Below are 56,446 nucleotides of genomic sequence, written 5' to 3'. Positions count from 1 at the left end.
CTGGCGGTCGCGCTGAGCACCATCGCCGTCGCGCGTCCTCGCCAGGCATTCGGCACCCATTGACGAAAATAGAACAGCACGCCCGGGAAGAAGCCCGCCTCGGCGACGCCGAGCAGGAAGCGCAGCAGATAGAAATGCAGCGGCGTGCTGACGAAGCCGGTCAGCACCACCACCAGACCCCAGGTGATCATGATGCGCGTCAGCCACACCCGTGCGCCGACTTTTTTCAGCATCATATTGCTTGGCACTTCAAACAGCGCATAGCCGATAAAGAACAGCCCAGCGCCTAAGCCAAACGCGGCGGCGCTGATGCCGGCATCGGTTTGCAATTCGGCCTTAACAAAGCCAATGTTGGCGCGGTCAATCTGGTTAACGATAAGCATCACGGCCAGCATCGGGATGATGCGGCGGAAGAACTTGCCGATGGCAGACGCGATATGCGCGTCGTGATCGGCTGATAATACAGCGTGTTGTTGGGTCATGCGTCACCTGTAGGGTTAAGAGCACCGCTATAGGTATACCCAGCAGAGTTGACCCGCGCCTATGTGACATTGCCCGATAACAGTTAGGCAAATGCCCTGCACTTGTTACAAATCATGCTGTTATGTTAATTATTGTCGGAGACTTTAGTCCCGGTTTGTGCGCTGGCTCACTGGGGGAATACCGGCAACGTCCAGGCTAAAACGGCTAAACAATCGTGAGCGATATGAGATCGAATACCTTGAACCTGTGTCTGGCTTGTCATCAGAGTTCATTACGGAGTATCTAACAAAAAAACGTGCTTAAACCAAACTCGGAAAGGCCTTACAACATCTTCAGTAATGGTTGATTCCTGGCCCTTAATCTTAGGGGTGTAATGACGGGACCTACTGTCACGGAGTCCTCGCCATGTTTACACTTGCCGTGCTCGACAGTGATGCCTTTTGCTGCAAAGGCATCGCTGATTATTTTGAGGCCAGGGATATCCGCACATTCTGCTGCCCGGACATGACTGAGCTTGAATTTACCCTCGAAATTCACTCAGTTCAGGTGGTGATCGCCGAACTGGCCACCAGCAAGGATACCTTCTTCCGCTGCGTAAAATTCCTGACGCAGCTTAACCTGCGCTGGCCACATATCCGGCTGATTATATTCACCCAAATCGCTGACCCGGTGCTGATAAAGTACGTTCTGCAACATGTTCCGCACTGCAATATGGTGATGAAAAATGACAGCGTCCAGCAGTTGGCTGCATGCATATTTGCCGGTGCCAGCGGGCATCCTTTTAACAGCTCTTCACAAGCGATGGTATGGAAATATAATCAGGACGAGCACAAAACGCTGACGCCATTAGAGTTCAGGCTGCTTGAACTGATGGCCCGCGGAAAAACCAACAAGCTAATAGCGCCGATTGTTTCGCGCAGCAATAAAACCATCAGCAGCCACAAACAAAACATCATGAAGAAGCTCGGCTGCCGCAACGTTGTTGAACTGCACAACAAACTATTCAAACTCGATATGTTGCAGAGAATAAAATAGACAAGGTCGGGTGTGCGCGTGGCGTTGAGAAGGGATAAGAACCTTAACGAAGGCATATCCCCCGGTTAAGGGGTGATATGAATAATTTTTCGGGTGGTGATCATGGCTGAGTCGAACGGGCCGGTATGTCGAACAATCTTGACCATGACGCTTGCGCCCAGCCAAAGCTGATAGAGGCTTTCTGCCACGGTGCGAGGCGGCTCGTCGATGGCAAGCGATCCCTCGGCGACACCTGTTTCTAACGCTTCCGACAGGCGTGAGATGATGCCAGACGTGCCCGCCTCCAATGCTAAGCGCATGCTGTCCGACAGGTCGGCAACTTCAGCCCCCAGCTTCACCGCCAGGCATTTACCCTGACAATCAGAAAATGACTGCGACGCCTGCCACTGCTGGAAGTAGTTCATCAGTCGCTGCGCCATCGTCAGACCCGGCTGGCCCAGCGTTCTGTCGATATCCGCCAGATAGTCATCAAAATAGTGGCTCAACATATCCACGCCAAACGCTTCCTTCGAACCAAAGTAATGGTAGAAAGAGCCTTTTGGCACACCGGCATCTTTGAGTATTTCATTCAATCCGACGGCAGAGAATCCTTTACCGGCCATAATGCGCTGGCCGGTAGCAAGGATGTGATCGCGGATTTCATGATTATGGAGTGAAGTTGTCGTATTCATCGGCATAATTTATCAGGGGCTAGACCAGTCGTCTATAGACAGGTTAGCGCTGTTAGCGCCTCGCAGGCTTACTCTTTGTTTACCGGGATAAACTCTCCGCCGCTTTTTCAATCACTGCCGCAATTTTTTCCGGCTGTGAGGCATAAATGGCGTGGTTGCCCTTCAGTTCCGTCACGGTGCTGTGAGCACGTTTCGCCATGAAGCGCTCTAATTCGGGATTAATCGCCCTGTCCTGGGTGGCAACAACCGCCCAGCTTGGCTTGGTTTTCCAGGCAGGAACGCCAGCGGCAGCCGTAAATGCGGCGACGGCAGGCATCACCTGGGAACGCGCCAATAAATCCGTCTCTTTAACGGGTAAATCTGCCGCAAAGTCAGCGTGGAAGTTTTCCGGTTTGATATAGAGGAAGTGATCCGCTGTTTCGGTAATTGACTGGGCGGCTGCCGGCATTTGTTTTGCCAGACTCAGCAAGGATTCGCCTTGCTCAGGCTGAAACGCAGCGATATAGACCAGCCCCGCGACAGAAGCCTCATTTCCCGCGTCACTGATGATCATCCCGCCGTAGCTATGGCCCACCAGCAACGATTTTCCCTGCTGTAGTGCCAGAACGCGCCGGGTGGCCGCAACATCATCCGCCAGTGAGGTTTGCGGCTCCTGAACTATCGACACCTTATAGCCCGCTTTATCCAGAATGCGCGCCACCGGGTTCCAGCCCGATCCATCAACAAAAGCCCCGTGAACCAAAACAATGTTTTTTACCGGCTCAGCCACAGACGACTGCGCATAGACAAACAAAGCCAGACTTAATGCCAGCGTGGTCAAAGATTTTTTAAACATGATGATTTTCCTTCAATGGTGACGTTGAGCCAGACGCTCTGATACAACGTCTGATAGCCCGATAAGTTGATGGACCGTGCTGGATAATCCTTTGCCTTGGGGCGCTTAGCCTGCGCCCCTCCGGCGTGATTACCCTTTATGCACCCAATTGCTTAATCAGCTGGGCTGCAGTTGCGGCCGAAGATCCTGGGTTTTGCCCGGTGATCAGCAGGCCATCGCTCACCACATATGAACCCCAGTCTTCCCCTTTGGAATAGATCCCGCCTTTGGCGATCAGCTCGTCTTCAACCAGGAAAGGCACAATCTGGGTCAGCCCTACCCCTTCTTCTTCGCTGTTGGTAAATCCGGTGACCTTGCGGCCCTCGACCAGTGGTTTTCCCGCTGCCGTTTTAACGTGACGCAGCACGCCTGGCGCATGACATACCAGCGCAACGTGCTTGTTCGCCGCGAGGAAAGATTCGATCAGGCTGATGGAGTGTTTATCTTCAGCCAGGTCCCACAGCGGACCGTGTCCACCTGGATAGAAAACGGCGTCGTAATCTGCGGATGACACGCTGTCGAGACGGACCGTTTCAGCCAGTTGGGCCACAGCCGCGGCGTCAGCTTCAAAGCGGTGGGTCTGGTCAGTCTGGAAATCCGGTTCATTACTTTTCGGGTCTAACGGTGGGTTGCCGCCTTTCGGTGAAGCCAGCGTGACTTCGGCGCCGGCATCCTTAAACGCATAGTAAGGCGCGGCCAGCTCTTCCAGCCAGAAGCCGGTTTTACGTCCGGTATCACCCAGTTTGTCGTGTGAGGTTAAGACCATAAGAATTTTCATCGTTACTCTCCTGCAAGTTAGGTTGGTCGACTGAATTAGACCAGTCGTCTTGTAATGGGGTAAATGTCGACCGCATATCGGTGCGATGGCGTTAAACTAACAACAATTAGACCAGTCGTCTATAGGTTTTTTCAAAAAGGTTTCGAAGGGGTGTGACTGGCGCTTTTTGGAAGGGGCTGCGAGAGCTCTTGGGAAGGTGCAGTAAGAGCCTCTGGCAAAGAGGAAGCATCCGTTAAAAGCCATATCGCCGTTTTCAGGAAAATCAAAACCCTTTCGAAAGCGGCGTTGTTTATACCGGGCCCTACTCCGAAGAATGCACGTCCTCAGAGAGGATAAATTCAGGCTCACAGGTCACCGGGAAATTTACGGACCTGGCAATAAAGCATACTTTATGGATTTCATGGTGAATAGCCGTTGCAGCATCAATATTTGTACCGGCTACCACAGTAATTTTGGGTTTGAGGATTGCTGATATGAAGCGGCCTGCGCCACTCTTTAAAATCTCACCCGTTGCTTGTGGTGAGTCCTCGTATTCCAGCACGGTGATGCCAGCATCCGACGCCAGATGCAAATACCACAGCATATGACAGGCAGAAAGAGACGATATCAGCAGATCTTCCGGATTCATTTTACCGGGGTCGCCACCCAGTAGCGGATCGTTAGAGCAATGGATGATTTCCTTCCCAGCGGCTGAAATGTCCCATGTGCGGGCATAAGAACGGTAACCCGATGTCCCGGTCCCCAGATTTCCCGTCCAGGACAGGTGTGACGAATAGGTGTGTTGCATAAATTTCACGCTCCGGCATTGAATGTGGCATAATGGTATACCATTTAATGGCCAGGTAAAGAAGGTTTTATGAGTACGGTGATCCTTTCAACTGCGGACATGCTTGCCCGTGAACTTAAAATTTTAATTAACACCGGCGCGTTGCGGGATGGCGATCGCCTTGTTGAAAGAGACCTCGCCAGCCAGTTTTCTGTCAGCCGCATCCCGCTGAGAGAAGCGATCCAGAAACTTGAGCGGGAAGGTTTGGTAGACGTTTACCGAAACCGGGGAGCCGTTGTCAGAACCCTTACTGCCAGCGACGTTGACGAAATTTACCCACTTCGGGCATTGCTGGAAGGCGATGCAATCTTCCAGAGCGTGCAAAACATGGATGCCGAAACCCTTACGCGCGCAGAGCTTGTGCACAAGCTTCTGGGTAGCGCGACGGAATCAACGTTGCAGGGACAGTACAATCGGGAATTTCATGAACTGCTTTATCGGCGCTGTAAAAATCAACGCCTGCTGAAGATGATTACTGAACTACGCGAGCAGGTAGAGAGATATGAGCACTTACAGCATCGATTGCTGTCGGAAACGGCTAAGTTTCAGGATGAACATGCGCTTATTTTAAAGGCCTGTCTGGAAGACGATCCCGCTGCTGCGCGCGACCGTACCGTTGAACATATACTTTCAGCCGGACAGGTTCTGAAAAGCTATATTGCCAATCGGTAATCGAAAGAGGCTTCTGTCAGTTAAAAAATTATCGCAACAGAGCCTACGCGATTTTTAACGTCTGGTTTGCTTATTTTATGATAGGTTTAATTTCCCCGACATCTTCTTGGCAGACATTAGCGTGAGCATTTCAGCAATACATGAATGGCGTGAAAATGACTATCTCGTTAGCACGGACAAAGAGAAGCTGGATGTATCGGCCGTGCATCAGTATTTGACGCGGTCAACGTGGGCTAAAGGCATTACTCCCGACATCGTCTCTGCTTCAATTGATAACAGCCTCAACTTTGGTATGTATCACCATCAATCGCAGATTGGTTTTGCGCGTCTGATTACGGACTACGCCACCTTCGCTTATCTGTGCGATGTCTACGTTCTGGACGAATATCAAGGGGATGGGCTGGGAAGATGGCTGATGGAATGCATTCATAACCATCCCGTTTTTGAGCAGCTTCGCAGGATTGTGTTATTCACAACCACGGCGCCATGGCTTTATGAGAAGTTAGGCTATGCACCCGTCAATAAAGAAAATTATGCGTGGACCATCACCCGTCCTGATATTTACCTTGATGGAAAAAAACAGCAGTCATAAAGCCGCTGCGATGCGCCAGCACTTAATTCGGATGATAATGTGAAGGTGCCTGCCCGGTAACGCGGCGGAACATCGTTGCGAAGGATGAGCCATTGTCATAACCCAGTAACAATGCCACTTCCTTGACCGACTTTCCGGTTATCAATAATGCCAACGCGCTGACCACACAGGCTCGCTGACGCCATGCAGAAAATGACATGCCGAGCTGCTGCAGAAAATGGCGGCGAAAGGTGCTGGCGCTCATAAACAGCGCGCTGGCCCAGCGCTCGGCCGGATCGTGGATGGCTGGCGCGAGTAAAAAAGCCTGACAAAGCGCCAATAGTGCAGGCTGCTGCGGCAGGGGAATATCAAACTCGCGTACCGGCATTGCCGCCAGTTCCAGCAACATCAACCTAATCACCGCCCTGTCGCGTTCGCTGTCATACAGCGGCGGCAAATCCACCGCTTCCAGCAATAACTGCCGCAACAGTGGCGATACGCCGATCGCTTCGCAGCGGCTGTTTTTATTTAACGCGGCCGCGCAGGCAGGTTCGATATAGATACTGCGCGTGCTGACGCCGACAAACTTGACGGCATGTAGCGTTTCAGGCGGGATCCACACCGCATGCTGCGGCGGCACCACCCATTCCCCGTAAAGAGTGGATACGTGCATCAACCCGGTTGCGCCATACAACAGCTGCGCGCGGCGATGCTGATGGTGCGGCAGGATAAATCCCTGCGCATAGTCATTGCCGAGCGACACCACGTCACGATCCAGATGATCGTAATCGTCAATTTTTCCGTTGCGCACATCTGCCCCCTTCTGACCGATTTGCAAGGGTAATCGAGCGCTGCGCAAATGGGAAGTGACTCGCCAGCACGGTAAGCTGCTGCATTATTTACCATCAGGACATTCCCTTGAACGATATTGTTATTATCGCACTGGCCGGTTTTACCACCGGCATCACTACCGTGCTGTTTGGCTTTGGCGGTGGCTTTGTGGTGGTGCCGTTTGTCTACCAGTTGTTGCTGCGCCAGCCTGATGTTGCGGGTAATGCGTTGCATATCGCCGTGGCCACCTCGACGGCGGTGATGATTTTTAACGCGGGCTGGGTCAGCTATCGCAACTGGCGCGCGGGTAAGCTTTCATCACAAATTCTTTTTCCGCTGTTAGGGTTTATCGCCATCGGGGCGGTAGCCGGTTCATGGCTGGCAGGAACGATCGGCGAGGCGCTGATTCGCGCCTTGTTTATTGCCTATATGGTGGTGGCGATTGCTGATTGCCTGCTGCGCAAAGGATTCATTGGCGGCAGCGCCCCCCGACGTTTAGCGCCTGTAACCGTAACGGTCGGCGGCGTGCTGATTGGGATGATTGCCGCATTATTGGGCCTGGGCGGCAGCGTGATGACGGTGCCGTTGTTGCGCCGTCACGGCCACACGATGCGCGATTGCATCAGTGCCGCCAACCCGCTTTCACTGCCGGTGGCGCTTTGCGGTGCAACGACCTACGCGATAAGCGGCTGGCATCACATGCCGGCAAGCGGATATCTTGGCTTCATCAACCTGAAAATATTAGCTGTTTTGGTTTTAACCGGTTGGGCGGGTAGTGTATTTAGCCGCAGCAACATCCCCGCGGTACCGGATATCTGGCATGCGCGCGTTTATGTGCTGCTACTGTGCGTGGTCCTGCTGGCGATGCTGATCTAAAGTACGCCTGATGCAACATTCAGATCATCGTCCGCAAACTTAAAACAGAAGGGCATTACTGATGAATGTCACCATCGAGGATATTACCCCGGACTACAGCGGTTTCCTGGAGTTGAAAGCGGAAAGTATCGCCGCTGGATTTAACATGCTGCGCAGGCTGGAAGATAACTGGCTTACCGGGCAAAACCGCTTCGATAAACCCGGTGAAAAACTATCAGGCTTTTATGCAGACGGATTACTGGTTGCCGTATGTGGCTTAAACCAGGATCCCTATATGTCTTCAGTTCGGGTCGGACGCCTCCGTCACCTTTATGTGGGATTTGAATGGAGAAGAAAGCAGGTGGGCATCACTCTTATCAAGGCAATCCTCAAGGATTCTGGCCGTTGGTTTGATTATATCAATACTAATGCCCCCCAATCAGCATTCAGTTTCTATAAAAGTGCAGGTTTTACTCCATTAGTCGGTGTCGATAACGTTACCCACCGTTTGTATCTTAAAGATGCACAGCATTAAACTTCGGCGCGACATCTACAGGTTCGAAAGACGAAATCAGTTTAATACCCTCAAGACAACTTGCTGTATGCATCTATATCGCTATGCTAAAAATTCAGGTAATGACCCGACTCCCCCGTTCAGGACGACGTTATGACAGCTCAGGATCAGATACAAAAAAGTATTCAACAAGCCAATCAGAAAGAACGTCACCAGTGGCGGCACGCCCGCTGGCTTATAAGAGGGATGCAAATCGCCATCTTCCTGTATTTGCTATATCCGATTGTGGTGTGGGTACACCGTGCTAAATTCAGCCCTCAACTCACGGTGATAAAAGGATTTTAAAATGAGTTTAATTGATGAGCTAAACGCGAAATATCCGGATGCTCAAGCATGGTCGTTCGGAGACGATCCTGAGATGGCAAACGAGCTTGCAAGCTTAATTGTTAAAGGGGTCAAAACCGCATCATGCGGCTCGCTTGCCTCATTCCAGGCAGACGAACCCTCACCAAAAATAGGCAGTTATAATATTGTCCTGGACGGACAAGGTACGCCGGTATGTGTTATCCGAGTAGTTTCGCTTCGACGGGTACGTTTCTCTGAAGTGACTGAAGAGTTTGCCAGGAAAGAGGGGGAAGGAGATTTAAGCCTCGAATACTGGAGAAGAGAGCATAAGGCTTTTTTCACAAGGGCTGGCTTTTTCTCTGACGATATGGAGCTTGTGGCAGAAGAGTTTGAGGTGAGTGAAATTCTGTAATCACGAAAACCTTGCCGTCACGCATCTTTACCACAACATCAAACAACCACACGCTGCCTGCCGCTCGCTTCCTTAAAGGAAATGGTGAAAGCATGTTAGTGCTCAACCTCATTGATTAAATCACTCTTGATGGTTGGGATATGGTAATGCGAGCCCCTCAATACCTGACGACAGGAGACAAGATGCTATCTATCGAGCAGGCCAAAAACATGGCCGCAAAGCTAAAAGCCTCACTTGAGCTGCGCGATCAAAAGATTTCTTATGCCACCGCACTCGAAACAGTTTCACACCAGTTGGGCTATCGCGACTGGAACACCGCTGTTGCAACGCTGCCCTCCCAGACGGCAGAACCCCTGCATATCACTCCCTCAGAGATTCAATTCAGTAAACCCATCCCTATTCTGCGCAGCTTTGATGAGCGAAAAGCCCGTGAGTTCTATCTGGATTTCCTGTCGTTCAGCGTCGAATTTGAACACCGGTTCGAGCCGAACTTACCCCTGTATATGGGCATTGTCCGCGAGGGTTTGCAGCTACACCTTTCTGAACATCATGGTGACGCCAGCCCCGGCGCAACGATATTTATCCCGATGCAGAATATTGCGTCGTTCAGAGATGAACTACACGGCAAACAATATGGGTACGGCCACCCGGAAATAGTGCAGCAAGATTGGGGCGATGTGATGGAAGTCTATGACCCGTTTGGCAACCGGCTGCGCTTCTGTCAAAGCTGATTCGTAGTGAGTAAATGTGGGGATCGCCACCTGCGCTTTCCCCTTATTAAACCAGGCATGAACTTAGCCCTGCCCGCTTTAGCTACAGGCGTTGTTGAACGACTCAATCAGGCTAAGGGGATATCTTCAATTCGGGTATAAATTGCCAGCCCGTGTTTCCGTGCTATTTCGATATCCATATCGGCACCTTTTGAAACGCCTGCAATACGGTACAGGGCATCACACTTGGTGATAAGCCGGTGCGCGACCGGATAGATCATCGCCTCACCTATTTCATCGTCGATAGATTCTGAACCTGCGGCTTTCGCCAGCGGTAACGCCAGCCATTCGCCGATGACCGGAATGTGTCCTCGCTGATAAACCTCCAGCGCGGCCTTTTCCAGACGGGCAAGATTAGCGTCAATCAGCGCTTGTTTTCCTTCGGTTCCGCTACGGTAGGGACCTGCGATAATAATCAGCTGCTTATTCATCGTAACCTCGTAAAATGACTTTTAATGCCACGTGATAAAGTAACATGATGGTTTTACCATCAACGATAAGGCCATTTTCGACTGCGGCAAGCGCGTCTTTCAGGGGCATTTCCAGCACTTCAATGTCTTCCCCTTCAGCCTCTATTCCACCGCCCGCGCTGGTCTTGTCACCTGCATCATATTCAGCAATGTAGAAGTAGAGTTTTTCGGTAACCGACCCCGGACTCATATAGGCTTCGAACACTTTCTGTACCGTAGAAATTTTGAAACCCGTTTCTTCTTCGGCTTCCGCTTTTATGCGTCTTTCAGGGTCCATGTTATCCAGCAGACCGGCCGCTGCTTCAATCAGATAACCCTCGTGACCATTCATAAATACCGGAAAACGAAACTGACGAGTCAGGATTACCGTTTCCCGCTCACGGTTATAGAGCAGTACGGTGGCGCCATTGCCCCGATCGTAGACCTCACGCGTTTGTTGCTGCCAGTCACCGTTTCGCCGTTGAATATCAAAGGTGTATTTCTTTAAAGAATACCAATCATCGGAAAGAATTTTTTCGTTGACGATCCGTACTTCTGCACGTTTTGGTTGCATACTCCCTCCTCCATACGTAGGATTATCATCATAAGCAGCACTTTCGTGCAAATTCAAGAATTATCGTGCAAACCAGGAATAATGACATGCTCACCAGCCAACGGAAACAACGCATCCTTGAACAGCTTCTGAAGGAAGGACAGGTACTCTCGAAGGATCTGAGTGTTCGCTTTGAGGTCTCAGAAGACACCGTTCGGCGTGATTTACGCGAGCTTGCCGCGGAAGGCCGTTTGCAGCGTGTGCACGGAGGTGCGCTGCCTTCTTCTTCAGCCACCGCCACGTTTTCCGAGCGTAAGTCATTAAAAACTGATGCTAAAAGGAAGGTTGCGCAAAAAGGGGCAGAACTGATCTCTTCAGGCCAGGTGGTGATTATTGATGGCGGCACCACCACCTCAGAACTCATTGCCTGTATCCCTGATGACCTGCGCATCACCGTGGTCACGCACAGCCCGAGCATTGCCCTGGGACTCATTGAGCACCCTTCAATTGAGGTGATTTTGATTGGCGGACGGCTGTTCAAACACTCAGTTGTGACCGTTGGTGCAGCAACAATTGAAGGCATTGGCAAAATTCAGGCCGATATTTTCTTTATGGGTGTCACCGGCGTCCATGCCGAGGCGGGATTAACCACCGGTGATTACGAAGAAGCGTGCATCAAACGTGCATTTTCCGGCAGAGCGGCAGAAACGGTCGTGCTGGTCTCTCCTGAAAAGATCAACGCCGCGTCACCCTTTGTTATTGGTGACCTCGGGTTGATCGACACGATCGTGGTGGATAGCGCAGCCGATGAGAATTGGGTTCGCAGCATTGAAGAAAAAGGCGTCACGGTGATGAAAGCGTAATTGCAACGACCTTGCAGGGTGGTCCGGCAATGAACGGCCTGGATTAGTTTTAGCGCAGAACAATTCGCGCTAACTAACGCCATTATTCCCCGCCAGCCTGGTTGTATGGCGATCGTCATTGCTCTTCAGACAGCATCCGCCCCTGACTGAAACTCCACTCCTCGGCGCTGTTAAACTGAATCATTACCATCACATCATCCGGCTGAATATTCAGGTCACCGTGCAGCCTGTCGCACAATACGCGGCTCAGGTTTTGCTTTTGTGCAAATGAACGCGGCTTGCCCGCAAGGATATGGAACTGAATAAAATTATCGCTACGTCCGCCACTTTTATAATCGCGGTCATACACGCGGAGTCTGGCAGGCACTTCTTCGAAAACCTGAAAGCGATCGCTGGGCGGCACGGCAAACTCCTGCTCAAGACTCTGTTGCAGGATGTCGGAGATTTGCATTATCTGCGCGTGGCTGTATCCCTGGCGCAATATGATTCGCGTAAAAGGCATCTCTGTTATTCCTCTTCCAGACAGGTCAGTGCAGAAACTGCGGCTGGCCAGCCAGCGTAAAATGCCAGGTGCGTGAAGGCTTCGACGATCTGTTCACGCGTCAGGCCATTTTGTTGCGCGAAATCGATATGCCAGGGTAACTGTTGCACGCGGCCCAGCGCTGTCAGCGCACCCAGCGTAAGCAGGCTGCGTTCGCGCGGCGTCAGCGCTTCACGTTTCCAGATATCATTGAAAAGGATCTCCTGACTCAGTTCGGCCAGCTTCGGCGCCAGCTTTGCCAGGGTTTCCCGATTAAGGGATTTCGCCATCATCTTTCTCCTTATTGACAGTGAAGCGAGTCTGACGAAATACTTTCATCCTGAAAATCAAATTAAACGCGATCATAAGTCCCGTTTATCAGGATGATTATGGAAAAGTTAACTCTGACCCTGGATCTCGATGCCCTGCGCAGCTTTGTGACCGGCATTGAGTGCGGCAGTTTTGCGCTGGCGGCAACCCGGCTTTGTCGTTCCACCTCCGCAGTCAGCGCGCAACTGAAGAAACTGGAACATCAATGCGGTGCCGAACTGGTGGTTAAGAACGGACGCCATCTGATGCTAACCCCTAACGGAGAAATCTTAATGGGTTATGCCCGTCGGCTGCTGGCGCTGAATGATGAGGCGCAGCGTGCAGTGAAAGGCGAGCTGTTACAGGGGGAAATCCGCATTGGGTTGCAGGAAGACTTTGGTGAGTCGCTGATGCCCGGAATCCTCGGCGAGTTTACACGCCACCATCCGGGAATGCGGATTATTGCCCGCGTGGACCGCAACCAGGCGCTGCTTAATGCGCTTGATAATAACGCTCTGGATATGGCGCTGTTATGGCAGCCGGAGAACGCACAGCGTGAGGGCAAACTGATTAGCCACTTCCCGCTTGAGTGGATACAGCATGCAGAATTTGACGTCAGCACGCTGCTGGAGCATGGCGAACCCTTGCCGCTGGTGATGTTTGATAGCCCGTGCCTGATGCGCACACCTGCCCTCGCCTGCCTGGACCGGGCTGGCATTCCCTGGCGGGTGGTATTTGTCAGCCACAGCCTGAGCGGTATCTGGGCGGCGGTTCAGGCAGGACTGGGGATTACCGTGCGAACGCGCGTGGGGATGCCGGATAGTCTGCGCGTGACGGGCAGCATTTTGCCTTCGCCGGGGAACCTGGGGATTACGCTACAACAGGGACAACGGAATGAAGCGAATGCTGACGCGCGGACGGTACTGGGACACCTGATGGAGCAGGCTCTGCTCAGCGTGAAGTAAAGATTACTTTTATCCCTGACCTTCATCACGGCGGATTGTTTGCCATAATTCCATGCGGCTCAGACTTACAGACCGCCATGACCGAGCTAAACTCGTTTGGTATCAGCCCGATGATGAATTAACGAAACAAGGGATCCGGCACGATGACGGTAAAAACAATTCTGCTTACAGGTGCCAGCGGCCGTATTGGGCGCACCTATTTTAATAAGATGCGCGAGACCTATAACTTTATTCTTACTGACCGGAACGTACCGGACTATGAGATTGAATCACCTCACCGGTTTATTGCCGCGGATCTGTCGACGCCGGGTGCGGCTGCAAAACTGCTGTCCGCTGAGCCACCTGATGCGATCGTGCACCTGGCCGGGATTCCAGACGCCGATGCGGAATTCGAACAGCTCTTGCCGGCCAACATCCTCTCCATCACCTGGCTGCTGGAAGCGGCGGCAGCCACCACATGTCGTCGCTTTGTTTTTGCCAGCAGTGCCCAGACCATTGAAGGATATCCGGTTGACGTGCAAATCTCTCCGGGTATGGCCGTCGCGCCGGCCAATCTGTATGGCGTCACCAAATGCTACGGCGAGGCGCTCTGTTCTTTTTATGCCACTCAACATGGCCTGTCATCTGTCGCGCTCAGGATCGGCGCCTTTGAAACCCGACATGCGGATGCGCTCAACAATGCCCGCGACTACAGCGCCTGGCTCAGCCCGGAAGATGCCGTGAAGCTCATCACCTGCGCGATTGAAGCCAGGGATATAACCTTCTTTATCGGCTACGGCATTTCGGATAACCGCTTTAAGCGATTCGATCTGTCCGAGACCCGCAAGGTGCTGGGTTACCAGCCGGTCGATGATGCCTTCCGTGAGTTTTATCCCGGGCCGGAGCTTTTCCGCTAACCGGATCACGCCCGTAGCCTGATAAAGGTTTCATTAAAGGTTGTGGGCCGATTGGCCGATATACGCAGTCACAACCTTCTTTACCTGAACGCGTCATCGATAATTCCCGCTCAATTCTGCAGGCAAAATGGCATCGTAGAAACCGCTGTCAGACAGGCCCGCGTCAGCAAACACCGGATCCAACCATCATGAACACTGTGATCAAACCTACCCTCTCCGCCGTTTGGTCCATGGACGCCCAAGGCTTATGCATCGCCAGTCAGGAAAGCCCCGCAGGCCTGATGCCTGCGCTGAAAGGCGTCACGCTTTGTGCCTGGCTAAGGCTGGCACAGGTTGATGATGATGCGAAGATCGCGCTGCAACTGGCTGCGGCGTTGGAATGTGTGACGCCTTTTAGCCTCGAAGTGCCTATCCAGTGCCTGGACGGAACGACGCGGCGGGTGATTGTCTCCGGCCTGCCGGATCGCCAACCCGGTGTGCCTCGCCTGCGTTACAGCGGCTTTATTCTGGATATCACCGCACAGCGTAAAGCGCTGGAAGACGCGCTGCGCACCGCGGCGGAATACCGTCTGTTGATTGAAAACAGTACGGATTTGATCGCCCACTGCGACGCGGACGGCAGGTACGTTTCGATTTCGCCCTCTTACAGCAAAATGATCGGCTGGTCAGCCGATGAGATGACCGGCCAGCGGGTGGTGGATTTCCTGCATCCCGACGACCGCGCATCCGCCACAGAAGTATTGGAACACCTCTTCAGCGGCGGCGAATTGCCGGACGTGGTCGAGGTGCGCAAGCTACATCGCGACGGCCATTACATGACGCTGGGCACCAAGGCTTGCAGCGTCAGCGATCCTTCCTCAGGCAAAAACATCGGCGCCGTGCTGATTTCGCGCGACATTACGCGTGATAAGGAAAGGATGCGGAAACTCGAAAAGCTGGCGACTCACGATACGTTGACCGGATTGCCCAATCGGGCCTGGATCAACGAACAGGTTAGCTGCATGCTCTCGCAGGGCGAAGATCGGGCCTGGACAACGGTGCTGTTTATCGATTTGAATGGGTTCAAGGCGGTCAATGACTCGATGGGGCACGCGACGGGAGATGTCCTGCTGCAGCGGGTCAGCGAGCGGCTACAACACTGTATGCGACCGGGCGACTCGGTAGCACGTATGGGCGGAGACGAATTTGTGGTGGCCGCCAAATGCAGCAATCGCGAGGTGGCGTCGACCATTGCCCAACGCCTGATCGACAGTTTGATAGAGCCCTTTTCTATCAATGGCATCAAGGTACAGGTCGGGGCGGCAATAGGCATCAGCCTCGCACAGTTTGGCACCGCATCGGCCAGGGTGTTATTTGATAATGCCGATAAAGCCATGTACCAGGCGAAAGCCCGGGGTGACGGGTCATATCAGTTTTTTGAGCCACCCGCAGAATAAAAAAAGCCGCCTTCGTGAACTGGACCCCGTTAAATAGTGAGATCCACGTCAGGAAGGCGGCAGATTTAACTGAAATAGCAACGATCAGTGCGGGCGTCGGTCGGGTTTGTTAACACTCTCCTGGACATACAAGGTGCCATCGCTGTGCAAGGTGCCGATACGGCCCGCCTCCAACAGCATTGCTTCTAACACCTCTTCCAGTGCATCTGTACCATGACGCGTTCGCAACAGAACAATTTGCTGACATATGGTTTCTTTACACGTGCCTCCGCGCAAGGCGGATGTGAGCATCAGTGAGGCCCACCTTTTGACTTCCGGGTCTGTGAGCATAAGACCTCCTTCACCCATTAGTGGGTAGCTAAAGTATAGCTCAGCTGGGCCTTAAGGATGGACGACGAACAGGGATTTACAGTGCGGGCAAAGTAGCGTTTGTTCACGGTTCACTTTGGCGAATGACTGTTGTGATGATTTACCGCAAACCGGGCATTTTGTTTGAGAGGTCCCTTTGGTCATTCTGCCCATAAGCTGATTTAAGAAGGACATTATCGTCGACCTTTTTGGTGAATGGGCCTAATCATACCACCGCTGATTATTTTTTATTCTGTTCGTTCTCGCATTCTGCATGAAAGCCATAACGAGAAAAGGCCGCCGGATGGCGACCTCTATAAATACTGCTCCCCATCCGGCGCTTATCTCCGGCACTCGCATTGGCTTAGCTCTTGAAGGGGGCGAAACAGATTATCCCGCAATCCTTAAGATGATTCTTAGCACTTCTTGCTCTGGTTACTATTAGCCTGCTTAGCAATTAATTATTGCCCTGCCCAGCCTAAAGCTGACTAAACTTTGATCAAGGCTGTCTATCTGATGAGATCACTGTATGGTAGTCGCCTCATTGCCCTATTCATGAACATGCTGGGTACTCCTACTATCCGGCAAGTGAGAAGAAGCCCACCTTCGAGTGGGCTTTTTTTCGTCCTGATAAAGGGTAAACGGCGCAGATAATCCCCCCGCTCGGGGCAGTCATCGCCTTAGTGGTGCAGCATTTCGTCAACCACCTGCTCGTCCGTCATCTGGAACGGATAGTAGGTCGGCCAGCTGTCCATTTCGGCCAACAGGGCCTGTTGGGAAGTATTGCCGGTAAAAATATGGAAGTGGGACGATTTACGCGGACCGATAATATGGTCGCTGAACTGCACGAACTTTGGTGCCTTGCTGCTGGCATCAGAGCAGGTGAACAGATAGCGGACACCCTTCTTACCAGAGACATAGTTCAGGATTTTGTAGCCAGCATAGTCATACTTACAGCTACTGACCTGCTCGCCAACGTGGAACTCCATGGTGCCATTCTCGATGCCAATGCTCTCAATATTGGTGGCATAACCTTTGCGGTAATAGGCTTTAATATCGTCGAAGGTTTTACTTTTATCCTTCTGCGCTTTTTTTTTGAATACCGGATCCAGTTCGCCTTTCAACAGCAGCGGATAAACGGATTGCCAGACGCCATCCCAATCCTCAAGCTTGCGGTCCTTAACGTTTTTGTCGTCAAACACCCCATCAGCCGCCTTTTGCTCGATCTCCGTCAACGGCGTACCGTGCGAATGATGACCATGCGACAGCGCCTGTCCGCTAACCAGAAGACTACCCAGAGCTAACGCAAATTTTCCAAAGTGACCCGCCAAAATTGAATCCTCAAAAAGTAACAGAGGATTTAATGTTATGATATAACATATCAAAACTCAACAAGATGTGTTGAAAATGCACCGGGCGGTGTGAAGCGGGGTTAATGCAGACGGATTCAGGACGAAAAAAAACCGCGCTGATGGCGTGGCCCCCGAAATCGGGTATGGCGCACGCCATTCTGGCGGTTTATCAGAGAATTCAGATGTCTTCTCGTGGATCTACGGGCTCATCATCATCTTCAACGGGATTTTCTACATCGTCCGTGCCTAATGGCAATCCGGCTTCATCTTCATCTTCCTCCTCAGGGAACTCTGCATCATCTGGGAGTGGTTCAAGGTCATCGGGACGTTCAGACATACTCACCTCCGTTAGCCCATATGGGTGTATTAACTATAGGAGGTGCTTTTACGCAATAGGTGCCTGACATCACACATCAGGGCGAAAGAAAAAATAAGCTCAGGCCGGTGATGTTGGCACATCACGGCCAGGATTGAAGCCGCTTCAGGCGGCCCTACTTCGGCTGGGGCAAGATCTCCAGTGAATCACCCCCTGCTGCAGCCAGCGCCTCCTGATCGAGTTCGGCATCAGCCTGTTCGATAAGACGCGTCACTTCCAGCAGGTTACGGAATTCGTTCAGCAAAATATCCGCATCGGATCTCAACACATCATCTTGCGAATCAAGTACCGAATTGATGGCTTTGTTAACGCTCTCGACCATTCGGGTCATACCGCCGTTTTTACCCACCGTCAGCGTCAATGCACCGATCAGTAAGGACTGCGCTTCCACCTGTGCGGTTAACTGCTTGGATTCCGCATCCATTTTTGAAATTTTAGCGAGCATGCTAAAGATAACGTTTTTCATTGAAGGTTCCCCCTGGAAACGAAGGATATCTTACCTCTGTAGAAACTTTACTCAAGATGGGCGAGAAGATTTAATACCGCGAATAAAGCAAGCAGCGGGTGAGCGCCCGCTTCAATCGATAACAGGTGCGGTATTGTGAGTCGGTTAGCGGCGCAACAGCGCATGGCGGAATGACAAAATATGCACTTCAGCGGCCTCGGCGGCAGCCTGCCCGTTCCGGGCGGCCAGCGCGCTGATAATCGCCCGATGTTCCTCAATCACTTCCTGCATATGCCCCTCTTTAGACAACGAGCTGGCCCAGAAGCGCTGCGATTGCGCATGCAGCACGCTAAGAATGTCCATCAACATCTTATTGCCAGAAATTCTGGCCAACAGCTGGTGAAACTGGTTATCCAGCAGCATCATCTCGTCACGATCGCGGCGCTCGCTGGCCGCTTCAATCTGCTGATTAATGGCGTCGAGTTCTGACAGTTCCTGAGCCGAAATACGCGAACTCGCCAGCCGCATACACAGCATTTCATTCGCCAGCCGGACGTCAATCAGTTCTAACGCGTCATCCACCGACAGCGGTGAAACCATCACCCCTTTGCGCGGAATAATCTGCAACAGCCCTTCGTTGGCCAAACGGTGGATGGCCTGATTCACCGGCGTCCTGCCCATCGCAAGGTCGCTCATCACCTGCGCGGTATTCAGATATTCCCCTGGCTTGTAACCCAGGGTGACCAATGCCTGCCTGAAACGGCTATACGCCTGTTCGTTTAACGATAGCCCTGACTGTTCGCTCACCGGTCGTTCCTCCGTTTCTGTGACATCAGTCTTCATATCCAGCGCCTGCTGAGAAGATTTTTAGACATTCTACACAAAACATGGCACGGAAATCGCTTATTTGATAAATGAAGTTATAGTGAAATTTCACTGTGTTTTCTATTCAATCAGCAAAAGAGGTGTTTCCCGATGCAACTTACCTTCACACTGCCATCAGCTCATGGTGTTGATAATAATACAAAAAACCACCCCCAAAGCCTGACGATCGACATCAACAAGTTGGTGATCGCCGGATGGGCAGGACGCGATCCTGACGCTATCGCGCACCATATTAGTGAACTGGAAGCCCTGGGCGTGCCCCGTCCGAGTGCAGTTCCCCTCTTCTATCGGGTTGCCGCTAACCAGCTGACACAAAGTCATTCGGTAGAAGTGATTGGCGCCGCCAGCTCTGGCGAAGCCGAAGTGTTTATCTTCACCCATCAGGGCGAGGTGTTTGTCTCACTGGCCTCCGATCACACCGATCGTGAGCTGGAATCGCACAGTGTGGCGCTCTCCAAACAACTGTGTGTGAAGCCCGTGGCGACGCAGGCCTGGAGAATGACCGAGGTCGCCGGGCACTGGGACCAGCTGATCCTGCGTGCATGGATAAAAGAAGACGGCGAATTCCGCCTGTATCAGGAAGGCACGCTCGCCAGCCTGCGCAAACCTGATGACCTGCTAAGCCGCTATCTGCCTGATGGTGAGGTGCCGGCTGAAGGACTGGGGATGACCTGCGGCACCGTCGCGGCAATAGGTGGCATTCGTCCTGCAACGGAATTCCGTATGGAACTGGTTGATGAGCAGTTGGGCCGCCGCATTTGCCACGACTATCACAGCCTTGAATTACCGGTTATCGCCTGAGCCTGACCCCGATCGTCATCCTTTGAAACTGGGAGTATCGCCATGAATTCTTACCCCTCTTTAAGCCTGCAACAGGCCATCGAACAACTGGAGCTTGGTACGGTGACCTCCGTGCAGCTGACCGAACAGGCACTGGCGGCGATCGCTGCTCGCGAAGGTGAAGGCTCGCGGGCCTTTACCCAAGTGTATGCGCAGTGGGCACGCGAGCAGGCTGAAGCCTCGGCTCAGCGCCGGGCGGCCGGCAATGCGCTTTCGCCGCTGGATGGCGTGCCGGTGTCGATCAAAGACCTGTTTGACCTGCAGGGTGAAGCCACCACCGGCGGCTCGACCGTGCTGGCGGATGCGCCCGTCGCCGAATCCCATGCGGCGATTGTCGACAAGCTGTTGCAAGCCGGTGCGGTGATCGTCGGTAAAACCAATATGACTGAATTTGCCTATTCCGGTCTCGGAATTAATCCGCACTACGGCACGCCGGCAAATCCCTGGGATCGCGCTGCACGCCGTATTCCTGGCGGATCGTCCTCCGGTGCCGCCGTGTCGATCAGCGATGGCATGTCTCTCGGGGCAATCGGCAGCGATACCGGCGGATCGGTGCGTATTCCGGCGGCGTTCTGCGGTCTGACCGGCTACAAACCCACCGCACGCCGAATTTCACTGGCCGGCGTATTGCCGCTTTCGGCGTCACTCGACTCTGTCGGCACCCTGGCTCACGACGTCTTAAGCTGCGTCGCACTCGATGCGGTGATAGCCGACCGGCCGTTATCGCTGACGGTAAAAAATCTTGCCGACGCCCATTTTGCAGTGCCCCAGACGGGGGTGCTGGAGGGCCTGGATACCCAGGTGGCCGCCGCGTTTGAGCGCGCGGTGCTGGCGATTAAGCAGGCGGGCGCACAGGTATCTGCCATTCCGCTGACGGAAATCGCCGAGCTTTCCGCCATTAATGCCAGCGGGGGGTTTACCGCGCTGGAGTCCTGGGAATGGCACCAGCCGCTGATCGCGCAACGGGCTGACGGTTATGACCCGCGCGTGGTATCGCGTATTCGTCGCGGTGAAGTCCTGGGTGAAGCCGATCGCCAGCGCCTGGTGGAACAGCGCGCCGACTGGCAAACGCGCGTCAGCCACATCGTTCAGCAATATGACGCGCTGTTAATGCCCACCGTGCCGTTTATTGCCCCGCGCATTGCCGATCTTGAAGCCGATGAGGACGCCTATTTCCGCGTCAACGGCGCGGCACTGCGCAATCCGTCGGTGATCAACTTCCTTGATGGCTGCGCCGTCTCTTTGCCTTGTTCGGCAAAGGGTCAGGCACCGGTCGGCTTAATGGTCGCGGCGTTACCCATGCAGGACGACGCGCTGATGAGCTGGGCGCTGGCGATTGAGACCGTGCTTAAAGCACACCAATAACAGACAGATAACCGCAAACACCTCTTCTCACCATGACACTGAAAACGGCAGGACTAATGATGACTTCTCCAAAAAATCAGGGCATGCTTTTTGTCGCCACCGACGTCGCCGCACAGGATGAAGCGGATTTTAACCACTGGTACGATCGCGAACACGTTGAAGAACGCGTAAGAATTGAAGGTTTTCGCTCTGGTACGCGCTATCAGTCGCTGCAAGGCGGACGCAAATATCTTGGCCTGTATAAAACCGACTCGCTGGAAAGCTTCACTTCCCCGGCGTATCACGCGGCCTTCACGCAACAAACGGCCTGGTCGCAGGCCTGTCTGCAAAAAATGCAGTCACCGATGCGCCGGGTGTGCACCATCAGCGCCCAGGTTGGCCTGGGCTCTGGCAGCCATCTCGCCATTTTGACCCTGGCCGCGGGCATCGCGGAAAGCAACATTGCCCAACTGGGTGAAACGCTGTTCGCGCAGCCTGGCTTCATTCATTCCAGCCTGTTAACGCCGGACGCGACGCTCAGCACACCGCTGCCGAAAGAATCCCCTGACAACCGGCAGCTTCTGCCGATGATGCTGATTGAATCCAGCAGCGCTGAAGCCTCGCAAAGGCTGGCGTCCCAGGCCTGTGATGCGCTGGCACTTCGCCACAATGACGTCATGCATTACGCGCTCGGCTGGCAGTTGACCGCGCAGGAGGTGAAATCATGAGTGTGTCATCTACTGATACCCTGCGGCCAAAAACTGCCAGCGCTGAACAGACGCCGCCCAAAACCGGTCGTCTGGCGGCGGCCAGTTCAATCGGTACCGCGCTGGAATGGTATGACTTTACCGTCTACAACATCATGGCCGCGCTGATTTTCAACCACGTCTTTTTCCCGTCGTTTGACCCGCTGGTGGGCACCATTCTGGCCTTCTCAACCTATGCGGTCGGCTATGTCTCGCGCCCGGTTGGCGGCATGATCTTCGGTCATTTGGGCGATGTGCTGGGGCGTAAGTTCGTGCTGGTGACCACGCTGGTGATCATGGGCGTCACCACCGCGCTGATGGGCCTGCTGCCGGGCTACGCTAGTTGGGGGATCTGGAGTCCGCTGCTGCTGGTCAGCCTGCGCTTTATTCAGGGCATCGCACTGGGCGGCGAATGGGCGGGTGCGGTGTTGCTGTCGATGGAGCATGGCAAACCGGAACAGCGTGGCCGCAACGCGTCATTCGCTCAGGTTGGACCGTCCTGTGGCACGCTGATTGGCACCGGATTGATCACGCTGGTGACGGTGTTCCTGTCGCCAGAAGACTTCCAGCAATGGGGTTGGCGTATTCCGTTCGTACTCAGCCTGCTGCTGGTGATTTTTGGTTTATGGCTGCGCCGTGGCGTTGGTGAAACGCCCGCTTTCCTGGCGTTAGAAAAAGCGAAAAATACCACCCACACGCCGGTCAAAGAGGTGTTTACTCACCATCTGCGTCCGCTGCTGGTGGCGGGCGGCGCCCGCATCGGCTCAGATGTGCTGTATGCGCTGGTGGTGGTGTTTACGCTGACCTACGTCACGACCGTGCTGCACCTGCCGCGTCCGGTGGCGCTGATGGCGACCATGCTCGGGGCGCTGGGCAACGCCATCACCGTACCGATGTTTGGCGCGCTGTCCGATCGGTGGGGACGTCGCCCGGTGTACATCATGGGCGCGGTGCTGGCGATCGTCTGGTCCTTCGTGTTCTTTATGCTGCTCGATAGCGCCCATCCGGTATTGATCTGCCTGGCGGTTATCGGTGGCCTGCAGGTTCACGCCATCATGTATGGCCCGCAGGCGGCGTTTGTTACCGAGCAATTCCCGACCCGCGTGCGCTACGCAGGCTCTTCGTTAGCCTATACGCTGTCGGGAATTGTTGGCGGCGGCTTCGCGCCGCTGATCATTACCACGCTGTTTACCGAGTTCAGCACTACGTTAGCGGTATCCTGTTATGTCTCGGTGGCGCTGATTGTCACCTTACTGGCGGTGTTGGCGGCGAAAGAAACCGCCAGGAAACCGCTGTAACCCCAGGCTTTCCCCCCTTATGAAACAAAACCTGCGCCAGCCCTGAACCGGCGCAGGTTCCCCTCCGCCTGTTTTTATACATAAAACCGCGATTTATTTTTCCCTCCGCGAAACTTTCCGCAGCGTGACAGCGAACTGTTTATTAACGCACTTCCTGTAACCCTGTTGGAGCCCGACATGAACCGTACAAAAAAACTTCTCTGTTCTGTGACCGCCGCTGCTGTTATGAGCCTCGCGATGCCTGCCCTCAACGCTTACGCCGCACTGCCGGTCGGCGCGCAGGCCCCGGACTTTAAACTTCAGGGCGCACTGGCGGGCAAGCCGCTGACCTTCTCGCTGCAGCAGGCGCTGGCAAAAGGCCCGGTCGTGCTTTACTTCTTCCCGGTGGCCTTCAGCAAGGGTTGTACCATTGAAGCTCATGACTTTGCCGAAGCGACCGATGGCTTTAAAAAGCTCGGTGCCAGCGTGGTTGGCGTGACCGCCGGCAATACCGAGCAGATTGGCGAATTCTCTAAACTGGAATGCCGCGATAAATTCACCGTAGCCGCCGACCCAGGCGCGAAAGTGGCCAGCGAATACCAGACCACCATGCAGATCAAAGGCAAAACCGTCTCTGACCGTACCTCATATGTCATCGCGCCAGACGGCAAGATCCTGCTGAGCTTCACCGACCGCAACCCGGATACCCATATTCAGAAAGCCATGGACGCGGTGAAACAATATTCTGCTTCGCATTCCTGATCTGAGTTTGCCGGTCACCCTTTAGCCTGCTGAGGCCCGTTATGTTAACTGCTATTTTGTCCGCCTTTTTAGGCGGCATTATCCTCAACTTTATGCCGTGCGTGTTTCCGGTGATCTTCCTGAAGGCGCTGGGTTTGCTGCGTCATCAGGGGAGTTCGTCGGCAGCACGCGCCGAGGGACTGGCCTTCCTGGCGGGCGTGGTCGTCACCATGATGGCGCTGGCGGGCATCCTGCTGGCGGCGCGGGCCACCGGTGATGCGGTGGGCTGGGGTTTTCAACTCCAGTCGCCGCTGGTCATTGCCATCCTGGCGCTGATTATTTTGGGTGCGGCGCTGAATCTTCTTGGCGTCTTTGAAGTCGGGCTTTCGTTGCAGCGCGCGGGCGAAATCGAAGTCGGTCGCAGCGCGTTAGTGCGTTCGGCACTGACCGGTGCGCTGTCGATCGTCGTTGCCACGCCATGCTCCGCGCCGTTTATGGCCAGTGCGATTGGCTATGCGCTGGTGCAGCCGCCGGCCGTCTCGCTGGCGATATTTTTCTCGCTGGCGTTGGGGTTCGCCGCACCCTTTACGCTGGTGTCACTGTTCCCGCAGCTGGCAAAACGCCTGCCTCGCCCTGGCGCGTGGATGGATGTGCTTAAACACGGCCTCGCCTTCCCGATGTTCGGTGCTTACGCCTGGCTGGTGTGGGTGCTGGCGCAACAGGCCGGTACCGGCGCACTGGCGACGATCCTCGCCTGCTCGGTGCTGCTCGGTTTTGCCGGCTGGCTTTACGGCATCGCGCAGAAACGACGTTTTCGTGAAAAATCGCACAAGCTGCTGTATGCCGTTACCGCCGCATTGCTGGTGGCTGTGATAGCGCCGGTGACCGGCATTATCCAGCCTGGCGCCCCGCTGCCTGATGGACAAACCGCCGCAGCCGTTACCCAGGTGAAATGGTCGCCACAAACCGTTGCCGAGACGCGCGGGCACGGTAAAACGATCATGGTGGACTTCACCGCATCCTGGTGTATTACTTGTCAGGTAAACCAGCGCACCACGCTCTCCACCACGGCGGTGAAAGAGGCGTTGCTGCGCACCGGCACGGTATATATGGTTGCCGACTCGACGAAATTTAATCCTGACATTGATGATGCGATGAACGAATTCGGCCAGGGCGGTCTGCCGCTGTACGTGGTGTATCCGGCTGATGGCAGTGCACCGAAGGTGTTACCGCAGGTATTGACCCCGTCGATCGTGGTGAATGCCCTTAACCAGGCGAGCGGCAAAAAAGCGTGATCAAAGCAGGACGTGAAAGAAAGGCGGTGGATGGCTAAATCCGGTACGCAACGTGATGAATGGCCAGATTTGATGGCGCAAGCTCAGGCTGGAAAACAGCAGGCCTACACTCGCCTGCTGACCGAGCTGGTGCCGGTGATCCGCACCCTGGTGCATAAGCACGTTGACGATGCGGTGCTGGTTGAAGACGTGATTCAGGATGTTCTGTTGGCCATTCACCGCGTCCGCCATACCTACGATCCCGCCTGCCCCTTTTTGCCGTGGCTGATGGCCATTACCCAGGCGCGTTCGGTGGATGCGCTTCGCCGACGCGGCCGTCAGCGTCATTGGGAAGTGGAGGAAGAAGACGCCACCACCTACCCGGCGACCTCTTTTGTCGAGCCTGAGCGGCCGGAAGCGCGAGAAGAGCTGAGCCTGTATCTAAATCAACTCTCATCCCGACAGCGGCAAATCGTTGAGCATGTCCATCTGCGTGAGATGACCCTGGCGGAAGCCGCCACGCAGAATAATTTGACGGTTCCGGCCGTAAAGTCACTTTTGCATCGCGCGTTGACCAATCTTCGCCGTTTTGGAGCAAAGCATGACCGATCATAATGCCTTAATTGAAAAACTCAGCCGCAGCGCGGCGCCGGTTAAAAGGACGCCACCCACCGGCTGGCGCGTGGTCGCTGCGATAGTGATGGCCCTGCCCTGCGGCGCAGCGGCCAGTTTGCTGGTGCACCGCAGCCTGACCGACTGGTCTCAACCTGGAATGGGCTGGGCGATTTTTCAGCTGGTGCTGGCGTTTATCGCCGGAACCCTGGCAATCCGTAATGCCTTTCTGATAAGCATTGCCGGTCGCCGACCGTTAAGCTGGAAATGGTTTGTGCCGCTGGCGCTGTTGTGGCTCGGCAGTATTCTGTTCAATCTGCGCAGCGTTTCCCCGATTCATGGTCAGGGTGAAGGCACCAATTGCTACCTGTTTATGCTGGTGGTCAGCGTGCCGATGGCGGCGATTATGATTGGCTATCTGCGTCAGACCCGGGCGATTTATCCGGTAAAAAGTCTGGCTGCGGCCGGCGCCGGTACGGCGTGCATGGCCTTAGTGATGCTGACACTGTGCCATCCAATTCATCTGGTTATGCCGGATTTGATCCTGCATCTGCTGGCCGTCGCGACCATCGTACTGACCACGATTGTTGTCGGTCGCAGGCTGGTCGTTCTGTAAGAAAATCCGCGACCGCAACACTTCGAAATGGTTCAACACATTCTTTTGCATTGCCAATCAAAATGATTATACTTCTCATTCGTTTTTTGGTGCGTTCAGGAATTTTCTTGCTCTGCATTGTGCGAAGTAAAAATAATAAAATCATTTTGAGGGTAGATAATGTCCTTTGCTCCTTGCTCTTCCCAGGGAACTCGCGCCAGCGGATCCAGATTCACCCCCGTTTCCACGCCGTCTTTGTCACTGCTTGCCGTGCTGATTGCCTCTGCGTTGCCGGTTTCGGCCGCAGAAACGGTGCAGAAAGAACAAAACCTGGTGGTCAATGCCGCCACGGATGACAGCAGCAACACCGCAGACACCGACTACAACGTCCCCGTCACCCGCGCTGCCACGAAACTGGCCCTGACCGCCCGTGATACGCCGCAGTCGATCAGCGTGATCACCAAACAGCGTATGGAAGATCAGAAGCTGGAAACGCTGAACGATGTGCTGAAAAACACCACCGGCATCTCTGAATTTAACTCCGGCGCGAACCGCAGCAATTTCTATTCGCGCGGATTTATGATCGATAACTATCAGGTTGATGGCGTTCCGGTGCTGGTCGATCCGCGCTGGAATATCGGTGATACCCTCTCTGATACCGCGATTTACGATCGGGTCGAAGTGGTTCGCGGCGCAACCGGTCTGATGACCGGTGCCGGCAGCCCGGCGGCCTCGGTCAACATGGTGCACAAGCATGCGGACAGCAAAGAATTTGTCGGCAACGTCTCGGCCAGCTACGGCAGCTGGGACAATCAACGCTATGTCGCCGATTTATCTGCGCCGCTGACCGAGTCAGGTAACGTGCGCGGCCGCATTGTGGCCGGCTACCAGGACGGTGACAGCTGGCTGGATCGCTATCACAGCCAGAAGAAATTCCTCTACGGCATAGTGGATGCGGATCTGACCGACTCCACCACCCTTTCCGTCGGTTATGACTATCAGGAAAACCATATCTCGGGCAACACCTGGGGCGGTTTGCCAACTTACTATCTGGATGGCAGCAGAACCCATTACGATCGCAGCACCAATACCGCGCCAGACTGGGCGTATAACGACAGCGACTCGAAAAAGGTCTTCGCCAGCCTGAAGCAGAGCTTCAATAACGGTTGGGAATTTAACCTGAGCGGCAGCCACACCGAAGCGACGATGGACAGTAAAGCGCTGTATATCGACGGCTACTTTGATAAAAATACCGGTATCGGCGTTGGTCCTTATGCGGGTTACGACCTGTTAGGCGGCACCGGTTATAACAGCGCCAAACGGAAAGAAAATGCGCTTGATGCCTATGTCAGCGGACCTTACGAGCTGCTGGGTCGTCAACATGAGCTGATGGCCGGCGTGAGTTATATCCGCCAGAACGATCGTTATTTCAGCGCCTTCACCAACCTGACGTCAGCCGATGTCGGCGACTTCAATAACTGGGGCAATTATCCGGAACCGGACTGGGACGATCAGGCCCTGTCGGAAGACAACACCATTCATCAGAAGTCAGCCTATATGGCAACACGCATTTCGCTGGCCGATCCGCTGCACCTGATCCTCGGCGCGCGCTACACCAAATACAGCGCAGACACGCTGACCGAGAATACCGAGAAGAACAACATCACGCCGTATGCCGGCCTGGTGTATGACATCAACGATACCTGGTCTGCTTACGCCAGCTATACCTCGATCTTTAAGCCGCAGACCTACCGCAACGCCAGTGGCGCTTACCTTGCGCCGGTGACCGGGAAAAGCTACGAGACCGGGATTAAAGGCGACTGGATGAACAGCCGCGTAACGGCGTCGCTGGCGGTCTTCCGTATCGAGCAGGATCACCTTGGCACCACGGATTACGCGATTATCCCAGGCACCAGCGATTACGCTTACTACGAGCAGGATGGCACGGTCAGTAAAGGCGTTGAGTTCGAAATTAACGGTGCGGTGACCGACAATCTGCAAATGACCTTCGGAGCTACCCGTTATGTGGCGAAAGACGGCGAGGATCAGGCACTGAATCCGACCCAACCGCGCACCTCGCTGAAACTGTTCACCAGCTATCGCCTGCCTATGCTGCAGGATCTGACGGTAGGTGGCGGCATCAACTGGCAGACTCACACCTGGGATCATGTTGACGGTCCAGACGGTGCCAGCACGATTTACGCCGAGCAAGGCAGCTATGCGCTGGTGGATTTGTTCAGCCGCTACCGCGTGACTAAGCAACTGTCGGTGCAGGCGAACCTCAACAACCTGTTCGACAAGAGCTATAACATCGACGTCGGCAGAAACACCGTTTACGGCGAGCCACGTAACGTCTCGGTTACCGCCAACTACAGCTTCTAATCTGCTTTCTGCCTGCCTCAGCAATGGGGCAGGCTCTCCCCTTTTATGCCTGGCGCGGTATACTGATGCCGACTTTACACCGCATTGCAGGGATCCAAGCCATGACGTACGACATCTTAATTTTGACCGGCACCGGGGGTGACTTAGTCAGCTTCCAGCAATATGAGGGCGGCCCAGGCTTCCCGGCAACCCTGACCTTCGACGATGAGCCTTATGACTTAACGTTGTTCAGCCTGGGGGAAAAGCGCTACCTGATCGCGCATAATCAGCCCATTGAGCATGACGTTGCCGAAGAGGTCATTGGTCAGTTCTCACCAAGACCGGTTTAATCCCGGTTCCAGCAACGATAAGCCATCCAGCGGGTGGTTTTTTTTCGCCAAAATTTCAGGTCTCTCCTTCATTAACCCGGTAAGAAAACACCTACTTTTTCAATGGAATTTTTCTTCCAAAGTAATCACAAAATGAACATAAATTGCTTAAGAAATGTACTAATCATGCGTTCCAGAGTTGAGCGGGTTTGGAAAAAATTTACAGACGTCATTATCATCAAACATAAATTCAATAAAAATCATAAATTTGCACATTCGATTTGAAATATGAAAATCGAACAGAAATACCAAAAACCGCCAGTAACGAAATCAATCAATCGCAATGTGACGTAAGTAGAATTTTTATTTCAAACATAATGCTATCTTCTTTGACGATATCGCTCGGTGAGTACCTCACCGTTGGATAGCCAGAAACGGGTCCCCAGTCAGCCATTGGCACCCTTTGTTGTCATCAGATGAGAACAGAGATGAAGCCATCATGGGTTTTTAACCGTTCCGGCTTTAAACGGATAATCAAATAAAAGGTAGAAATATGTCTTTGGCGATGCACCTTAATCAACATCAGAGAAAACGATTACATCAGATTGCGCTGGTTGCTACGTTTGGCGGTTTGCTGTTTGGTTATGACACCGGCGTCATTAACGGGGCGTTCTCTTCACTGAAAGAGAATATGGCCCTGACGCCGACCACCGAAGGCCTGGTAATGAGCGTGCTGCTGATCGGTGCCGCCATCGGCAGCGTCTGTGGGGGAAAGCTCGCTGACTTCTTTGGCCGTCGAAAATATTTACTCTGGCTCTCCTTTATCTTCTTTATCGGGGCGATCTGCTCCGCCATGGCTCCTAACGTCACCACCCTTCTTCTGGCAAGATTCATCCTCGGTTATGCGGTAGGCGGCGCCTCGGTCACCGCCCCCACCTTTATTTCTGAAGTGGCCCCGACGGAAATGCGCGGCAAGCTGACCGGGCTGAATGAGGTGGCGATCGTGATTGGACAGCTGGCTGCCTTCGCCATCAATGCGGCCATTGGTTTCATGTGGGGGCACCTGCCGGAAGTCTGGCGCTATATGTTAATGGTGCAGGCGATACCGTCAGTATTACTGCTGGTGGGGATGTGGCGTTCACCTGAGAGCCCGCGTTGGCTGATAAGTAAAGGCCGTCGCGAAGAAGCGCTGGTGATCCTGAAACAGATCCGTCCCGAAGCGCGTGCGGTAAAAGAGTACGAAGACATCATCACGCTGATGGAGATTGAAAAAGAAAAGAAGCTGCATACCCGTGGTGCCATGGAGATTATCTTTAAGACGCCATGGATCCTGAAACTGCTGCTGGTGGGCATTGCCTGGGCTGCGATTCAGCAAACCACCGGCGTTAACGTCATCATGTATTACGGCACGGAAATCCTTAAAACGGCCGGCTTCTCGGAAAGAACATCGTTAATCTGTAACGTGCTGAACGGGGTATTCTCAGTTGGCGGTATGCTGTTTGGCGTGCTGTATCTGGTGGATCGCTTTAAACGCAAAACGCTGATCGTGTCGGGTTTCGCCCTGATGGCAACGCTGCACCTGTTAATCGCTGCGGCGGACTATTATCTGACCGGCGATATGAAGGCAACCACTATCTGGCTGCTGGGCGCACTCTTTGTGGGCGTGATGCAAGGTACGATGGGCTTCCTGACCTGGGTGGTGCTGGCTGAACTCTTCCCGCTGAAAATCCGCGGCCTGTCGATGGGTATTTCGGTGTTCTTTATGTGGGTGATGAATGCCATCGTCAGCTACCTGTTCCCGGTGCTGGAGGCTAAACTTGGTCTTGGACCGGTGTTCCTGATTTTTGCCGTCATCAACTATCTGGCCATCGCCTTTGTGATAATCGCTTTGCCAGAAACATCCAATAAATCGTTGGAACAACTTGAAGAAGAGCTGTCTGCGGGTAATTGATACCTTCACGCTTTGGAAAATGAAAGGAGACGGGCAATGATAGATACGATTACCGTAGAGAATCTTCATCTGGGATGTCAGGCAAAAAATAAGGCCGATGTTTTAGCGATGGTGGGGAAAGAGTTTAAGGCCAAGGGTTATGTCAGCCAGGACTGTATCGCTTTCCTCAATGAAAGGGAGCATCAGGTCTCTACCTTTCTTGGCAACGGAATTACCCTGCCCCACTTACCGAAATCGCAAACGGGTATCATCCTGAAAACCGGCGTGGAAATCTTTCAGTTCCCCGACGGGGTGATCTGGGACAGAAGCAACGTGATGTTTATCGCCATCGGCGTGATTGCTAAAGAGAAAGAACACATTGATGTGCTGAAAGACGTCGCGTCGATTTTCAGTGATGAAATCATTTCCAATGCGCTGTCGCTGATTTCCAACAAAAACGACTTCCTGCGCATTCTTAATCGCAAATAGCGCGTAGCCCCGCAGTGTTGTGTTGCGGGGCTAGGTTTATTCGACACAGATAACCAACACGCTGCCTTTATCGTCATGGTGCATATAGAGCACAATATAATCCGTCACCATTTCGATGAGTTAATTGCTATTGTTAAAGGGGAAGAGTGTATGATGCGATTTCAATCTGGCATTACCCTAAATTAAACAACTTCCCATAGCGACGCCCAATCACATCAAAATAATTAACATCGGAAAAATTGTGATTCTCTCGGATCCCTGGTGTGTTATAACAATGATGAAGGCTATTTATGAAAAACAGATTACCCTGAAAAAAGATCAGCTAAACATTAATCGTTACACCATCTCTGCGACGAATCGCCCATTTTCAAGCTCTATCTCCCCTTCTTCTTTCAGATCCTTCAATATACGGCATATCGTGCTTTTTGATAAATGTGAGCTGTTTGATAGCAGATATAAGACGGAGTATCTATTCTTCAAACGCATCGGGAGGTTTTTCCACATATTCAAAAGCGCGATGACCTGTTCACGGGCGTCAGCTCTGCTCACCATAAGATAGTTCATTAGATCGGTATAATGTCCTGCGATGATATTCATCACATCCGCATGCGAATTATTATAATTGATCACCCGCCAGAACTGATCGTAATCAATTGTTTTTATTATGCCGTAATCAATACGCTCAAGAAAAAGTGGTGTGGGTTCCAAGGCCGGCGTTGCGCCAATGACATAGGGAGCAGACACAATGCTGAGAATTTTATTCTCATTAATCGTACGTAAAAGGAAATCGCCTTCAGTGATAAAAAATACTCTCTGGCAATTCTCTTTATTCAAAAAATAGTGCCGTTTTCCTCTGACCACTTCATCAGGCGCTGCAACGGTGCTGTAGCATGATAAAGCAGTAATGATCCGGTTGTGGTTCCTGAGCAAGCACTGAGACATACTTCACCTTCATTAATTTCGGATAAATGAAAATCGAAATACCCCTGCGGCTAACCAGAAGTTATTTCGCTAACCAAAATATCTCGAAACCTTCAAAGATAGAATATAATGCAGAAATAAATACATACTCAGGATTTTGTATCGCCAATCATGCATAATTTATAAATTAGTATCGCCTGCGAATACGGCGGGCTGCTGTTGCTTAGTATGAAATCAAAAACCTGCCGCTCCCCTTGAGTCTTTACTCACATGAAAGCGTTGTGGTCATGATGCCTTCATAAAGGCCAGGGTATGTGGTATCAGGGACACTCTCCAACTGCAGATAATAGTCGTTGGTGAGTTCACCTTGCCACTGCCCATCAGCCGCATTCCACAGATTAGATGAGGAGGTATCCATAACGGAATACTTTAGCGTTCCCCCGCCAGTGTTTTTAATTAAGCCACTGTTGCTATCATGTTCGCCTGGCCTAAATGTCACCTTGCCATTTCCAGATGCATTTGAGCTGACCATTATGTTTTTTTTCGCTTGCCCCGTTGTAAGATTGCCGAGATCGGCCGTCGTATTTACATCCAGGGCACAAACTGAAGCAGCGGGTAAGGTCGCGCCGCCAATACTGCTAAATCCCAACTGCGAATTCCCCCAATTATTCTCATCCGAAGCGACTATTTTAATATTTATCGACGTTTCTTTTTGAGATATATTTTGTAATCTTCCTGTAAGTGATAATCCCGTAATCACCGGATTGGTTCCACCTTCCACTGCCTGCCCATCAAAGGTGGGTACATTCACCCAATAGGCGGAGTTATCCCAGCACTGCCACTGATCGGCATCCTGGCATAACGGTAGTTTTGCACTGAAAGAGCCTTGAGTGGTTGTGATCACGACATCACCGTAACCAATTATCCCTGGGTTACGTCCATTAGGTATTAGTATCAGACGCGTGAAGCCCACCTTTTTGTCAATAACTGGGTACTCCCCCTTGTTATAAAGTTTTAAGCCAGTTATTGGGATCTCAACAATACTTGATGCCTGTATAGTCATTGCTTCACAAGGTATAACTGCACTAAACGCAACGACGTACAACAGCCCTGACAGGCGTTTTGAGCACTGCCTGGCCTCACTGTGATTTCTGAAATTCATCATTTATTCTTCTTACTCTTTTGTAGTACGGAGGTATCCCATCCTCTGTATTTTCTACACTATTAATTCCTGGGAGCCACTTGTTATTGCTTCTACAGACTCCCGATGGGTTATTTATTTCTACAAATACTCAAAATTCATGTTCACCACGGTCATGAAACTCCCCGCAGCCACGGTATCTTTTGTACCTACATAAGATGCTTTGTAATTCAGGGTATTGTCCGCGGAGGGTGTCAGGTTGCTGGTTTCTGTCACACTGCCATCGGGGTTGTATTTAGTCGTTCCATTGGTCTGATAAAAATAGAGTGCGACGCCATCCGCACCGCCGTCACTTTTAGCAATAGCGTTGCCGAAAGCCTGGTTATCCTCGCTGTCAGCACTCCCCCAGGCGCTCACCTTCACGGCAGATGCGGCGGTGCCGCAATCTTTCAGCACGATACTGATATTTTTATCACCGCCGGTGACCCCTTTACCGCGAATGTCCCGGTCAGCAATATCATTAAGCGTGACTGTCTGTGTTGCAGAGCCACTGCTCATAGTGCAAGTGTTCGCAACCACTTTCCCGGTAATAGTGATAATCGCCGTATCTGTTGCCGCATAAGCATTTCCCATTCCAACCGCAATCAGAAGTAATGCCGAGTGAGAAAGTTGAGTAAGGACACCCTTTCCGCGAGTTTTCATGTTTTATCCTCTTATCTGGATTATTGATTGCGCTTTTTGCGCGATGGCTTGGCTACTGTCCTGATTTATCATTTGCAGTTACTGTTAATTCTGATCACCGGATCGCGCTGTTCCTTTGTTGCTGACGGCAGACGATAATCGCCAACGCACTGTTTATCGACTCCCCACTGTGCGATGACTGTTCCCTTATCCGGCATGCCTGACAGATAAACCTGCCCACCATCCCCAACTATCCCGCCACGCTCGCCAGCCTTGACGATAGTGCCGAACGGAAGCGGTTTGCCTGCGCTGGTCAGGGTCATCAGAACCCGGCTACCTGAATGGCCTTTAAATCCGGCCTTCACCACGGCACCACGGGTAGGCACCACGCGGGTTACCGTAGAATCCATATCGGTTTGATCATCCAGTGAGCCGGTATCGATGGCGATACGATTCTCACGATAAGCGGAGGCGTAAGGCCGCAGGGCATAACCCCGCCAGTCGGTTTTGACGCCGGTTTCATTTTCCACTTTGGCATTGGCTACCCCTGGCATGGCAACCAGCACGCTGGTTTCACCAAGTGATTGCCCCAGCGTCACGCCTTCATTGTGTAAAAGCACCCCTCCGCTGACGCCATAGCTGGTCTGCTTATAACTGTCACTGTAGCTATAGCCAAGATTGGTGCTGCCATACCCGCCACGATAGGAGGTGCTCAGGCTGCCGCTATTGCCTTCATTGCGCGTCATCCCCTGGCTGAGACTCCAGTTCAGGTTGTTATCTTTCAGTGCCGTGCCGCTCAGGCCGGCCTGATGGGAGATATCTCCCTGCTGGTTTCTGCCGGCGCTGTAGGTGGCATAAGCTGAGTGCGGGGCACTTTTGCCACCAAACAAGGTGCTAATCGGCAATGACATCGAGAAAAATAGTGAATTATCCGCATCGGCCTGACCTGTCTGTCGGCTGTAGCTATAGGTCACACCGTAGTTCACCTGCCCCATCGCCCCGTTAAACCCCATCTGTAGAGAGTCGTAATGGCCGTCAGTGTTCCAGTATGTCTGCCTTACGCCAGACAGGAATAAAGAGCCATGATCGCCCGCTCGCTGGGATACGCTGGCCTGGATTTTTGCCCGCTTGTTGTTATAGAGATTGTAATAATCGGTGTAAGGCTGCTTCACCAAGCTGCCGTCGGCCGCGACGGAGTCAGCCTCATATCGCCAGCCTTTCATGCCCTTTAGCGCCGTTTCATCCAGCGTATGGAAACCTTCGGTCGAATAGCGATAGCCGGTTAGCTGGAAACTGGTTCCCAAAGTATTAAGGGAGCGCGCATAGAGAAAGCGTAACGAACGTCCCTGATATTGATTACCATCGGCCAGCGTGCTATTGGCCTGGGTAATATCCGCCGAGATCGCCCCCAGATAACCGAGGTTGAATCCCAGACCTAATAAGCCCGACAGATAATTTTCGGCGTACTGCATACCGCCGTAGCCAGTCATGTTATGCGGTAAGCCGCTGATAAGCGTGGCCTGCACAAACACTGGGCTGTTATAACTGTCGCTTGATGAACGGTACTGACCCGCCGTCAGGCTGTATTTCATCCGCCCTTCGCGCTGCAAAACGGGTACCGACGAATACGGCACGGTAAATACCCGAACGCTGCCATCGGCCTCAGTCACGGTGACTTCAAGATCGCCGCTGGAATAGACCGGGAAAAGGTCGTCAATGGCAAATGCACCAGGCGCAACAAACGTCTGATACACCGTATAGCCGTTCTGCCGGATATTAACGCGGGCGTTAGTATTGGCCATCCCTCTGATAACCGGCGCGAATCCCCGCATACTATCCGGATACATGCTGTCATCCGTGGCAATTTGCACACCTCTGAAGGCGAGAGAATCAAAGATATCGCCATCCGACGTGCCGTCCCCCAGCATCAGGTTGCTGCGCAAGGGAATGATGGCACGTTGGGCATAGGTATAGACGTGCTGCCACTTGCGGTAGTTATAGCGGTCACTGCTGTACTCATTCCACGTGCGGTAGTCGCGCAAACGCCATGGCCCCACGTTGATGCCGCCCTTAAGATTCAGATAGGTGTTGCGGCTGTCACCATAGCGCCCGCGGTTGTTACTGCCGCTGAAGCTGTAATTCATCATTGCCGCATTAATACCTTCGTCCCAGCGTTCCGGCGAAATATATCCTTGGGCGCGGGTACGCAACGCGGCTTGCGGTACGCTGATCTCCAGTCGCTGGCGCTGAAAATCGAAAGAGGTAAAGGCGCCGGGTATAAATTCTCCCGGAGAAATACAGGTGTCGCCAACGTCGGCCGGAATTTGCCGAACGTCTACGCCAAGCTCTTCCAGTTCACTGCGATTCAGACAAGCCATTAGCCCGGTGCTATCACGCACTTCTCTTTTGTTCCTGGCGTCTGGCGCATCAATAAACATCAGGCTGCGCTCGTTAACGCGGGTACCGTTAAGGTAAATATCCACTTCATAGGCGCCCGGAAGCTGATTACCTGCATTTTGCAAACGCGTCAGATCGGCCACCATCGCCGGATCGGAAGAGATCAGTTCAGGGGCAAAATAGAGCTCAGCATGCCCTGATGATGGAAACAAAGCGGCTCCCATCAGTAATGTCATGATGGACATCGGAAGACGAACTGGAGAATTCAGGGTGCTGACTGTTTTTTTATTATGTGATATTTGCATCTGAATACCTGTATTTCTGCCTGTAAACGCCTGTCGGAAAAAGAGCGCTATTTAATTTCTGCACGCATTTCTGGTGTGGCGGCACCGAAATCATTGATGGTTCTGAACGTAATACTTTTCCCAGCACTGGCCACGAGTGGCAGAGAGAGAGTGCCTTTAGGACTGACCATCGAATCGGGCAGTGTCTGATTGCCGACTTTCATTTTGGCCAGCGTGATGTGATACGGCGTGGGATTATCAATGCGCAGCTGTCCATTTATGCGTGAAAAGGTCAATGATTCAGGCGCCTTGGCCACATCTGGCTTCAGGCCTGCCGGACGAACAAAAAGCTTGATGCGCGTGATGGCGGCGAGCATCAGGATGTTTTTATTCTCAATCTCTTTTTTATCCATAGAGGGGATAGATTTGGTATTGAAGTAATAAAGACTTTCTTGATCCTGACGGATTGGTTTGCCGACATACATCAGACGCAAGGTGTTCTCATTACCCGGACCGCTGACGTAAATTGGCGGGGTAACGACAAAATCCTGGCTCTTCTGCCCGTCCGGTTGTTCAACCCATGACTGCACCATAAAGCTGGCCCGATCGGCGGTATTACGTACCGACATAGTGACTTGTTTCTGACCCGCCGGATAAATGACCCTCGTGCCGCCCAGCGTAATTCCGCCCGCACTGGCAAGAGAAGGAATCAAGCAAGAGGTAGACATAACAACAGCACACAAAATATTTCTTAAATGATAATTAAACATGGGATGCCCTGTAAAAAAGTCATTGAAAAAATGCCCGCGCAGTAGTTAAAAAACTACGCAGGCGGCATAAAATTAATTACTCGTAGCTAACCTGGAAATTAACCGTGGAGTTAGCGGAGCCTGCAACAACACCATCAGCGGTAGCAACGTAAACCGCACTGAATGGAATTTCGTTGGTGCCAGCCAGAATGCGCTGGACATCTGTGGCAGTACTGCCGTTCACATTCACCGCTTTGTTATTCTGTAATATCTGGATACCGACGTTTTGTGCCGCGGTCGTGGTATCGCCCGCGCCGTTGGAAGCAGGCTGGATAGCCAGTGTGGTAGCTTCCCCAGTGGTCGCACCGTTAAAGATGATGGACGCGCTGGTATAACTGGCTGTCGTTTTCGGATCGCTCTTTTCGATACCGCTCAGGTCACAGCCGGTAAGTTTAATGGTGAAAGGAACAGCGGAGCTAGAGTCTCCTTTTGACGCAAGACGGTTGGTAGGAACCTGTCCAAGTTTCACCGTCTGACCGTCTGTGACGTTGTCCACTGCACAAGGTGCAGCAACCACAGAACCGGTAAAGTTGATCTTGCCGCCATCAACGGTTACCGGATCTACTGCGGCCAACGTTGAGAAGGAAAAAATTGCGAGTGCAGGAATCAATGATGCAATAATATTTTTTTTCATACTTACAAGTCCTTAATGATTTAATAAAGGAATGAAAATACTTAACCAAGATAAGTGATGTTTTTAGAACTCAACATTTAAATTAACGACAAAGGCAAAACAAACAATTAGTTCATCTTTTACTTCGCCCCCTATTTGGAGAGTGATTATTTCCAGAGGATGAATTTGAGAACTTATTTGACGAGAGTAATTCTGTCTAAAACTGCATTCATCGTCAACCTGGCGATTAAAGGGTATTATTAATCAAAAAAGCACAAGGAAAGGCCCTTAAGCCCGATGTAAAGAAATGTGTAAAGCAATGTTTCCTCAGGGAATACATACCCACCATAAAAGCCGTTAAATGACGATAGCTAAGGCGTTCGATAAATAAAAAGCGCGTTTTTATCTTAAGCGGATGAAAATATCGATTCTCAGATGGGGATGAGATGGATGCTTTTGTTAATAGCCTGTAAGCGAGATGCTATGCGCAGCACTTTAGGCTATATTTATTTTTGGTTACTTTTGCAATGAGTTGATTAAATTTGAATGTTTTTAATGATAACCTGCAGCAAGCGATGCATCGCCAGGATGCGCATTCTCTGTGCCGCTAACAACATCTCCCACACCTGGTCGACTGCCATTGTCCATATCGTCAGCGTGCTGCTTGCCCAGCAATTATTTCACGCAACCGTAATATCCTTCCTGTGTATCAACGGCAAAAAGTGAACCCGATACCATTACCATTACCATTACCATTACCATTGGCAATGTGAATAAAATTTCTTCCGTGTCTAAGTATCTCTGGTTGTGAATATAACAAAGGATGCGTCTTATTGGTTTGGCTTACTACTTTAACCCGGTAAACATTAAGTAACGCGGTTTACGCAAACTAATGGCATCAGCAGCTGGGGCACCAGGTATTTTTACCTGTGCCATCGGAGACAGGGGAATAAACCATGAAAATCCTTGGTTATTAAGCTGATAACGGACCAGTAAGGGACGGCTTAACATTGAATAAAACGTTAGCACTGCAAGATATGCCCGCGCGTACTGAAATAATAAGGTTTAATATGGACATGTACGGTGAGGTGGACTGGTTGGCATTAGATCTTAAAGCAGGGATATTCTGAAAGTAAACCGACAGGGAGATACTAAAAGAAGAAACAGAAGAGAGTATGGTACGCGCTTCATGATGCCAAAGTATGCAAAGGCTTGGTAAAGGGTACAAACCCAATCTGGTCCCATCAGATTGTCGGCCGGCGCCCCTCGTAAACGCGTCGGATGTGAAAGGTTACTTTGCCGATCACATTTAGCTCATCCAGCATTATTCCCTCTATGCCATTTAGATCCAGTTAATAATCAATTCCTAAACCATACCTACACCAGAAAACTCCGAACTTGGATGACATAGGAACATGCCTGGAGTCATTCCTGTTCATGCATAGTAGGCTAAACAATCTACACATGCGGATTACTGCTTGTGTAGTGCAAGAGTAAAACTGTTCCAATTCCCGGCTCCACGGCCGGGTTTTTTATGGCTCAAATTTGAGCAAGGGCATGTTGAAATGATACTTATCGTCACGATAAAAACTGCTAGCTTTCTAAAGATTGTTAGCCAATATCTTTCGCATGCGTGATTATTTGTACGCGAATTTCTTTGTGATTCTGAACTTCAGGAGCCGACCATAGTGTCGTTTTTTTTCGCCTGTGATTTACAGTTTAGCATGGCACTACTATGGTTATATCAACGATATCCATCGTTGAACTTATTAGATCCACCCCTGTGCTAAAATAAGTTGAGCCCGCCGCCATGCGGGCTTTTTTTTGTAATTTTTTAGCCGTTATATTATTGGCCGATTGTCTTCGTGGAAGGTCAGGCCATTCTATGAGCTGGCACGTCGTTCCGCATATCAGGATGAAGAGGACTTCTATTCATATGAATAGAAGCCATTGATTAAGTTGTAATTTGCCGCGCCTACTCCCTTCTCAGTTGCCACAATCACCGTCTGAAACTGGGATCTGGTTTCTGGCATTGCATCTCCTACAGAAATCCACTTCATTGCATTCCCCCGTGTTGTAGGAGGAGAAATCCTAATATGACCATGCTGCAAAAAAACGCATAAAGGCTGATCTTTTATCAGGATTCCTATTGTTAAACTTAAGAGTATATTAACTGTGGGGTTTTCCCAACTGGCAAAATTACTAACAGGAACACAATGAAAAAAGTTACAGCAATCCTTCTGGTATCAATCCTCGGCATCATGTCTGCGTCAGCTTTAGCATGCCCAAAAGGACAGCATCCACATGGTGGAACTGGCTCACATCATAAAGGTGGCTATTGTTCTTTTGATTAAAGACTGGTTGGGCAAGGATGCCCATAGATTAAAAAAGGCCCACCAGAGAGGGCTCGTAACAACAATCTAAGGAGAGATAATATGGGGGAAACACACAACAACCTGTTCATCATCATGTGAATAATCTCCTTCTTCCCATGCCAGAGAATGGTTAGGAAAGCAGACTTAGGATGGCCAATGGCTCTGGTTCTTTCAATTCCAGTGATCCACTACATCTCGCTCTACTTCTTTGCTTTCAGGAAGTGGCCTAGCTTACCTAAAGCTTGCTCCCAGAAAGCAAAAACCCGCCTGGTGGCGGGTTTAATATAAGGTATCTTTACTCATCACATTAACTATGTGATGGCAAGAGTCGGAACTGAATGCCCTTCCCTTAACTGCCCTATTATCTTGCCTGCCGCCCTTTCGCCTTAAAGCTCGAAACAGAGCATATCCCCTGACATTGGATTAGAGCCGGAGAGAGAATGGCCTCTTCTCTACCCCCTAAAATAATCGCCCGAAAAATAAACCGCTCATGTGAATCAATTCGTCAGATGGCTAAACGGATGGGCATCCGCTTCTTAACTGCTCGCGGTGTGGGTCTGCTAGCAAAATCCTAGCCAAGTTTATGACACAAACACTGTATTTATATACAGTATTTTGCTTTGAAAATGATTAGTTTTCGGTTACTATTTTTCCTGAGTCAATACGATAAACTACTAAACTGAAAAGGAATTAATCATGTCTGATACAGCTGAACAACTTGCTAGTCAAGCAATTGAAAAAGTCAACGAATTGAAAGAGCTCGCTATTAATGCGGACGTAGCGCTGAGCGATGCGCAGTCACAGATTGAAGGCTATTTCAATCAGGTCGGGGAATTAGAAAGCAAAGTTGACGATCTCGAAAACCGCTGTGAAGTGTATCGAAACGAGATTTTGACCGATAGCGAGATGATTGGTTTAGCCATTGAAATCATGGATAAGATTAAATCAAAGAATGATTCTGGTGTTTTCACTATGCCTATTGATGAGCAAAATCAGCTCAATGAGACATTGATGTACCTTAAGCAACGCAAAGAAAGCATTGAACAGTATCGTACTGCCACCGATCCCAAACCACGCACCTATGAACAATATCGTAATCCGTAATACATATTTTTGATTAATGTGACCGCCTTCGGGCGGTTTTTTGTTTTCTAAATTCAGGAGCCACCTCATGCATGCAGACATAACAGACCAGCCCGCTGAGCTTGAAGAACTGGAAAGGACTATCGCTTTGGCTAACAGGCAGTAGGCGGAACCGCCGTCACCCATTTGCCGCAATGGCAATTGTGGGGAGCCATCTCAGCCGGGCGCGAGCTACTGCTGCCCGGAGTGCAGGAAAGATGATGAGCTTAATCAGTGGGCAGGCAAACAACGGAGGGTGACATGACTGAAGCAGAGAAAACCTTTGAGCACTACATGGATGAGATTATCCAGTGGGCAGGCCAGACCGGAAAGCGCCGCTTAATCTGGACCATACCGCGCTGCACTCTGGCCCGTGAGGTGTGGATGGAATTGCACGACCAAAGAAAAGCTGAGCTGTAGCGGATAGAGAAACTCGGTGATTTTCCCAGCGTGACTTTTGACGAAGCCTGCATGCGCTGGCTTGAAGAGAAAGCACACAAAAAGTCACTGGATGCCGATAAAGGCCGGATGGGATTCTGGCTGATTCACTTTGAGGGTGTTCTGTTGAAGGACATTACCGAAGCGAAGATTTACACCGCTGTAAGCAGGATGAATAACAGGAAGTCTGAGGAGCGCTGGAAACAGCGGGCTGCAGGGATGCAGAAGAAGGGAATCGATATGGGGGTTTATAAACCGGAGCCGGTTTCAACTTCAACGAAGGCGAAGCACCTGGCTTTAATGAAAGCATTGATGCGGGCGGCGGAGCGTGACTGGAAGGGGATCGAAAAAGGGCCGGTAATTAAGGTTCCTCAGGAAAGGAAAATGCGGGTTGATTCAAATACTGCATGGAGAGCCGCACTTGTTCGGGCGGGTATAGAGGACTTCCGTTTTCACGACTTGCGACATACGTGGGCGAGCTGGCTTATTCAGGCAGGAGTGCCACTGTCAGCATTGCAGGAAATGGGAGGTTGGGAAAGTATCGAGATGGTACAGCGTTATGCTCATCTGGCACCGAACCATTTGACCGAGCATGCACGTCATATTGATGCGATTTATAGTGCCTCTGTCCCAAATCTGTCCCACAAGGAAAATTTGAAGTCAGGGTGAGTCTTGCAACTCATTGAAATATAATGGTACGCCCTACAGGATTCGAACCTGTGACCTACGGCTTAGAAGGCCGGTGCTCTATCCAACTGAGCTAAGGGCGCATTGGGAACTGCGTCGAATTATACGGTGCGCACCTGCTGAGTCAACGATTTATCGGGCTGACGCGCTCTGTTGCTGCACTATTGAACAGTGTGCCTTGAAACTGTGCCTGACAGCAGCGTCCGCTTCTGACAAAATAGGCACCAATCCCCGTATTAACTCAACACAGATGGATCCCCTCTCTGATGGTAGCAAAGATTATTGACGGTAAAACGATTGCGCAGCAGGTGCGACAAGAGGTTGCGGTAAAAGTACAGCAGCGTCTGGCCGCTGGAAAACGCGTCCCAGGCCTGGCAGTCGTTCTGGTCGGTGAGAACCCGGCCTCGCAGATTTATGTCGGCAGCAAACGCCGTGCCTGTGAAGAAGTGGGGTTCCTCTCCCGCTCCTACGATCTGCCCGCCTCCACCAGCGAAGCCGAGCTGCTTGAACTGATCGACACGCTGAATCACGATGGCGAAATCGACGGGATCCTGGTTCAGCTGCCTTTGCCGGCCGGCATTGATAACGTGAAGGTGCTGGAAAGCATTTCGCCGTCGAAAGACGTGGATGGCTTCCACCCGTATAACGTTGGCCGCCTGTGTCAGCGTGCGCCTAAGCTGCGCCCTTGTACGCCTCGCGGCATCGTTACCCTGCTCGAACGCTACAACATCGATACCTTCGGTATGAATGCCGTGGTGGTGGGTGCGTCCAATATTGTTGGACGTCCGATGAGCATGGAGCTGCTGCTGGCCGGCTGCACCACCACCGTTACGCACCGTTTCACCAAAGATCTGCGCCACCATGTGGAACATGCCGATCTGCTGGTGGTTGCGGTGGGCAAACCGGGCTTTATTCCGGGTGACTGGATCAAACCGGGCGCGGTAGTGATTGATGTGGGGATTAACCGCCTCGAAAGCGGCAAAGTGGTGGGAGATGTCGACTTCGACGCCGCCTCTGAGCGCGCTTCTTATATTACCCCAGTACCAGGCGGCGTAGGCCCGATGACCGTGGCAACGCTGATTCAGAATACGCTGTACGCCTGCGAAACTTTTGATGATGGAGCAGTAGAATAATGGCCACTTTCTCTTTAGGTAAACATCCGCACGTCGACCTGTGCGATCTGCTGAAGCTGGAAGGTTTAGTTGAAAGCGGCGCGCGCGCCAAAGCGCTGATCGCCGAGGGCAATGTCACCGTTGATGGCGTGGTGGAAACCCGTAAACGCTGCAAGATTGTCAGCGGTCAGACCGTGGTGTTTGAAGGTAACAGCATTTCAGTCGTCGAATAATGCCTGCTGCCCCACCGCGCTGGTGGGGCTGTTGATCCTACAGCACCACCGTTTCCCCTTCCCTTTGCGCCAGCTGATAATGGCGAAGCTCACAATGCCTGCCAATTTGCTCCGCCAGGTGGGACGAGTGGCTGGTGACCCAAATCTGGCTGTAACGGCTTGCTTCAGCAATTAACAACGCCAGCGCGGGCAATAAATCCGGATGCAGACTGTTCTCCGGTTCATTAATTGCCATAAACGTCGGCGGCCTTGGGCTGAGCAGCGCCACCACCAGGCACAGAAAACGCAGCGTGCCATCGGACAGTTCTGCCGCATCAAGCGGACGCAGAATGCCTTCACGCTGCATCAGCATCTGAAAGCGGCCACCCTGCTCTTCCACAAAGAATTCACTGCCTGGAAAGGCTTCCGCCAGCACCGAATACAGCAACTCGGTATGTCCACGCTCGCGCAGCGTTTCAAACGCCGCGGCCAGATTATGGCCGTCATGTGCCAGCACCGGTGCGCGGATACCGACCTGCGGCGCGCGAATCGGCGATCCCGGCCAGACGGCAAATTCATGATAGAAACGCCACTTGCGCATATTTTCGCGCACCTGCGAGACTTCCGGATAAAGATGGGGATCGGACAGTTGCGAAAAAACCGACTCTTCTTCATGTAATGAGGAAGGATAGGCTATCCGCTCGCCCTGAATATTATTCAGGAAGGCCGCCTGGTTTTTGCGTTCTAATAACAGCGAGGACGGTCGACGGCGTTGACCGGATAACCAGATGTGCTCGGCTTTGACCAAGGGATCGAGGTTAAACAGGCTGATCAACGGCTCGGGAAAACCAATTTCCAGCTGATAGGCGTAATCCTCCATTTCCACACCCAGCACCATTCGTTTGCCGTTACGCTTGTTTTCGCCCCGCTTCGGCGCGCCGGCCCACATCGTTTTCTGGATACCGCCCTCGTCTGCCAGCGCGGCCGATAATCGCCCGCTCGCCGCTTCGTGCAGCAGACGCACGGCTTTATACAGGTTCGATTTGCCACAGCCGTTCGGTCCGCTAATCACATTCAACTGCGAGAGCGGCAGTTCGACATCGCGAATGGAGCGGAATCCCGCCAGTGAGAGTTGCTTAATGGTCATAAACGCCTCCTGCAGATAGCAAAAAGGGGCTTTCGCCCCTTATGGTGTTGACTGCCGTATCACCCGATTACTTGCGACGCCAGCTGGTACCCTGCGGGCCGTCTTCCAGCACGATGCCCATCGCCACCAGTTTGTCGCGCGCCATGTCCGCCTGCGCCCAGTTCTTCTCGCGGCGCGCATCCAGACGCTGTCTGATCAACGCTTCAATTTCTGCCACTTCATCATCGTTGCTCTGCGCGCCGTTTTGCAGGAACAGCTCCGGATCCTGCTCCAGCAGGCCCAGCACGCCAGCCAACTGGCGAAGTTTAGCCGCCAGGCCGTTAGCCGCCGACATATCTTCTGCTTTCAGGCGGTTCACCTCACGCGCCATATCAAACAGCGCGGAATAGGCTTCCGGGGTGTTGAAATCGTCGTCCATCGCTTCGCGGAAGCGCGTTTCAAACACCTCGCCACCGGCAGGCTCAGCGCTGCGGTCGGTGTTGCGAATGGCGGTATAAAGACGCTCCAGCGCCGAACGCGCCTGCTTCAGGTTATCTTCGCCGTAGTTCAACTGGCTGCGATAGTGGCCTGACATCAGGAAACAACGCACGGTTTCTGCATCGAAGTGCTGCAACACATCACGCACGGTAAAGAAGTTATTCAATGACTTGGACATCTTCTCGCGGTCAATCATCACCATGCCGGAGTGCATCCAGTAGTTGACGTAAGGACCTTCGTGAGCACAGGTGGATTGCGCAATCTCGTTCTCATGGTGCGGGAACATCAGATCCGATCCGCCACCGTGGATATCAAAATGCTCGCCCAGCTGTTTGCAGTTCATCGCGGAACACTCGATGTGCCAGCCAGGACGGCCTTCGCCCCATGGAGAGGACCAGCTTGGCTCGTTGGCTTTCGACATTTTCCACAGCACAAAGTCCATCGGATTGCGCTTCACGTCCTGCTCAACTTCCACGCGCGCGCCTGCCTGCAGCTGCTCAAGATCCTGACGGGATAACTGGCCGTACTGCGGATCGCTTGGCACCGAGAACATCACATCGCCGTTGCTGGCCACGTACGCATGCTCGCGATCGATCAGCTTACTGACGATCTCAATGATCTCGCTGATATGGCGCGTGGCACGCGGTTCCTGATCCGGCGGCAGAATATTCAGCGCGGCAAAATCCTTGTGCATTTCGCCGATCATCCGGTTAGTCAGCACCTCAACGGTTTCGCCATTTTCATTGGCGCGCTTGATAATCTTGTCGTCAATATCGGTGATATTGCGGACATAATTGAGTGAATAGCCGAGATAACGCAGATAACGTGCTACCACGTCAAACGCCACAAACGTTCTGCCGTGGCCAATATGACACAGGTCGTAAACGGTAATGCCGCACACGTACATGCCGATCTTACCTGCATGAATAGGTTTGAATTCCTCTTTTTGACGACTCAGGGTATTAAAAATCTTTAGCATTGAGACATTCCGTTTTGACGTGTGCGGGTTAAAACCAGTAAAAGGCTTATTCTGACGTATTGTTAACGGAAGCGCCACGCAAAGCAAGGTTATGCCCCGTGCCGTTTATGCACTGGTGCTGACTCGTCATCACATTTTGTGATATAAAAGCCGTCTATTAATTGCGTACTGGCGCCCTCGTGCTGCCGGTGCTGCTCTACCATTCACACTTCCAACCTTTACAGGATGAGAACATGGTCACTTTCCAGACAAATCATGGCGATATCGTTATCAAAACCTTCGATGACAAAGCGCCAGCTACCGTAGCTAACTTCCTGGATTACTGCCGTGAAGGTTTCTACGACAACACGATTTTCCACCGTGTCATCAATGGCTTTATGGTTCAGGGCGGCGGCTTCGAGCCGGGCATGAAGCAGAAAGACACCAAAGAAGAAATCCAGAACGAAGCCAGCAACGGCCTGAAAAACACCAAGGGTACGCTGGCAATGGCCCGTACTCAGGCGCCTCACTCGGCAACTGCGCAGTTTTTCATTAACGTGGCAGACAACGACTTCCTGAACTTCCGTGACGAAAGCCTGCAGGGCTGGGGTTACTGTGTGTTTGCTGAAGTCGTTGAAGGCATGGACGTGGTTGAGAAAATCAAAGCGGTCGCCACTGGCCGTAGCGGTATGCACCAGGACGTTCCTAAAGAAGACGTTGTGATCCAGAAAGTCACCGTCAGCGAATAATGCCTCACACGCTGTTTATCGCAGATTTACATCTGTGCGCAGAAGAACCGGCAATTACTGCCGGTTTTCTTGCTTTTTTACGCCGTGATGCGTTGCATGCCGATGCGCTGTATATTCTCGGCGACCTGTTTGAAGCCTGGATTGGCGATGACGATCCTGACCCGCTTCATGCTGAGATCGCGGCCGCACTGCTGACCCTGAAGCAACAGGGGATCCCCTGCTATTTTATTCACGGTAACCGCGACTTCCTGGTTGGCAAACGCTTTGCCCGCGCCAGCGGCATGACCTTATTGCCGGAAGAACAGGTGCCGGAACTTTACGGAAAGCGCATGTTGATCATGCATGGCGACACGCTCTGCACCGACGATCAGGGCTATCAACGCTTCCGCAAAAAAGTGCATCAGCCCTGGCTGCAATGGCTGTTCCTTGCCCTTCCTTTATTTGTCCGCCAGCGGATTGCGCTGAAGATGCGCGCAGGCAGTAAACAGGCGAACAGCAGCAAAGACGTGACCGTCATGGACGTGAATGATGAAGCCGTAAAAGCCGCGATGACCCGTCATCAGGTGCAGTATCTGATCCACGGCCATACGCATCGCCCGGCAATTCATCCGCTTGAGGTGAATGACCAGCCTGCCGAAAGACTGGTGCTGGGTGCCTGGCATCACGAAGGTTCAATGATCCGCGTTAGCGAAGACGAAACCACCCTTATTTCCTTCCCATTCTGAGCCCTAAAAAAATCCCGCAAATGCCCGTTTCATGCCTGGGCAAACGTTTTCCTTGATGCCGAGTCATGCTATCCTCTTTGCCCTTCCCATCTGACCGCCTAAACGGCTTTCAGGTGACGTATGTACAATCACAGGAGTCAGACCCGCATGTCATCCAACGCCGCGCAGGCCCGCATCGCTATTGTTATGGGTTCCAAAAGTGACTGGGCAACCATGCAATTTGCCGCCGAGATCCTCACTACTCTGGCTGTGCCCTTCCAGTGTGAAGTCGTTTCGGCGCACCGCACCCCGGACAAGCTGTTCAGCTTCGCTGAGCAGGCTGCGGATAATGGCATTCAGGTGATCATTGCTGGCGCTGGCGGCGCGGCGCATCTTCCGGGAATGATTGCGGCGAAAACGCTGGTGCCGGTGCTGGGCGTGCCGGTGCAGAGCGCAGCGCTGAGCGGCGTCGACAGCCTTTACTCCATCGTGCAGATGCCACGCGGTATTCCGGTTGGCACCCTGGCGATTGGTAAAGCCGGTGCGGCCAATGCGGCGCTGCTGGCGGCGCAGATTCTGGCCACCCACGATGTGGAACTGCGTTCACGGCTGGCAGCATGGCGTCAGGCACAGACCGATGAAGTGCTGAATAACCCGGATCCGCGGGAGGAAGCATGAAGCCGGTCTGCGTATTAGGAAATGGTCAGCTGGGCCGCATGTTACGTCAGGCTGGCGAGCCGCTGGGCATCGCCGTCTATCCGGTAGGATTAGATGCCGAGCCGGAAGCGCTGCCGATCCAACAAAGCGTGATCACTGCGGAAATCGAACGCTGGCCGGAAACCGCCCTGACGCGCGAACTGGCGAACCATAACGCCTTCGTGAACCGCGATATTTTCCCGCGTCTGGCCGATCGCCTGACACAGAAGCAGTTACTGGACCAGCTGGGTCTGGCCACCGCGCCCTGGCAGCTGCTAGCGGATGCCGCAGAGTGGCCGCAGGTGTTCAACACCCTCGGTGAACTGGCCATCGTTAAGCGCCGCACCGGCGGTTATGACGGCCGTGGTCAATGGCGTCTGCGCGCGACGGATACGGATTCGTTGCCAGCCGATTGCTACGGTGAATGCATCGTTGAGCAGGGCATCAACTTTTCTGGCGAAGTGTCGCTGGTGGGCGCACGCGGCCATGATGGCAGCACCGTTTTCTATCCGTTGACCCATAACCTGCATGAGGACGGTATTCTGCGCACCAGCGTCGCCTTCCCGGATCCTGACGCAGCCCTGCAGAAGCAGGCCGAAACCATGCTGTCAGCCATTATGCATGAGCTGAAGTACGTCGGCGTGATGGCGATGGAGTGCTTTGTGGTGCCGGAAGGCCTGCTGATTAACGAACTGGCGCCACGCGTTCATAACAGCGGGCACTGGACGCAAAACGGCGCGTCCATCAGCCAGTTTGAACTGCATCTGCGGGCGATCCTCGATCTGCCTTTGCCGACGCCGGTGGTCAGCATGCCGTCAGTGATGGTTAACCTGATTGGCACCGCCGTGAATCTGGACTGGCTGAATCAGCCGCTGGTGCACCTGCACTGGTACGAAAAAGAGGTTCGTCCCGGCCGCAAGGTGGGCCATCTGAACCTGTCGGACGTGAGCAAACCGGCGTTGCAGGCCGCTATTGAGGCGCTGGTGCCGCAGTTACCCGCTGAATATGCCAGCGGCATCGCCTGGGCGGTTGAGAAATTGCAGAGCTGATGGGAAAAATCTGGCAGGAACGTCGGACAAACGGACGATTTTCCTGCCCGAGCTGCAAAAGGACAGTCCTTAACTGTACTTAAGTATGGCTATCAATTGCCTGGCAAAAAACGTATTGTATTGGCGAACAAAAATATAAATATTCTTTATTATTAGTACATTAGATTTAATTTGCCAACACCAAGGGAACCAGTACCAAATTTGTTGTGTATAAAAAGGTAAATAATATTCACCTTTACGATACCCCTGATGCGATCTGGTTTACCCTTACCGCCCCGCCCTTCTCTGTCAGTCTGACATCAAAAACGCCTGATTTTTCCGCCGACTTCTCCGACTTTATCAAGCGGTGCTTTTCCCCCGATCCTTTGCGCGCCGGGGTTAGGCGAATGTTTGGAGTTATGATAAAATTCTGTATTAACTATGGAAGAAATATTTTCCCAGGGAGATAATGACATGGCTAAATTATTTTTTGATAATCAGGCTATTAATACGTCAGTCAAAGAGTATCTGGAAAGGAAGCTGGTCCAGTTCAATAACATTAAATACGCCTATGCCATTATGAGTAAAAGGAATCCGGCGGATTTCTCCATTATCTCTAACCGGCAGGAGTGGTTCAAGGTTTATATCGAGAACAATTTCCAGTTTATCGATCCGGTGTTGATTACCGCTCTTTACCGTATGACGCCTTTCTCCTGGGATGAAAACCTGATGCTGAATAAAGGCGTCAAGGTACCCAAGCTGTTTGATATGGCAAGAAACCACGACATTATTAACGGTTATACCTTTGTGCTGCATGACCATAATAATAATCTGGTGGTGTTGTCGATTATGCTGGATAAACACTGCGACGATAATATTGAAGAGCTGATCCAGCTTAACAAAGATAAATTGCAGATGTTATTGATCACCACGCATGAAAAGCTGACACAGCTCTATCAGGAGCAGTCCAGAAAAGCCGATTTCGAAGAGATGAACACCCGCGAACTGTTCACCAGCCGCGAAAACGAGATCATTTACTGGGCCAGCGTCGGCAAATCCTACCAGGAAATCGCCCTGATCCTTGGGATCAAACTCACCACGGTGAAATACCATATCGGCAATGCGGTGAAGAAGCTGGGCGTAACCAATGCTAAACACGCCATCCGTCTGGGGATAGAGCTGAACCTAATCCGTCCGGTGCTTCCTGACGGGGAATGACAGCGGCCAGCTATCCAGTTCGCAGCGTAATGCGGGAACCTTCGCTTTCACCAGCGCCATCAGCGTTGACTGGTTCCCGGCATCGACAGGCATAAAAATCAGATAGATATTCTCCTGCTTCTCTGACATTGCCTGTTCCACCACCGAAACCTTCCAGCCTGACTTTTTAAATATCAGGTACATCGGATGGCTGACAATGGCGTAAATCCCTTCGTAACCATAATGCCGGGCATAATTGATCATCGAGAGAAAAAGTAACGCGCTGACCGGCTGCTGCTTAAGCTCTTTCGCCTGAACCTGATCCTTATCGATAAATAACCGGCTGGCTTCGACATAATTACCCTCTGGCAGATCAATATTTTTAAACCAGGATTTAAAGGTACCGGTAATCATATTCGGGTATTTAATTTCGATCAAGCGCAGGCTGCAAATACAGGACTCTTTATAAATGCCGAAAATATAGGTGGTGCGCGGATTGTCGTATTGATCCGACTCCATATTATTTTCAGTATTGACCATCCAGTTAAGACGATCTTTGAAGACTTTTTTACGAAGAGAAAACAGCTCCTGAGATTTTAATTCAGACAGGAAATTATATTTCACATCAAGCAGGTGCAGCATACTTACTCCATCCTTAGCTAAATTTTGCGCTAATAATACCTGCAATATTAACCTGTCACAAAGCACTATCCGAGAAGGATGTGAGTCGCGAGGCGAAAAAGGATAAGGATGGCGGGGGAAGAAATGAAGCAGGCCGGAGCGATCCGGCCTGTTTTTTTAGTCTGCGTTATAGCTTCTGAACAACGCTTTGCCTTTCAGCAACCGCACGCCCAGCCAGCCGCCGCACACTGACAGCAGCACCGCGCCGGTCAGCGGCAGCGCGACCCACAGCACAAAGTCTGGCTCCCACGGGAAGTCGAACACCTTGCGCTGCAGTCCCCATAAGGCGGCTTCGGCACCCATGGCGGCAGCCAGACCGGAAACGCCACCTAACAACGCAAACTCACTCCACAGCGTCCCGCGCAGCAGTTTCTTACTGGCACCCAACGTGCGGTAGACCACTAACTCCTGTCTGCGCTGGCGCATGCCAACCTGAACCTGCGCCAGCAGCAGCAATATGCCGCAGGCGGTTACCAGAATCACCATGATTTCCAGCGCCTGGCTGACCTGTGCCAGAACCTGGCTAATCTGGCGCAGGATGCTGCCGATATCCAGCAGGCTCAGGGTGGGGAATTCCCGGTTGAGCTGAGCCAGCAAGGCATTGTTGCCTTCCAGACGGAAGCTGGTCAGCCAGGTTTGCGGCTGATCGTCCAGTGCGCCAGGCGGGAAGATAAAGAAGAAGTTTGGCTTCAGGCTCTCCCAGTCAACTTTGCGCAGGCTGGTGATTTTGGCCGAGAACTCCTGCGTATCGCCGGTAAAGGTCAGCGTATCGCCGAGCTTCACGCCCAGTCGTCCGGCCAGCGCCTCTTCCATCGACACCTCGCCTTTTTTCGGCGGCCAGCTTCCTGCCGTCAGCGGATTATGATCCGGCAGCTGTTCCTGCCAGGTCAGATTCAGCTCGCGGTTTAAGGCATTATCCAACGCTGGATCGGCGGGCTTCTGGTTGATGCCAGTCAGCCGGACGCGGGCAACCGGATAGAAGGTTTGCGGCTCAACGTGATTCTTCTCCAGGAAGGTTTTCACCTGAGGCACCTGATCCTGGGTGAGATTAAGCAGGAAATAGTTTGGGCTGCCCGGCGGAAGCTGTTGCTGCCAGCGGTCCAGCAAATCCCCGCGCATCACCAGCAGCAAAGCCAGCAGCATAAAGGACAGCGAGAAAGCCGCCAGCTGGCTGAGCGTGGTCCAGGGCTGACGTAACAGCCGGTTGATTGCCAGCCTGAACGCCAGATTACGTACGCTAAGACGGCGGAGCAGCATTAATCCGCCCCAGCCAATCGCCCCCAGCAGTGCAGACAACAGGATAATCCCGCCGACCAGCGCCCACAGTAATTTGCTGCCGCCCACCAGCAACGCCAGCAGCGCAATCACCACCAACGCCATGGCCGGCAAATAGAACTTCAGCGGCCAGACATCGGCCACGACATCACGGCGCAGTACGCGCAACGGCTGAGTCGCCAGCAGCAGGCGATAAGGACGAAGGCCCACCAGCAGCGAGATGATAAACAGCGAGCCGATGGCCCACAGCCACGGCCAGGCGCTGGCGGCAGGCAGTTCACCCGGCAGCACCGGCTTCAACATCCGCAGCAGCAGTACTTCAAAGCCCATGCCGATCGCCCCACCGCACACCGCGGCCAGCAGCAGCACCGCCAGCCATTGGCCGACAATCAGCTTTCTTAACGCGGCACGATTGGCGCCCAAAGTCTTCAGCACCGCGACCAGATCGTAACGGCTCTTACAGTAATGACTCATGGCCACGGCCACGGCGGCAATCGCCAGCATCAGCGTCAGCAAGGCCGACAGCAACAGGAACTGCTGGGCACGCACCATCGACTTGCCCAGCGCATCTTCCGAATTCTCTACGCTGATCCAACGCTGATCGGGTTTGATCTGCGCGCTGATATAGCTGTCGTAACGGCTGAGCTGCTCAGGGTTGCCTGCAAACTTATAACGCCAGGTCACGCGGCTCCCCGGCTGGATCGCCCCGGTTTTGCCGACGTCAGCCAGATTCATCAGCAGCCGTGGCGCAGTCTGGAACGGGTTAAAGCCCGCATCGGGCTCCTGAACCACCTCACCCGCCACGCGTAACGTGGTATCGCCGACATCCAGATTTGCGCCAGATTTCAGGTTGAGCAACGCCAGCAGACGCGGCGCGGCAAGCACGGTGCCGGCCGCAGGTTTCAGCCCCGCAGGTTCCGTTGCCAGCGTGCCAAACATCGGATAGAGATCGTCGACCGCTTTAACCGACGCCAGCTGCGGCGTATCGGCGGCAAAGGTCATGGTCATGAACGTCAACTGGCGTCCGACCTGTAATCCTTCTTTCTTCGCTTCGTCCAGCCAGGCTTGCGGCACTTCCCGCGAGCTTTGCAGCGTCCGGTCGCCGGCCATAAAATCGCGGCTTTGCTGGGTCAGGCCTTTTTCCATGCGATCGCTGAGTGACCCCAGCGCCAGCACGCAGGCCACGGCCAGCGTCAGGGCCAGCCAGACAATCAGCAACGATGGCGATTTCCATTCACGCCAGAACCACCGCCAGATCATGCTTCCTCCCACAGCTTACCGTCGCGCACCCGTAAGCGTCGGTCGCAGCGGGCGGCGAGCTGTTCATCGTGAGTGACCAGAATCAGCGTGGTGGCAAGGTCGCGGTTAAGCGAAAACAGCAGGTCGGCAATGCGATCGCCGGTTTTACGATCCAGGTTGCCGGTGGGCTCATCGGCAAACAGCAGCGCCGGTTTGCCGTTAAAGGCGCGTGCCAGCGCCACGCGTTGCTGCTCGCCACCGGACAGCTGCGAAGGCAGATGCGTCAGGCGCTCTGACAGTCCAAGCTGAGCCAGTAACGCCTGCGCCTGTTCGCGACTGTGACGATCGCTCTCGCCGCGCAGCAACGCCGGTAGCTGCACGTTTTCTAACGCGTTTAGCGTCGGCACCAACATGAACGACTGGAAAACAAAACCGACGCTTTTGGCCCGCAGTTCAGCGCGTTGCTCCTCATCCATTTTGTGCAGCGGCGAGCCCAGCAGAAAGACTTCACCTTCGGAACCGTCATCCAGACCAGCCAGAATACCCAGCAGAGTCGACTTACCGGAACCCGACTCGCCAATCAACGCGATGGTCTCAGCCGGTTTGACAACCAGCTCAACTCCGGTAAGGATGGAAAGCTGATGCTCACCCTGACCGACGGACTTACTAAGACGATGAACTTCAAGAATGTTTTCCGCTGGCATTACCCTTTCCTGTTATTATTGGCCCTGATGTCGCTGCGCGCGACGGCGGCAGATACGCTGTTAGTGCTGGGCGATAGTTTAAGCGCCGGTTACCGGATGTCCGCCACCACGGCATGGCCCGCGTTACTCAATGATAAATGGCAGAAATCGCCCACTATCATTAACGGTAGCATAAGCGGCGACACTGCCACCCAGGGGCTTGCGCGCCTGCCCTCGCTGCTGAAGCAGCATCAACCGCGTTGGGTGCTGATAGAACTGGGAGGAAACGACGGTTTACGGGGCTTCCCACCGCAAAACATTGAGCAGGACTTGAGTAAAATTATTGCTCAGGTAAAAGCGGCAAACGCACAGCCGTTGCTGATGCAAATCCGTCTGCCGGCCAATTACGGCCGCCGCTATACCGCGTCGTTCAGTGACATTTACCCGAAGCTGGCAAAAGAAAATGCCATCCCGCTGGTGCCTTTCTTTATGGAACAGGTGTACCTGAAACCAGAATGGATGCAACAGGATGGGATCCACCCCAATCCCGATGCCCAGCCGTTTATTGCCGGGCTGATGGCCAAAGAACTGGCTCCACTAGTTAAGCATGAGTAACGGGGTTTGCAGACGGCTCACAGGTAAAGTTATGCAAAAAATCATAGTAATAACCGGCTGTTCCAGCGGAATTGGCCTGGTCGCCGCCAACGATTTACTGCGTCGTGGCTATCACATTTATGCGGCCTGTCGTAAGCCGGCAGACGTGGCGCGGATGAATGAACTGGGCTTTACCGGCATTCAGCTCGATTTGAACGACAGCGAGAGCGTTGAGCGCGCCGCCGCAGAAATCCTCACCCTCAGCGAAGGGCGCGTGTTCGGCCTGTTTAATAACGGCGGCTACGGCGTGTATGGCCCGCTGGAGTCGATTTCCCGTCAGCAGATGGAACAGCAGTTCGCCACCAATCTGTTTGGCACCCACCAGCTGACCACCCTACTTTTGCCGGCATTGCGCGCCAGTGGCCAGGCGCGGATTGTGAATACCAGTTCGGTTTTAGGGCTGATTTCCACACCCGGTCGCGGCACCTATGCCGCCAGTAAATATGCGCTGGAAGCCTGGTCCGATGCGCTGCGCATGGAGCTGCACGGCAGCGGCATTCGCGTCAGTCTGATTGAACCGGGTCCGATTAAAACCCGCTTTACCGATAATGTCAGCCAGGGGCAGTCAGACAAACCGGTGAGGAACCCTGGGAT

Annotated in this window: 60 protein-coding genes, 1 tRNA gene and 1 pseudogene (2 of these 62 running past the window's edge); 35 read left to right on the top strand and 27 right to left on the bottom strand. The window is 52.7% G+C overall.

The annotated features are described in order from the left end of the window. On the bottom strand, positions 1–482 hold the 5' portion of the coding sequence (locus E2F51_RS13135) for an MFS transporter (RefSeq protein WP_134823662.1). 871 nt of this gene lie to the left of the window's left edge; the window shows 482 of its 1,353 coding nt (coding positions 1–482); its start codon is at positions 480–482; its stop codon lies beyond the left edge, outside the window. A gap of 406 nt (positions 483–888) precedes the next feature. Here E2F51_RS13135 and E2F51_RS13130 point away from each other — a divergent pair, with 406 nt between their 5' ends. Next, a complete protein-coding gene (locus tag E2F51_RS13130; RefSeq protein ID WP_013201209.1) occupies positions 889–1,518 on the top strand; it encodes a LuxR C-terminal-related transcriptional regulator in 630 nt (209 codons plus the stop codon). Between the two features lie 65 nt (positions 1,519–1,583). On the opposite strand, the gene E2F51_RS13125 is transcribed toward E2F51_RS13130, so the two are convergent. The 4 genes from E2F51_RS13125 to E2F51_RS13110 all read right to left on the bottom strand — a co-directional run bounded on the left by E2F51_RS13125 (position 1,584) and on the right by E2F51_RS13110 (position 4,628). Continuing rightward, complete coding sequence (locus E2F51_RS13125; protein ID WP_134823661.1) at positions 1,584–2,189, bottom strand: TetR/AcrR family transcriptional regulator; 606 nt, start codon at positions 2,187–2,189, stop codon at positions 1,584–1,586. A gap of 79 nt (positions 2,190–2,268) precedes the next feature. After that, positions 2,269–3,024, bottom strand: a complete 756-nt coding sequence (locus tag E2F51_RS13120) for an alpha/beta fold hydrolase (protein ID WP_134823660.1) — start codon at positions 3,022–3,024, stop codon at positions 2,269–2,271. 136 nt (positions 3,025–3,160) lie between these two features. Then, entirely contained in the window at positions 3,161–3,841 is a 681-nt protein-coding gene (locus E2F51_RS13115) for a type 1 glutamine amidotransferase domain-containing protein (protein WP_134823659.1), read from the bottom strand. 301 nt (positions 3,842–4,142) lie between these two features. Further along, positions 4,143–4,628: an OsmC family protein gene (locus tag E2F51_RS13110; protein WP_134823658.1), complete on the bottom strand. Its 486-nt coding sequence runs from the start codon at positions 4,626–4,628 to the stop codon at positions 4,143–4,145. Positions 4,629–4,697: 69 nt separating this feature from the next. Between E2F51_RS13110 and E2F51_RS13105 the strand changes: the two genes are divergently transcribed. Both E2F51_RS13105 and E2F51_RS13100 read left to right on the top strand, forming a co-directional pair. Then, complete coding sequence (locus E2F51_RS13105; RefSeq protein WP_134823657.1) at positions 4,698–5,339, top strand: GntR family transcriptional regulator; 642 nt, start codon at positions 4,698–4,700, stop codon at positions 5,337–5,339. A gap of 121 nt (positions 5,340–5,460) precedes the next feature. Further along, positions 5,461–5,931, top strand: a complete 471-nt coding sequence (locus E2F51_RS13100; protein ID WP_134823656.1) for a GNAT family N-acetyltransferase — start codon at positions 5,461–5,463, stop codon at positions 5,929–5,931. A gap of 22 nt (positions 5,932–5,953) precedes the next feature. Here E2F51_RS13100 and E2F51_RS13095 read toward each other — a convergent pair whose 3' ends face one another. After that, positions 5,954–6,721, bottom strand: a complete 768-nt coding sequence (locus tag E2F51_RS13095) for a helix-turn-helix transcriptional regulator (RefSeq protein WP_134823655.1) — start codon at positions 6,719–6,721, stop codon at positions 5,954–5,956. A 107-nt stretch (positions 6,722–6,828) separates the two neighbouring features. Here E2F51_RS13095 and E2F51_RS13090 point away from each other — a divergent pair, with 107 nt between their 5' ends. The 5 genes from E2F51_RS13090 (at position 6,829) to E2F51_RS13070 (ending at position 9,598) form a co-directional block, all read left to right on the top strand. Next, a complete protein-coding gene (locus E2F51_RS13090) occupies positions 6,829–7,617 on the top strand; it encodes a sulfite exporter TauE/SafE family protein (RefSeq protein ID WP_134823654.1) in 789 nt (262 codons plus the stop codon). A gap of 61 nt (positions 7,618–7,678) precedes the next feature. Next, on the top strand, positions 7,679–8,131 hold the full coding sequence (locus E2F51_RS13085; RefSeq protein WP_134823653.1) for a GNAT family N-acetyltransferase: 453 nt from the start codon (positions 7,679–7,681) through the stop codon (positions 8,129–8,131). 132 nt (positions 8,132–8,263) lie between these two features. Further along, entirely contained in the window at positions 8,264–8,455 is a 192-nt protein-coding gene (locus E2F51_RS13080; protein ID WP_134823652.1) for a hypothetical protein, read from the top strand. A 1-nt stretch (position 8,456) separates the two neighbouring features. Beyond that, positions 8,457–8,867, top strand: coding sequence for an ASCH domain-containing protein (locus E2F51_RS13075; RefSeq protein WP_134823651.1), 411 nt, complete (start codon positions 8,457–8,459; stop codon positions 8,865–8,867). A 182-nt stretch (positions 8,868–9,049) separates the two neighbouring features. Then, entirely contained in the window at positions 9,050–9,598 is a 549-nt protein-coding gene (locus E2F51_RS13070) for a glyoxalase superfamily protein (protein WP_134823650.1), read from the top strand. Positions 9,599–9,705: 107 nt separating this feature from the next. On the opposite strand, the gene E2F51_RS13065 is transcribed toward E2F51_RS13070, so the two are convergent. Together E2F51_RS13065 and E2F51_RS13060 are read right to left on the bottom strand one after the other, a co-directional pair. Continuing rightward, positions 9,706–10,068: a DUF4406 domain-containing protein gene (locus E2F51_RS13065; protein WP_013201198.1), complete on the bottom strand. Its 363-nt coding sequence runs from the start codon at positions 10,066–10,068 to the stop codon at positions 9,706–9,708. After that, positions 10,061–10,660, bottom strand: a complete 600-nt coding sequence (locus E2F51_RS13060; protein ID WP_134823649.1) for a GDP-mannose pyrophosphatase — start codon at positions 10,658–10,660, stop codon at positions 10,061–10,063. The genes E2F51_RS13065 and E2F51_RS13060 overlap by 8 nt, the downstream gene beginning before the upstream one ends. A gap of 86 nt (positions 10,661–10,746) precedes the next feature. Between E2F51_RS13060 and E2F51_RS13055 the strand changes: the two genes are divergently transcribed. Further along, on the top strand, positions 10,747–11,502 hold the full coding sequence (locus E2F51_RS13055) for a DeoR/GlpR family DNA-binding transcription regulator (protein WP_134823648.1): 756 nt from the start codon (positions 10,747–10,749) through the stop codon (positions 11,500–11,502). Positions 11,503–11,617: 115 nt separating this feature from the next. Here E2F51_RS13055 and E2F51_RS13050 read toward each other — a convergent pair whose 3' ends face one another. Both E2F51_RS13050 and E2F51_RS13045 read right to left on the bottom strand, forming a co-directional pair. Then, the gene (locus E2F51_RS13050; protein WP_134823647.1) at positions 11,618–12,004 is read right to left on the bottom strand and encodes a tautomerase family protein; all 387 of its coding nucleotides are present in this window, start codon (positions 12,002–12,004) and stop codon (positions 11,618–11,620) included. Between the two features lie 5 nt (positions 12,005–12,009). Further along, complete coding sequence (locus E2F51_RS13045; protein ID WP_041691938.1) at positions 12,010–12,312, bottom strand: carboxymuconolactone decarboxylase family protein; 303 nt, start codon at positions 12,310–12,312, stop codon at positions 12,010–12,012. 87 nt (positions 12,313–12,399) lie between these two features. Here E2F51_RS13045 and E2F51_RS13040 point away from each other — a divergent pair, with 87 nt between their 5' ends. The 3 genes from E2F51_RS13040 (at position 12,400) to E2F51_RS13030 (ending at position 15,628) form a co-directional block, all read left to right on the top strand. After that, complete coding sequence (locus E2F51_RS13040; RefSeq protein WP_209215546.1) at positions 12,400–13,296, top strand: LysR substrate-binding domain-containing protein; 897 nt, start codon at positions 12,400–12,402, stop codon at positions 13,294–13,296. A 143-nt stretch (positions 13,297–13,439) separates the two neighbouring features. Further along, the gene (locus tag E2F51_RS13035) at positions 13,440–14,192 is read left to right on the top strand and encodes an NAD(P)-dependent oxidoreductase (RefSeq protein WP_134823645.1); all 753 of its coding nucleotides are present in this window, start codon (positions 13,440–13,442) and stop codon (positions 14,190–14,192) included. Between the two features lie 188 nt (positions 14,193–14,380). Beyond that, positions 14,381–15,628, top strand: coding sequence for a diguanylate cyclase domain-containing protein (locus E2F51_RS13030; protein WP_134823644.1), 1,248 nt, complete (start codon positions 14,381–14,383; stop codon positions 15,626–15,628). Between the two features lie 381 nt (positions 15,629–16,009). On the opposite strand, the gene E2F51_RS24055 is transcribed toward E2F51_RS13030, so the two are convergent. The 5 genes from E2F51_RS24055 to E2F51_RS13010 all read right to left on the bottom strand — a co-directional run bounded on the left by E2F51_RS24055 (position 16,010) and on the right by E2F51_RS13010 (position 18,992). Continuing rightward, positions 16,010–16,171, bottom strand: a complete 162-nt coding sequence (locus E2F51_RS24055) for a YnfU family zinc-binding protein (protein WP_225309779.1) — start codon at positions 16,169–16,171, stop codon at positions 16,010–16,012. A gap of 485 nt (positions 16,172–16,656) precedes the next feature. Beyond that, positions 16,657–17,307 (bottom strand): metal-binding protein ZinT, encoded by a 651-nt coding sequence (gene zinT / locus E2F51_RS13020; RefSeq protein WP_134823643.1) that lies wholly within the window; start codon positions 17,305–17,307, stop codon positions 16,657–16,659. Positions 17,308–17,506: 199 nt separating this feature from the next. Further along, positions 17,507–17,665: a hypothetical protein gene (locus tag E2F51_RS23835; RefSeq protein WP_167738374.1), complete on the bottom strand. Its 159-nt coding sequence runs from the start codon at positions 17,663–17,665 to the stop codon at positions 17,507–17,509. A gap of 154 nt (positions 17,666–17,819) precedes the next feature. Further along, a complete protein-coding gene (gene iraP, locus E2F51_RS13015) occupies positions 17,820–18,170 on the bottom strand; it encodes an anti-adapter protein IraP (RefSeq protein ID WP_013201178.1) in 351 nt (116 codons plus the stop codon). A 144-nt stretch (positions 18,171–18,314) separates the two neighbouring features. Then, positions 18,315–18,992, bottom strand: a complete 678-nt coding sequence (locus tag E2F51_RS13010; protein WP_134823642.1) for a GntR family transcriptional regulator — start codon at positions 18,990–18,992, stop codon at positions 18,315–18,317. 132 nt (positions 18,993–19,124) lie between these two features. Here E2F51_RS13010 and E2F51_RS13005 point away from each other — a divergent pair, with 132 nt between their 5' ends. The 12 genes from E2F51_RS13005 (at position 19,125) to E2F51_RS12950 (ending at position 31,572) form a co-directional block, all read left to right on the top strand. Next, complete coding sequence (locus tag E2F51_RS13005) at positions 19,125–19,835, top strand: DUF2848 domain-containing protein (protein WP_134823641.1); 711 nt, start codon at positions 19,125–19,127, stop codon at positions 19,833–19,835. A 42-nt stretch (positions 19,836–19,877) separates the two neighbouring features. Further along, a complete protein-coding gene (locus E2F51_RS13000) occupies positions 19,878–21,239 on the top strand; it encodes an amidase (protein WP_134823640.1) in 1,362 nt (453 codons plus the stop codon). Positions 21,240–21,298: 59 nt separating this feature from the next. Further along, complete coding sequence (locus E2F51_RS12995) at positions 21,299–21,946, top strand: DUF4286 family protein (RefSeq protein ID WP_013201174.1); 648 nt, start codon at positions 21,299–21,301, stop codon at positions 21,944–21,946. Then, positions 21,943–23,262 carry an MFS transporter gene (locus E2F51_RS12990; RefSeq protein ID WP_134823639.1) on the top strand — a complete coding sequence of 440 codons (1,320 nt, stop codon included), beginning with the start codon at positions 21,943–21,945 and terminating at the stop codon, positions 23,260–23,262. Before E2F51_RS12995 ends, E2F51_RS12990 begins: the two co-directional genes overlap by 4 nt. Before the next feature lie 177 nt (positions 23,263–23,439). Beyond that, positions 23,440–24,003, top strand: a complete 564-nt coding sequence (locus E2F51_RS12985) for a peroxiredoxin (RefSeq protein WP_053146398.1) — start codon at positions 23,440–23,442, stop codon at positions 24,001–24,003. A gap of 41 nt (positions 24,004–24,044) precedes the next feature. Next, a complete protein-coding gene (locus tag E2F51_RS12980) occupies positions 24,045–25,277 on the top strand; it encodes a protein-disulfide reductase DsbD (protein ID WP_134823638.1) in 1,233 nt (410 codons plus the stop codon). A 30-nt stretch (positions 25,278–25,307) separates the two neighbouring features. After that, positions 25,308–25,871, top strand: a complete 564-nt coding sequence (locus E2F51_RS12975; protein WP_134823637.1) for a sigma-70 family RNA polymerase sigma factor — start codon at positions 25,308–25,310, stop codon at positions 25,869–25,871. Next, on the top strand, positions 25,858–26,484 hold the full coding sequence (locus E2F51_RS12970) for an NrsF family protein (RefSeq protein ID WP_134823636.1): 627 nt from the start codon (positions 25,858–25,860) through the stop codon (positions 26,482–26,484). The genes E2F51_RS12975 and E2F51_RS12970 overlap by 14 nt, the downstream gene beginning before the upstream one ends. A 159-nt stretch (positions 26,485–26,643) precedes the next feature. Further along, positions 26,644–28,845, top strand: a complete 2,202-nt coding sequence (gene fhuE / locus E2F51_RS12965) for a ferric-rhodotorulic acid/ferric-coprogen receptor FhuE (RefSeq protein ID WP_134823635.1) — start codon at positions 26,644–26,646, stop codon at positions 28,843–28,845. A 101-nt stretch (positions 28,846–28,946) separates the two neighbouring features. Next, a complete protein-coding gene (locus E2F51_RS12960) occupies positions 28,947–29,174 on the top strand; it encodes a hypothetical protein (protein WP_134823634.1) in 228 nt (75 codons plus the stop codon). 532 nt (positions 29,175–29,706) lie between these two features. Beyond that, positions 29,707–31,104, top strand: a complete 1,398-nt coding sequence (locus E2F51_RS12955; protein ID WP_013201166.1) for a sugar porter family MFS transporter — start codon at positions 29,707–29,709, stop codon at positions 31,102–31,104. Between the two features lie 36 nt (positions 31,105–31,140). Further along, positions 31,141–31,572, top strand: coding sequence for a PTS sugar transporter subunit IIA (locus E2F51_RS12950; RefSeq protein ID WP_013201165.1), 432 nt, complete (start codon positions 31,141–31,143; stop codon positions 31,570–31,572). 336 nt (positions 31,573–31,908) lie between these two features. Here the strand turns inward: E2F51_RS12950 and E2F51_RS12945 are convergent, their stop codons facing one another. The 6 genes from E2F51_RS12945 to E2F51_RS12920 all read right to left on the bottom strand — a co-directional run bounded on the left by E2F51_RS12945 (position 31,909) and on the right by E2F51_RS12920 (position 38,439). Then, positions 31,909–32,514 carry a helix-turn-helix domain-containing protein gene (locus E2F51_RS12945; RefSeq protein ID WP_013201164.1) on the bottom strand — a complete coding sequence of 202 codons (606 nt, stop codon included), beginning with the start codon at positions 32,512–32,514 and terminating at the stop codon, positions 31,909–31,911. A gap of 241 nt (positions 32,515–32,755) precedes the next feature. After that, on the bottom strand, positions 32,756–33,658 hold the full coding sequence (locus E2F51_RS12940) for a hypothetical protein (RefSeq protein WP_134823633.1): 903 nt from the start codon (positions 33,656–33,658) through the stop codon (positions 32,756–32,758). Between the two features lie 117 nt (positions 33,659–33,775). Further along, positions 33,776–34,336 (bottom strand): fimbrial protein, encoded by a 561-nt coding sequence (locus E2F51_RS12935; protein ID WP_013201162.1) that lies wholly within the window; start codon positions 34,334–34,336, stop codon positions 33,776–33,778. A gap of 68 nt (positions 34,337–34,404) precedes the next feature. Further along, positions 34,405–36,948, bottom strand: a complete 2,544-nt coding sequence (locus E2F51_RS12930) for a fimbria/pilus outer membrane usher protein (RefSeq protein WP_245174115.1) — start codon at positions 36,946–36,948, stop codon at positions 34,405–34,407. Between the two features lie 116 nt (positions 36,949–37,064). Then, positions 37,065–37,766 (bottom strand): fimbria/pilus periplasmic chaperone, encoded by a 702-nt coding sequence (locus E2F51_RS12925; RefSeq protein ID WP_134823631.1) that lies wholly within the window; start codon positions 37,764–37,766, stop codon positions 37,065–37,067. Between the two features lie 76 nt (positions 37,767–37,842). Further along, the gene (locus tag E2F51_RS12920; RefSeq protein ID WP_134823630.1) at positions 37,843–38,439 is read right to left on the bottom strand and encodes a fimbrial protein; all 597 of its coding nucleotides are present in this window, start codon (positions 38,437–38,439) and stop codon (positions 37,843–37,845) included. Positions 38,440–41,489: 3,050 nt separating this feature from the next. Here E2F51_RS12920 and E2F51_RS12910 point away from each other — a divergent pair. After that, positions 41,490–41,897 carry a hypothetical protein gene (locus E2F51_RS12910; protein WP_013201158.1) on the top strand — a complete coding sequence of 136 codons (408 nt, stop codon included), beginning with the start codon at positions 41,490–41,492 and terminating at the stop codon, positions 41,895–41,897. Between the two features lie 405 nt (positions 41,898–42,302). After that, positions 42,303–43,022: pseudogene (locus E2F51_RS12900) on the top strand (site-specific integrase); the annotation flags it as partial. Positions 43,023–43,046: 24 nt separating this feature from the next. Here E2F51_RS12900 and E2F51_RS12895 read toward each other — a convergent pair. Continuing rightward, positions 43,047–43,123, bottom strand: a tRNA-Arg gene (locus E2F51_RS12895). A 183-nt stretch (positions 43,124–43,306) separates the two neighbouring features. On the opposite strand from E2F51_RS12895, the gene folD reads away from it, so the two are divergent. Both folD and ybcJ read left to right on the top strand, forming a co-directional pair. Further along, positions 43,307–44,173, top strand: coding sequence for a bifunctional methylenetetrahydrofolate dehydrogenase/methenyltetrahydrofolate cyclohydrolase FolD (folD, locus tag E2F51_RS12890; RefSeq protein ID WP_013201156.1), 867 nt, complete (start codon positions 43,307–43,309; stop codon positions 44,171–44,173). After that, positions 44,173–44,385, top strand: coding sequence for a ribosome-associated protein YbcJ (gene ybcJ, locus E2F51_RS12885; RefSeq protein ID WP_013201155.1), 213 nt, complete (start codon positions 44,173–44,175; stop codon positions 44,383–44,385). Before folD ends, ybcJ begins: the two co-directional genes overlap by 1 nt. A gap of 37 nt (positions 44,386–44,422) precedes the next feature. Here the strand turns inward: ybcJ and E2F51_RS12880 are convergent, their stop codons facing one another. Then, positions 44,423–45,511, bottom strand: a complete 1,089-nt coding sequence (locus E2F51_RS12880; RefSeq protein WP_134823629.1) for an AAA family ATPase — start codon at positions 45,509–45,511, stop codon at positions 44,423–44,425. Positions 45,512–45,578: 67 nt separating this feature from the next. Next, a complete protein-coding gene (cysS, locus tag E2F51_RS12875) occupies positions 45,579–46,967 on the bottom strand; it encodes a cysteine--tRNA ligase (RefSeq protein WP_134823628.1) in 1,389 nt (462 codons plus the stop codon). A 233-nt stretch (positions 46,968–47,200) separates the two neighbouring features. On the opposite strand from cysS, the gene ppiB reads away from it, so the two are divergent. The 5 genes from ppiB (at position 47,201) to E2F51_RS12850 (ending at position 51,341) form a co-directional block, all read left to right on the top strand. Beyond that, positions 47,201–47,695 carry a peptidylprolyl isomerase B gene (gene ppiB / locus E2F51_RS12870; protein ID WP_013201152.1) on the top strand — a complete coding sequence of 165 codons (495 nt, stop codon included), beginning with the start codon at positions 47,201–47,203 and terminating at the stop codon, positions 47,693–47,695. Continuing rightward, complete coding sequence (gene lpxH, locus E2F51_RS12865; RefSeq protein ID WP_134823627.1) at positions 47,695–48,420, top strand: UDP-2,3-diacylglucosamine diphosphatase; 726 nt, start codon at positions 47,695–47,697, stop codon at positions 48,418–48,420. The genes ppiB and lpxH overlap by 1 nt, the downstream gene beginning before the upstream one ends. A 147-nt stretch (positions 48,421–48,567) precedes the next feature. Next, positions 48,568–49,077, top strand: a complete 510-nt coding sequence (gene purE, locus E2F51_RS12860) for a 5-(carboxyamino)imidazole ribonucleotide mutase (RefSeq protein ID WP_134823626.1) — start codon at positions 48,568–48,570, stop codon at positions 49,075–49,077. Continuing rightward, complete coding sequence (purK, locus tag E2F51_RS12855) at positions 49,074–50,144, top strand: 5-(carboxyamino)imidazole ribonucleotide synthase (protein WP_134823625.1); 1,071 nt, start codon at positions 49,074–49,076, stop codon at positions 50,142–50,144. Before purE ends, purK begins: the two co-directional genes overlap by 4 nt. 453 nt (positions 50,145–50,597) lie before the next feature. Continuing rightward, on the top strand, positions 50,598–51,341 hold the full coding sequence (locus E2F51_RS12850; RefSeq protein ID WP_013201148.1) for a LuxR family transcriptional regulator: 744 nt from the start codon (positions 50,598–50,600) through the stop codon (positions 51,339–51,341). On the opposite strand, the gene E2F51_RS12845 is transcribed toward E2F51_RS12850, so the two are convergent. The 3 genes from E2F51_RS12845 to ybbA form a co-directional block, all read right to left on the bottom strand. Continuing rightward, complete coding sequence (locus tag E2F51_RS12845; RefSeq protein WP_134823624.1) at positions 51,309–51,962, bottom strand: acyl-homoserine-lactone synthase; 654 nt, start codon at positions 51,960–51,962, stop codon at positions 51,309–51,311. The genes E2F51_RS12850 and E2F51_RS12845 overlap by 33 nt on opposite strands. A 156-nt stretch (positions 51,963–52,118) precedes the next feature. Further along, complete coding sequence (gene ybbP / locus E2F51_RS12840; protein ID WP_134823623.1) at positions 52,119–54,536, bottom strand: putative ABC transporter permease subunit YbbP; 2,418 nt, start codon at positions 54,534–54,536, stop codon at positions 52,119–52,121. Then, entirely contained in the window at positions 54,533–55,219 is a 687-nt protein-coding gene (gene ybbA, locus E2F51_RS12835; RefSeq protein ID WP_134823622.1) for a putative ABC transporter ATP-binding protein YbbA, read from the bottom strand. Before ybbA ends, ybbP begins: the two co-directional genes overlap by 4 nt. Here ybbA and tesA point away from each other — a divergent pair. Next, positions 55,190–55,813: a multifunctional acyl-CoA thioesterase I/protease I/lysophospholipase L1 gene (gene tesA / locus E2F51_RS12830; RefSeq protein WP_013201144.1), complete on the top strand. Its 624-nt coding sequence runs from the start codon at positions 55,190–55,192 to the stop codon at positions 55,811–55,813. The two genes, ybbA and tesA, sit on opposite strands and share 30 nt — an antisense overlap. A 31-nt stretch (positions 55,814–55,844) precedes the next feature. Then, positions 55,845–56,446, top strand: partial view of an SDR family oxidoreductase gene (locus E2F51_RS12825; protein ID WP_134823621.1) — the 5' portion only. The gene runs 172 nt beyond the window's last position; 602 of the gene's 774 nt are visible here — the first part of the coding sequence; its start codon is at positions 55,845–55,847; the stop codon falls past the right edge of the window.

Origin of the sequence: Erwinia sp. QL-Z3 (assembly GCF_004551645.1) — a bacterium.
In the GTDB taxonomy this organism is placed as follows: domain Bacteria; phylum Pseudomonadota; class Gammaproteobacteria; order Enterobacterales; family Enterobacteriaceae; genus Erwinia; species Erwinia billingiae.
Note: the sequence above shows the minus strand (reverse complement) of the source record. Positions and strands in the feature narration are given on the sequence as shown.

Coding starts and splice junctions, on each gene's coding strand:
- E2F51_RS13130 (WP_013201209.1), top strand. CDS start 889: ATGTTTACACTTGCCGTGCTCGACAGTGATGCCTTTTGCTGCAAAGGC.
- E2F51_RS13125 (WP_134823661.1), bottom strand. CDS start 2,189: ATGAATACGACAACTTCACTCCATAATCATGAAATCCGCGATCACATC.
- E2F51_RS13120 (WP_134823660.1), bottom strand. CDS start 3,024: ATGTTTAAAAAATCTTTGACCACGCTGGCATTAAGTCTGGCTTTGTTT.
- E2F51_RS13115 (WP_134823659.1), bottom strand. CDS start 3,841: ATGAAAATTCTTATGGTCTTAACCTCACACGACAAACTGGGTGATACC.
- E2F51_RS13110 (WP_134823658.1), bottom strand. CDS start 4,628: ATGCAACACACCTATTCGTCACACCTGTCCTGGACGGGAAATCTGGGG.
- E2F51_RS13105 (WP_134823657.1), top strand. CDS start 4,698: ATGAGTACGGTGATCCTTTCAACTGCGGACATGCTTGCCCGTGAACTT.
- E2F51_RS13085 (WP_134823653.1), top strand. CDS start 7,679: ATGAATGTCACCATCGAGGATATTACCCCGGACTACAGCGGTTTCCTG.
- E2F51_RS13080 (WP_134823652.1), top strand. CDS start 8,264: ATGACAGCTCAGGATCAGATACAAAAAAGTATTCAACAAGCCAATCAG.
- E2F51_RS13075 (WP_134823651.1), top strand. CDS start 8,457: ATGAGTTTAATTGATGAGCTAAACGCGAAATATCCGGATGCTCAAGCA.
- E2F51_RS13070 (WP_134823650.1), top strand. CDS start 9,050: ATGCTATCTATCGAGCAGGCCAAAAACATGGCCGCAAAGCTAAAAGCC.
- E2F51_RS13065 (WP_013201198.1), bottom strand. CDS start 10,068: ATGAATAAGCAGCTGATTATTATCGCAGGTCCCTACCGTAGCGGAACC.
- E2F51_RS13060 (WP_134823649.1), bottom strand. CDS start 10,660: ATGCAACCAAAACGTGCAGAAGTACGGATCGTCAACGAAAAAATTCTT.
- E2F51_RS13055 (WP_134823648.1), top strand. CDS start 10,747: ATGCTCACCAGCCAACGGAAACAACGCATCCTTGAACAGCTTCTGAAG.
- E2F51_RS13050 (WP_134823647.1), bottom strand. CDS start 12,004: ATGCCTTTTACGCGAATCATATTGCGCCAGGGATACAGCCACGCGCAG.
- E2F51_RS13045 (WP_041691938.1), bottom strand. CDS start 12,312: ATGGCGAAATCCCTTAATCGGGAAACCCTGGCAAAGCTGGCGCCGAAG.
- E2F51_RS13035 (WP_134823645.1), top strand. CDS start 13,440: ATGACGGTAAAAACAATTCTGCTTACAGGTGCCAGCGGCCGTATTGGG.
- E2F51_RS13030 (WP_134823644.1), top strand. CDS start 14,381: ATGAACACTGTGATCAAACCTACCCTCTCCGCCGTTTGGTCCATGGAC.
- E2F51_RS24055 (WP_225309779.1), bottom strand. CDS start 16,171: ATGTCCTTCTTAAATCAGCTTATGGGCAGAATGACCAAAGGGACCTCT.
- E2F51_RS23835 (WP_167738374.1), bottom strand. CDS start 17,665: ATGTCTGAACGTCCCGATGACCTTGAACCACTCCCAGATGATGCAGAG.
- iraP (WP_013201178.1), bottom strand. CDS start 18,170: ATGAAAAACGTTATCTTTAGCATGCTCGCTAAAATTTCAAAAATGGAT.
- E2F51_RS13010 (WP_134823642.1), bottom strand. CDS start 18,992: ATGAAGACTGATGTCACAGAAACGGAGGAACGACCGGTGAGCGAACAG.
- E2F51_RS13005 (WP_134823641.1), top strand. CDS start 19,125: ATGCAACTTACCTTCACACTGCCATCAGCTCATGGTGTTGATAATAAT.
- E2F51_RS13000 (WP_134823640.1), top strand. CDS start 19,878: ATGAATTCTTACCCCTCTTTAAGCCTGCAACAGGCCATCGAACAACTG.
- E2F51_RS12995 (WP_013201174.1), top strand. CDS start 21,299: ATGACTTCTCCAAAAAATCAGGGCATGCTTTTTGTCGCCACCGACGTC.
- E2F51_RS12990 (WP_134823639.1), top strand. CDS start 21,943: ATGAGTGTGTCATCTACTGATACCCTGCGGCCAAAAACTGCCAGCGCT.
- E2F51_RS12985 (WP_053146398.1), top strand. CDS start 23,440: ATGAACCGTACAAAAAAACTTCTCTGTTCTGTGACCGCCGCTGCTGTT.
- E2F51_RS12980 (WP_134823638.1), top strand. CDS start 24,045: ATGTTAACTGCTATTTTGTCCGCCTTTTTAGGCGGCATTATCCTCAAC.
- E2F51_RS12975 (WP_134823637.1), top strand. CDS start 25,308: ATGGCTAAATCCGGTACGCAACGTGATGAATGGCCAGATTTGATGGCG.
- E2F51_RS12970 (WP_134823636.1), top strand. CDS start 25,858: ATGACCGATCATAATGCCTTAATTGAAAAACTCAGCCGCAGCGCGGCG.
- fhuE (WP_134823635.1), top strand. CDS start 26,644: ATGTCCTTTGCTCCTTGCTCTTCCCAGGGAACTCGCGCCAGCGGATCC.
- E2F51_RS12960 (WP_134823634.1), top strand. CDS start 28,947: ATGACGTACGACATCTTAATTTTGACCGGCACCGGGGGTGACTTAGTC.
- E2F51_RS12955 (WP_013201166.1), top strand. CDS start 29,707: ATGTCTTTGGCGATGCACCTTAATCAACATCAGAGAAAACGATTACAT.
- E2F51_RS12950 (WP_013201165.1), top strand. CDS start 31,141: ATGATAGATACGATTACCGTAGAGAATCTTCATCTGGGATGTCAGGCA.
- E2F51_RS12945 (WP_013201164.1), bottom strand. CDS start 32,514: ATGTCTCAGTGCTTGCTCAGGAACCACAACCGGATCATTACTGCTTTA.
- E2F51_RS12940 (WP_134823633.1), bottom strand. CDS start 33,658: ATGATGAATTTCAGAAATCACAGTGAGGCCAGGCAGTGCTCAAAACGC.
- E2F51_RS12935 (WP_013201162.1), bottom strand. CDS start 34,336: ATGAAAACTCGCGGAAAGGGTGTCCTTACTCAACTTTCTCACTCGGCA.
- E2F51_RS12930 (WP_245174115.1), bottom strand. CDS start 36,948: ATGACATTACTGATGGGAGCCGCTTTGTTTCCATCATCAGGGCATGCT.
- E2F51_RS12925 (WP_134823631.1), bottom strand. CDS start 37,766: ATGTTTAATTATCATTTAAGAAATATTTTGTGTGCTGTTGTTATGTCT.
- E2F51_RS12920 (WP_134823630.1), bottom strand. CDS start 38,439: ATGAAAAAAAATATTATTGCATCATTGATTCCTGCACTCGCAATTTTT.
- E2F51_RS12910 (WP_013201158.1), top strand. CDS start 41,490: ATGTCTGATACAGCTGAACAACTTGCTAGTCAAGCAATTGAAAAAGTC.
- folD (WP_013201156.1), top strand. CDS start 43,307: ATGGTAGCAAAGATTATTGACGGTAAAACGATTGCGCAGCAGGTGCGA.
- ybcJ (WP_013201155.1), top strand. CDS start 44,173: ATGGCCACTTTCTCTTTAGGTAAACATCCGCACGTCGACCTGTGCGAT.
- E2F51_RS12880 (WP_134823629.1), bottom strand. CDS start 45,511: ATGACCATTAAGCAACTCTCACTGGCGGGATTCCGCTCCATTCGCGAT.
- cysS (WP_134823628.1), bottom strand. CDS start 46,967: ATGCTAAAGATTTTTAATACCCTGAGTCGTCAAAAAGAGGAATTCAAA.
- ppiB (WP_013201152.1), top strand. CDS start 47,201: ATGGTCACTTTCCAGACAAATCATGGCGATATCGTTATCAAAACCTTC.
- lpxH (WP_134823627.1), top strand. CDS start 47,695: ATGCCTCACACGCTGTTTATCGCAGATTTACATCTGTGCGCAGAAGAA.
- purE (WP_134823626.1), top strand. CDS start 48,568: ATGTCATCCAACGCCGCGCAGGCCCGCATCGCTATTGTTATGGGTTCC.
- purK (WP_134823625.1), top strand. CDS start 49,074: ATGAAGCCGGTCTGCGTATTAGGAAATGGTCAGCTGGGCCGCATGTTA.
- E2F51_RS12850 (WP_013201148.1), top strand. CDS start 50,598: ATGGCTAAATTATTTTTTGATAATCAGGCTATTAATACGTCAGTCAAA.
- E2F51_RS12845 (WP_134823624.1), bottom strand. CDS start 51,962: ATGCTGCACCTGCTTGATGTGAAATATAATTTCCTGTCTGAATTAAAA.
- ybbP (WP_134823623.1), bottom strand. CDS start 54,536: ATGATCTGGCGGTGGTTCTGGCGTGAATGGAAATCGCCATCGTTGCTG.
- tesA (WP_013201144.1), top strand. CDS start 55,190: ATGAACTTCAAGAATGTTTTCCGCTGGCATTACCCTTTCCTGTTATTA.
- ybbA (WP_134823622.1), bottom strand. CDS start 55,219: ATGCCAGCGGAAAACATTCTTGAAGTTCATCGTCTTAGTAAGTCCGTC.